Origin of the sequence: Streptomyces sp. CA-106110 (assembly GCF_050936285.1) — a bacterium.
In the GTDB taxonomy this organism is placed as follows: Bacteria; Actinomycetota; Actinomycetes; order Streptomycetales; family Streptomycetaceae; genus Streptomyces.
This window is the reverse complement of record NZ_JBNJNB010000001.1, coordinates 167,610-222,085: the sequence shown is the minus strand read 5'-3', so window position 1 is coordinate 222,085 and position 54,476 is coordinate 167,610. Positions and strand designations below refer to the sequence as shown.

The window sequence follows — 54,476 nt, the reverse complement described above, 5'->3', positions numbered from 1 at the left end:
GCGGGGACTTCGACAACACGGACTTCTCGTCCAACGTCGACGACCTGGTGAGCGCGGCCGGCCACCTACGGGACCGGTTCCGGACGCCCGCGCTCCTGGTGGGCCACTCAGTCGGCGGCGCGGCACGTGTCCGGGGTACGGGCGGTGGCGACGATCGCCGCCACCGTGGACCCGGCTCATGTGGCACACCTGCCGGCCGACAGCCGTGCGGAGATCGAACGGTCGGGCGAGGCCCGGGTCTCGCTGGGTGGCCGCACCTTCCGCATCCGCCGGGAGTTCCTCGACTACATCGCCGGACAGCCGCAGGCCGAGTGAGGCTGATCCTTTGGAGCGGACACCCTGACGATGGATCTTGATGGTCTAGGGAGGGATGTCCAGGCGGGACACCAGTCTCCGTAACCGGAGGAGCTTCGGAAGGACGCCGTCGTGCCGTACCGCGCGTCTGGCGGCAAGCGCACGTACGCGGCGGTGGCCGCGGATCTCGGGATCACCGGGGAGACGCTAAGAGCTTTCTCGTAATGCGAGCGGGGACGTGCTTCCCTGCGAGGGTGCTGAGTTTACCGGATGTCGATCTTGAGGTTGTGGAGTGCGGCGACGTCGGCGACGGCATGATTGACCGCCTCGCCCCGGCGTCTGCATTGGCGGAGGATCTGGTGGTCTTTGAGCCGGGCGATGGTGTGTTCTGCGACGCCCCGTCGTTTGCGGAATCGGCGGTAGGCGCGGTCTTTGATGATGCGGCCATCCGGCCCGCGGTGTGGTGTGCGAATGCGGTCGCAGCCTCGGTAGCCGCCGTCACCGGATAGCCGGGGATGGTCGGGCAGTGTCTTAGCCTTGATCCACCGACGTGGCCTGGAATGGATCTTCTGACCGGTTTTTGAGCGGGTTTCGGGTCGGTGTCTGTGTCTGGGCAGGTGGTATCCGCTGGTCTGCTCAGCTTTTCCACGGTTCGGTTCCGGTCGGGCCCTGGCGGGCGGGGTGGGCGGGGACTGTCAGCCGGGTTCGGGCGGGGCGTGGACGGTGTCGAAGAGGTGTGTCCAGGCGTGCTGCCAGCGCCAGTTGTGCGGGAGGTGCAGGGTGATGCGCCGGGCGGAGCGGGCGAGGCGGGCCGGGACGTGGATCAGGTGGGCGCGGAGGGTGGCGGTGGTGGCCTTGGCGTGGAAGGCGGAGGTCAGTGCGCCGGTGGCCCGCAGGAGGTTGTAGGCCATGGCCCACAGGGTCAGCCAGGCGGCGTTGGCGTGGAAGTGCGCGGACGGCAGGTGGGCCATGGCAGAGGCTTTGCTGTCGGCGATGACCTGCTCGATGACGGCGTGGTGGCGGTGTTCCCGTTCGGCCTGGAGGGTGGGGGCGGGGTTGTCGGTGAAGAACGGGTGGTAGCGCCAGGCGGGGAAGAGCTCCCCCTGCTCTCCCACGACCGCGGGTTTGGCCAGGTCGCGGACCCGGCGCACGATCAGCCGGGCGGTGACCCGCTCCGTCTTCTTGCGGCTGGCGAACGCGGTGTGGGCGGGTATCTCGGCGACTTCGGCGTCCGAGATGAGTTCCCCCGTCTCGGGGTCGGGCACCGCGGTCGGGTAGGTGATCTGCCGCCATGCCTGGTCGGGGATGGCGAGGATGGCCCGCTTGATGGAGGGGTTCATGCCGGTGGTGATCGAGAAGTGGGCGCCGGCCCGGCGGCAGGCGGCGATCACCCCGGCGTTGTAGAACTGGGAGTCCGCCCGCAGGATGCGGGTGCCGGTGCAGCCGGCCTCCGCGGCGGTAGCCAGGGCCTCACTGACGAACTTCGGGGCGCCGCGGGAGTCGGCTGCCTTGCCGCGGCGCATCCGCACCCCGGCGATCACCGGCCGGGACTGTGGAGTGCAGATCGTGGCCAGCAGTGGGTGCAGGGTGCGGATGCCTTTGAACCGGCCGTACTCGGCGCCCTGCTTGGTGCGGCCGTATACGCGTTTGTGGGTGGAGTCGACATCGATGAACGCCATCTGGTCGGCCCCGGGCAGCAGTGGGGTATGCGCGGCCAGCGCACCCAGGAACCTCCTGTGCACGGCGTGGAGTTGGAGGGCATGGCCGTGGGTGAACGCGCGCAGGAAAGTGCCGAGCGTGGAGGGGGCACGAATACCGCCGAACATGGTCGGCATCGCACCGTGCCGCAGGACGTCGAGGTCGTCGATGCTGTCCGCACCCGCGACCATGCCGGCCACGATGCTGGTGACCTTCGCGTCCGCCGCCGCACCCGCGCCGTTCGTCACCCCGGTCAACTTGACCTTCTCCGTCACCAGTCGCGGCAGACCACACCGCTCGGCCAGCCGCATCACCGGGACCAGCCCGGCATGCGCGATCAGATTCGGATCATCGAACGCAGCGGAGACCGCCGCTGGCGTATGGGAAACTTGCATCTCGGAAGTGCCTTGCTGATTGTGCGTGCTGGAAGCGTGAAGAACTCCCATCATCGCAGGTCACAAGGCACTTCTTCATTTTCCCAAGCGTCATCCACAGGCATCGGTCGGTGGATCGAGGCTTAGCGAGGGTTTCACGGAAGACGACCACATCGTTGCGGTTACCCGGCCAAGCGTCCCCCACGGCCACAACGCGCCGGTCGCGAGCCCGGCAGACGATCTGCACGTTCACGCTGCGCCGGTAGTTCTTGCTCTTCGCAGTGCGCTGCTGGTCGTGGACAGGGATCAAGGTTCCGTTGACAATCCACAGCTCCCGTCGGTCAGTCGGTGGTGGTCCCAGGAGCTTGGCGAGCGGTTCCGCGAGCCGACTCATGACCCGGTGGGCGGCGGCGTGAGAGATGCCGAATAGGCATCCGAGCTGCTGCATGGTGAGGTTGGTCCGGTACGCGAGCACGACGAGGAGAACCCGGTCGGGAAACGGCAGAGACCAGGGCCGGCCCCGGCCGGCATCCGGCTTGATTTCCCACAGCTGCTCGACGAGATACTGCATTTGCGGTCCGGTCAGGCCCTCCAGGCACGAAGGTCACCCGAGGGCAGCGGGCAAGACGCAGACGCATGAAAGTCATTGTAGAGACCGAAGTGCGGTTGTGAGAGGGCCCGTTGTCAGTGGGGCGTTGTAGCTTTGGCGTTGGTTGCCGCGCTGGCCAAACCGCTGACAGATGCGGGTCGTTGCGATGTCAAAGGAGGTGGGGTAAGCGATGGACGCAAAGCTGCCTGAACCCGCGCCCGCCTCCGACGGTGCACCTTCGGCCCGCCGATACCGAGGCAAGAACAAGGGGAAGCGGTGGTCGCTGGGTGCGAACACTGAGCTTGCGGTGATCCGTCTCCCGCTCGATGTCCACGACCCCGGCATCCGGCACCGGACCGAGAGTCTGTTCTCGGCGATGTGGTCCCTCAAACGGGCGCTGCAGCGTGATGCACGGGACGCCGTCGATGCGTACTGGGCGGGTGATGTCCGCCGCGAGAGGGACGCGAAAGCGTGGCGGCTTCAGCTGGGTCTGTCCCGGGAAGGGATGGAACGCCGCGCCTACCGGCACATGGAAAACTCCAGGCACCTCGCCCATCACGTCACCAAAGCACTGGTGATGCACCAGGCCGACGAGGTCTTCGAGACTTCCGTGAGCCGGCATCTGTTCCCGGACTCTTCCGGCCGTCGGCACGGCCGGCCGAAGACCGGTCGCTGGTGGGACTACACGCGGATCCCGGGCCGCGCCCGCTCCCACACCACGTCGCGGAAGTGGGAGACCTTCCGGCTGCACGGCACCCTGGCCGGGCACCTGAACACCTACCGCCACCGCAACCTCGACCATACGGTCACCACCCCGGAGCAGGCTGCCGCGCTTCCTGCAGGGACCGGGGTCCTCGAGCAGCCACGGCACCTGCCTGCTCCTATGCGCCCTACGGGACGTATTCAGACGGGCGAGGTCACGGCGAAGAACGTGCAGAAGACGCGGGCCGCGACGTGGTGGGACTACAGCGGGCCTTTGGCCGTCGTGTTCACCGGCGGCGCCGATTCACGTCGTGGTGACCTGGTCCTGCCCGTCCGGCTGCCTTCGGGTTCGGGCCGCTGGCCGCGCCTGGTGCACTTCCTGACCAACCCCGACACCTGGCACAAGATCGACCTCGTGCGCCGCCGCGACACCTCAGCGCCGGGCGGGTGGGCCTACGAAGCCCACCTAATCGTCCTGACCGGCGGCTACGCATCCCCCGCCACGAAGGCCCGGCGTGCGGCGGCGGCCGCACTCGTCCGGGTCGGTGGCATCGACGGCAACGTCTCCAACCTCTCGATCGTTTCCTTCCCCGACACCTTCGACCCCGCCGACGGCGACGTGGAGGCAACCCGCATCGAGCCCAGCGACGCGGAGCTTGCCGCGCTGGCGCAGGCCCGCCGCAAGGACCGCGGCCGAAAGCGTGCCCTCGACCGCTCTCGCCGAGCGTCCAACCCCGGCCAGTACCGGCCGTCGAAACGCCAGCAGGCCCGCGCCGAGCGGCGCCAGGCTGCGGACCTTCCCGCACGGACTGTTGAAACGCCCGGCGGGGCAAGGGCGGCGAACGAGGCTGGGGTGCCCAAGCAGGCCTACCGGCGCGACAGCCTGTCGGCTGGCTACCGGTTCAACCGGGCCCGGCTCGCCGAAGTCGCCGCCACCGCCGTCGCGGCCAAAGACCACCGCGCCCGGCGCATCGCCGAGGAGATCATCTCCGGACACGGCGCGAACCTCGTTGTTGAGGACTGCGACATCAGGACGTGGTACCGCAGGTGGGGCAAAGCGCTGCAGGCCACCACACCCGGACGGCTCATAGCTGCCCTCGGCCGGGAGTGCGAGAAAACCGGCGGACGGATGCTCCGGGGCTCCACCTTCACCACCAAACTCTCCCAGACCTGCTTCTGCGGCGAAAAGGTCGCTAAAACCCTCGCCGACCGCATCCACACCTGTCCCGCGTGCGGGCTCGTCGCAGACCGGGACAAGGTCTCCGCCGCCCTCTGCGCCCACGTCCACCTCACCGACCCCGACGACCCAAGCACCGCGCGCCTGGACATAGTCCAGGCGCGCCACACACAGATCGTGTTCCATGAAGGGCTGCAAGAAGCCCTGTCGAGTCAACCGCAGCGCGGTGCACGCCCCACCAAGGGCCGCACCCACGCGGCAGCCCACACGCCGGATGCTTCCCGCCGCGGGCCTCTGCTCGACAAAACACCACCACCCGGTACCGGACTTACCCCGAATGAGACCCGACCCGCGAACGAGCGGCACAAGGCCCACGTCGGAACAGCCGGCTGCACGGACAACGCGCCACCCAGGCGCGCCGGCTCCGTACAGACATCGGGTGGACATCACCTCATTACGTGATGACTCTTAGGAACGTGGGTCCGCGAGGACACCGTTCGGTCCGCGCCTGAGCCGTCAGACGGCAGCGCGCAGAGTCCAGCCGAGGAGCTGGCCCGGCTGCGGGCCGAGAACCAGCGGCTGCTGAAGGCAGAGAAAGAGGATCGGGCCGGACCGGAGGCCCAGCCGACCGGCGGTCAGGCCCAGGAAAAGAGGGCGACGGCCAGACCCGCTGTGGTGAGAAAGCTCTCCGACGCACAGCAGTGGCATGCTTGACCGGATGATGTCCGTTCTCATGGTGTAGCGGATCAAGGCTGGTGAGCGCGCGGTTAGCTGCCCGGGACACACCCCCTTCGCCGGTGGCTGCTCCCTGCACATGAGGCAGGCCATCGTGCAACTCTCCCTGTTGAGCCGCCAGTTCAACCACGGCGGGGGGTACGCGAGTGAATGAGCAGCGGCGTCAGCTGGAGCATCGCGGTGGAGGCCGCCGACGACATCGAGAAGCAGTGGTGATCGGCAGGATCACTCGTCAGGCGGCGAAGGTGGCCCAGTCTTCAGCCAACGGCGAGAAACGCGCACTGCACGTTCCTCCGCAACTGCCCCCGTTCATGAAGACCGATCGAGTGAGCGAGCCTCCGACTGCTGTCAGTTTCCGTCCGAAGGAAGTCCGTTCATGCCGCCGAGGTCGCTCGCGGAGGCGAGCAGGCGTTCGCGAAGCCAGCGGTGGGCCGGGTCGGTCGTGTGACGGGGATGCCAGTACATCGTCTCGTGGATGTCGGGCAGGGGGAGTGGCGGCGGCAGGAGCCGGATGTCGGTCGCCGCGGCGGCGAGCTGGCGGGCCGCCCGCTCGAGGACGAGGCTGGCCAGAGATGTTCCTCGGATCAAGAAGGGCACGAGGAGGAAACTCTCCACGGTGAACTCGATCCGACGCTCGGTGCCGAGCCGGGCGAGGTGCTGGTCGGCGGGGTTGAGTTGCCGGCCCGGTCCGATGCTGTACACGAGGTGCGGGAGACGTAGGTATTCGTCCAGCGTTATCTGCTGCGCCGAGCCGGCCGGATTGGCGGCGTCGACCGCGCACAGCCATTGGTCGCTGAACAGTGGATACGACGGGAAGTCGGTGTCGCTGAGGAGCTCCCTAGGTTCGATGACGAGATCGGCCTCGTCGGTGTCCAGCAGTTGCCGTGGATCTCTCGATCTGGGGAGGACGTGAATCGTCACGCCTGGGGCCTCGGCGGCCGCCGCCCGGACGAAGGGGCTCAGCAATACCAGCGTCGCGTAGTCGGACGCGCTGATGGAGAAGGTGCGTATGTCCGTGCTCGGGTCGAATTCGGGACGCTGCTCGATGGTCCGTTCGACCAGGTTGAGGATCTCCCGTACAGGTTGCACCAGCCGCTCGGCCTCGGCGGTGAGGGTGAATTCCCTGCCCCGCCGCACCAGGAGCGGGTCCCCGAACATCTTCCTGAGGCGGGCGAGTGACGAACTGGTCGCGGGCTGACTGAGGCCGAGTCGTCGGCCCGCGCGGCTGACGTTGCGCTCGGCCAGCAAGGCATCCAGCGCCACGAGCAGATTCAGATCCACGTTCCGCAGGTTCATGATCCCCGTCCAGCCCACATATCCACGATGGAAATACTACAAATCCAAATTATCTATTGGACGGATATGTTGTGCAGATCATAGCGTCCCGGTCAAGCGGTGCGGCTTTCACGGCCGAAACTGCGGCAGGTTTCCCCCGCCTGGGCGGCGGCAGTTGTACCGCCGCCAGTTTGGAGAGATCCGATGATCGAATCAGGAAATACCCTCGGCGACTTGTGCGGGGATGACGACGTAGGGGTCGACACCGCGTCGTGGGCGTTGGAGACGAAGGCGGATCCCGATACGTTCCGGGCGGCGATGGGCCGTGTGGTCGGCAGCGTGACCGTGGTGACCACCCGGCATGATGGTCGTCCCTGGGGCATGACCGTCAATGCGTTCAGTTCGGTGTGTATGGAGCCGCCGACGGTGCTGGTGTGTGTCAACAATCGCAGTGTCACCGCTGCTGACATCCACCGCGAGAGCCGTTTCGCGGTCAATCTGCTCAGCCAGGACCAAGTCTTCGTGTCACAGCTGTGCTCTCGTCCCGGCTCCGTGAAATTCGTCGATGACTACGTCGTCGCAGGCAGTGCGCTGCCGGCCGAAGTGGCTTCGCCGGTATTGCGCAATTCGCTGGTGACCTTCGACTGCGAGGTAGCCGAGGCACGGCCCGTGGGCAGCCACTTTGTCGTCATCGGCAGGGTGCGAGCCGTCCTGGCGCCCGACCCCCGCCGCCCACTGCTGTTCGGGCAGGGGCGCTACCAACGCAGCGTGGACTTCGGCGAGGTTCCGGCGATGAGAGAGGCCGTGGCATGAAGCTGACCGGTCTGCCGGCCCGCCTGTACGACGCCTACAACCACCACGACCCGCTCGCCGCCGCGCGACTCTATGACACCGGGGCCAGGCACGAGGAGATCGCGCAGGGCAGCTCTCGGCAGGGACCGGAGGCCATCGCCGACGGGCTGCGTCACTTCTTTCACTGGTTTCCCGACGCTCGCTGGGAACCGCAGACTCAGATCACCGATCCGGGCGGGCCGGTCGCGATCGCCTATCTGCTCACTGCGACGCTGCAGGCGCCGATGGGCCCCCTCGCCGCCCGAGGCCAGCGTCTGTCGCTGCGGGGCGTGCACGTGTTGCACCTGAGGGGAGATCTGATCTGCGGCAGCGAGGACTACTGGGACGCCGCCACCTTCCACCGTCAAATGAACCACGCCACTACGGGAGAGACACCATGAGGACCGGCAAGGAATACCTGGAGTCGCTGCGCGACGGCCGCAAGGTCTACGTTGGAGGCGAACTCATCGAAGACGTCACCACACACCCCAAGACCTGCGGATACGCCCAGGCGATCGCGGAGTACTACGACTTGCACCTGGACCCCGAGCACCAGGACATCACGACGTTCATCGACGAAAACGGCAAGCGTCAGTCGATGCACTGGTTCCTGCCGCGGTCGAAGGAGGACGCTGTCCGCCGCCGCAAGTACGCCGAGTTCCTGTTCCGGCACTTCAAGGGAGGCATCTTCACCCGTCCGCCGGCCGGAATGAACGTCGTCATGTTCACTCAGGTCGACGACCAGAAGCCGTGGGCCGAGAACTCCCGCTTCACCGGCCCCCGACGCGACCTGACGGGCAACATCCAGCGCCAATGGGAAGAGGTCACCTCGAAAGACCTCGCGATCTCGCCCATGTTCGTCGACGTGCAGTACGACCGCGGCCGCGACGACGCCTTGGCTGACACCCCCATGCTGAGCATCGTGGAGGAGAACGACGAGGGCATCGTCGTCCGTGGCTGGAAGGCCATCGGCACCTCGCTCCCCTTCGTCAACAACCTCCTGATCGGCAACCTGTGGCGGCCAGGCCAGACGCCCGAACAGACCATTTATGCGATGGTGCCGGTGGCCACTGCGGGTGTAACTGTGGTCGCCCGCGAATCGCGGGCCCAGCCCGACGCCGACCCCTACGACCGTCCACTGGCAACCATCGGTGACGAGCTCGACGGGATGGTCTACTTCGACGACGTGCTGATCCCCTGGCCACAGGTCCAGCACATCGGCAACCCCGACCACTCCAAGTGGTACCCGCAGCGGCAGTTCGACTGGGTGCACCTGGAAACCCAGATCCGGCAGTGCATACACGCCGAACTCATGGTCGGCCTCGCGCTGCTGATCACTCAGTCACTGGGTACCAGCACCCAGCCGGTGGTGCAGGCACAGCTCGCCGAACTCATCCGGTTCCGCGAGACCTGCCGCGCGTTCATGCTTGCGGCCGAGGAGACCGGATTCGGGACCCCGGGTGGACTGTTCAAGCCGAACAACATCTACATCGACTTCGGCCGGGCCCACTACCTCGAGAACCAGCACGACATGGTCAACACACTGATCGACTTCTGCGGCCGCGGTGTGGTCATCCAACCGACCAAGCGCGAGCTGGACGACCCCTACATCGGCCCCAAGCTCGAGCAGGCGTTGCGCGGTTCCGAGATCAGCGCCCGGGACCGGATCAAGATCTTCCGGCAGATCAGCGAGCGCTTCCTCACCGAGTGGGGCACACGCCACGAGATGTTCGAGAAGTTCAACGGCACACCGCTGTACCTGATCAACAAGCTCACCCTGCAGCGTACCGAGTACCAGGTCGACGGGCCTCTCACCCAGCTGGCCCGCGACGTACTTGACTTCGGCGACACCGCGGAACTGGGCAAGCGGGCGCAGGAGGCGGAGAAGGCTTCTCACTACGCCAGCGTCCGCTTCCAGCCCGAGTACGCCCGCGGCCAGGACGTCCACGAGGGCTACATCGGCCACCAGACGCAGGAAGAGGCCGGGTCCAGGCCGTAAGAACGCCGTGCCCGACTGACCGCTCCGGCCCGGGGCATCCAAACCCCGGGCCGGACGACCCAGCACTTCCTGAATGTTCACGACCTCGCCACAGGGGAGCTCATGGCAACCGATTCCACCGAGGAAACCTACGCCGATGCGGTAATCGAAGCTTCCACGCGACCCCGGACCCACGCCTGCGAGAGGTCATGACCTCCCTTATGTCGACGTCTGGCAGGCCAACGAAGAGGGCTTCTACGACGTCCAGCAACGCGACGTACAGCCGCTCGGGAACGGGCGGTCCACCGATGAGCAGGGAGCCTTCTGGTTCCGCACGGTCGTTCCGAGCTACTACCCGATTCCGACCGACGGCCCGGTCGGGCGCATGCTCGACCGCACCGGTCGGCACCCCAACCGTCCGGCACACATTTACTTCATCGCCGGCGCCGCGGGCCACACTCCGGTGACCACGCACGTCTTCGTCGCGAGCAGCCCGTATATCGAATCCGACGCGGTGTTCGCCGTGAAAAAGACGCTGATCACAGATTTTGCACACACCGATGATGCGCAGCGGGCACGCGAGTTCGGGGTAGCGAACCCGTTCGCCCACGCACAGGCGGACATCGTGCTGGAATCCGTACCTGGGGCGTGAGCGCGAGGAAGCAGGGCGCCTGCGACGAGCGCCAGCAACCCGACGGTGACGCCCCACCGCGACCGCGGGTGACAGTGAAGACGCAGACGACCGGTCCGTACGGGCCGTCGGCACGCGGTTCGGGGCTGCCGGCGTGGCCGACGTCGACGTCGACGCCGAGGCACTCACCCACACCGGCGGTCCCGGTGCCCCGGTGGTCTATCTCAATGGCCAGTTCGCCACGCAGGGGTACTGGCGGCGGGTCGTCGCCGAACGACCGGTGCGATCGAGGGCGCCGCCACCTGATCGCCGGCCGCCTCGACATCACCGGCGCCCGCTGGGGCCTTGCCGGAGCCGAAGCCGTCCTGCGACTGCCTGCCTTCCTCTCCAACGGCGACCTCTACGCATACTGGCGCTTCCATGCTGCATGCGAGCGCCAGCGCCTCTACCCACCCCTGACCAGGATCAATACGAGTTCATGGCCTGATCACGGCCCGTCGCCGAGGAAGAACTACAACCATGTCGATTCATGCCATACCGAACCGGAAGACCATGTCGGGCCAGTCGGCGTCAGGCACTCCGCCGTCGAGCGCCTCGCTGATCGTCCGCTCTTCATAGCTGAAGTGGGATTCCATGATCGCCACCAATCCGTCAAGCTCACGCCCTATCGCCTCCAGGACCGGGCTGCGCGATTCGGCAGCCCTGTCAGCGAGTTCGCGCACCCGGGACAGGATTGAGGCGATCATTCCGTGATCCTCAACAAGATTCGCGACCGTCGCTGCGAGATCCGGGCGTTCGCGCAGCAACTGGGAGAACATCCCGTCGTCCTCGCCCTGGTGGTGCGACGTCAACGCGGTACAGAAGGCTAGGCAATGGGTGACAAGTGCGTCGTCGCTCAACCGACGGTGTCCGAGACTTGTCCTGATCTCGTTGATCTGGCGACGCAGTTCTTGATGTGCTCGTGAGAGCTGCAAGCTCAAGGCGGCTACACGGTCGCCGTCGCGGGAAGCCACGGATGGCGGTCCCTTCAATTCCGCACCTCCATGCCTGACGCAGTCCGCCACCGGCACGCGATGCTGCCGCAATCTGATCACGCAACGCGGCGGCAGAGCAAGCACGCTGCCCGACCATGCGATCAACGACCTGCTCGACGGCCTGGCGGGAAGCAGCGACGAGAGCGAGCGATTGTTCCCTGGCACCGAGTTGGTCGACCGACCACCGCTCCGGTGCGGAGGAGCAGTTCTGGTCCTGCGCGCAGGCCCCGCACAGTGCGCACGGTTTTCGCGGCGCAGGACCAGGTTCAGCGTGTGATCACCTGACGTCGACGTAGTCACCTGCGGCCGAGACGGCCGGGGTGGTGGAGGTACCCGCGAAGGAGTAGCGCCAGTAGCCGTCGGCCGTCGCCTTGTAAGTTGTCTTCAGGTTGCCGTGGCTGTCGGTGCTGATGGTCTTGAGGGTCGTGTAGGTGTTGGTGCCCTTCTTCCGGAACTGCAGCTTGACCTTCTGGCCCGTGTAACCGGCGTACGTGTGGGTTTCCCAGTTCGCGCGGGTGAGGCGACCGGTGATGGTGAGCGTCTTGCCCTTCTTGACCGGCTCGGGCGCGGCATTCACGGTGAGCTTGGAAAAGCGCTGGACGGCGGGGGAGCGCTGCCCGGTCAATTCTGCGGTGCCGATCTTGCTGACGTCCGAGGGGTTGCTGGGGTTCTGTCCGTTGTAGGCGATGGCCCAGGCCACCGAGTGCCAGCTCGTTCCGGCGTCGGCGTTGCGCAGGTCGGACTTCGGGTAGATGTCGACGGTCCCCTTGCAGGTCTCCACGGTGACGACCTTCTCGGGCGAGGACTCGGAGGAGGTCACGGTGCACGTCGCCGGCTGGTCGCCGTACAGGTCGGCCGACGGGGAAGTGGCGGAGCCCCGGTACAGATCCAGGCCGACGTAGAAGTCGGAAGCGGAGACGTCGACGTTGGTCGCGGTGAGGGTGAAGCTGTAGGGCACGTGCACGATGGCGCTGGTGCCCACGGACACGGCGGACTTGCCGCCGGCGACCTTCACGTTCGAGAAGGTCACCGCCAGCGGGTACGGCGTGGCCGCGGTGGCGGATGCCGCGAAGGCGGACTTCCCCGTGGTGGGCGCGGAGTGGCCGGCGAGCTGCCAGGGGCGCGCGGCACCCAGGGTGCCAGCCGCCTGGGCAGCCGGAATGGCGGCGCCGGTCAGTGCGGCGGCGCCGCAGACGACGGCAACGGCCGCAGTAGCGCGAATACGCATGCGATCTCCGTTGGAGAAGCGCCGGGAACGGCGATCGGACCGTCCTCCCCGGCGCACAGATTCGGAAAGCCAACCGAGGGCTGGCGTGTGACAAAGACTCAGACATGCCAAGCCGGGCGATGGTTGTACGTCCTGCGGTCGAAGTCCGGCGTGGCAAGTCTGGATCAGAGACGGAAGCGGAATAGCCCGCTGGTGTCGATCTCGTCCCTTGGGTGGAGTTGCCGGATGTGAGGGTCAGGTTCGAAGCCCAGACGGGTGGCTTTGTCGAGGTCGTCGCTGTTGAAGGTGGTGATGTACTGCAGGCCTCTGTCCTGGGTGACGTCGGCGACCAGGGGGAGGGCGGCGGCGAGCGGACATTCGTCGACGCCGTCGAAGATCTGAGACGACCGCTCCAGGGCTCACCATGCGCCTGCACCATGGGCGATGTGGGGTGTCCGACGGGCGTGCAGGGAACCTCGTGGCCGTCGTGGACGAGGTGATCGAGCAGGCTGACGGCCGGTTGTGGGTCGACTGCAAGCGTGCCAGCAGTCCCTGAACAATCTCGCAGGGCGGGCGATGCCAGGGCCACACAAGCTTCTCCGGCGCGGCATACGGTCCCAGGCGTCGAGCGCATCACCAGCGGCAACAGGGTCGACTCGAGCGTATGCAACACTGCGGGCGCCATCTGCCGTTACCGGGCACCGGCAACACCCACGGAGGCCGCTTGAGTGTCGCGAACGGCTGGAAAGCGTCTCTGATTAGCTATGCGATCCTGAGTCGGATTGAGTTTCCGGGATCGTTTCCCACCGTGGTGGGGAGGCGTGGGCGTGGAGGTGGAATCCCGCGCCGAGTGCTGCCCCTCGTGGCCGGTGGCCGGTGGTGGGTGTGCTGATCGTGTTCACGCCCTGGTGTCGGTGGGCTGCGCGGGGCAGCCGGGTCCGGTCCGTGTGAGCGTGTCCCTCCGGACGCTGGCCAGCACGACCGCGAGGCCGTGCTGGGGAGGGTGCCCTGCGTCGCCTGGGCGCGGGGCGTGTGGAACGACGCCGGGTGGAGCCGGTCTTGGACCGGTCCTTCCGACTGGTCTTGGCAGTCGGTGTGACGACCGCCTTCGCTTCCAGGTTGTCGAGGACCGTCCGGATCACCATGTGGCCGCCGGTGCGGTCGCAAGCGGTCGTGGCCTGGTGGGCCAGGCCGCGGGCTGCGATACGGCGCCAGGCACCGTGGTCGCGGTCGCCCTGCCAACGGCAGTCCTGGTGGGGGCAGATGGCCCATTTCCATCCCGCGAGGGTGGGCCGGTCGGGGGCTTTGCGGTGCCGCAGCGGGGTCAGGCAGTGCGGGCACAGTTTGGACGTGTTGCGGGCCGGAACCGTGACGACGGCGATGCCCTGTTCGGTGGCGAGGTGCCGCATGCGGTCGGCGATCTGTCCGCGGACCTGCTGGGACAGGCGGGTGTTCAGGGTGCGGCCCATGCCCCCGGCTTCCATCGACCGCAGATCCTCGACATAGATCACCGTGGCCCCGGCGGCAATCGCCTGGTCGACGGCCCACCTGGCGGCAGCCCACGCCAGGGCGTCGTTGAGGTTCGACCGGCGGTTGGACACGTGCTGGATCTCGCCGCGCAGCACGTCCAGCTTGGGGGCAAGCTGGTGGTCGTGGCCTGCGATGAGCCGCATGTACTGGTCGGTCTTGGTGTGCAGTCGCTCCGAGAGGCGGCGCAGGCGGTGCTGCTTGGCGAGCACACCGGCGGCCCGGAACTGGGCGCCGGCCCCGAGCGCGGTGATCCGCCCCTCGCCGTTCAGTTGCACGGCGCCCGCGCTGAGGAGCGTGTTCAGGCCCCAGTCCACGCCGAGCGCCACCGCATGACCGGTGCGGTGGGCCTTGGGGACGGCGTGGGTGTAGGCCAGGTCAGCGCGCACGGTGTCACCCGCGCAGCGGAGGGTGGGAAGGTGGAGCACCGCCGATGCCGGGACTGTCGGCGGCAGCGCGATGGGGCAGGCCACCCATGTCCAGTCCCGGTAGGTGGCCGGGTCGGGGCGGGTGGGCAGCTGAAGCCGTAGCAGCGCCTGCCCGGTGCCGGTTTCGGAGCGTTCGATCGTGGCCTGCTGCCCATCGCACGCGGCGAGGAGCAGCAGGCGGGGGATCTTCGGGGTGCCTTCGAGTTCGAACACGTCCACGGGCAGACGGCCGTTGGCCTTGAGATACGTGGCGGCCTGCCGGGTGCGGGCCTTGATGATGCTGGACGGCAGATGCTCCCCGCCACAGATCGCCGCCCGAACCTGATCCCACTCTCTCGGGGTGCGTTTGCTCGGATCGGCCGGCCACGTCGCCAGCACCCCCAAGACCACATCGGCGCGCCACTTCACCGAGCGCAGCGCCCGCCCGGCCTGCTCCTGGGCCATGCGCACGATCCGGTCGTTGACCTTCACGCCCTCGGGCGGGGCGGCACTCCAGCCCAGACGGCGCAGCGCCATCCACGCGTTCGACGGCAGATTCCGACCGACCTCGTCCACGCCGGAGGCGAGTACCTTCACATCACGGCTGTTCCAACGCTCGGCGAGCACGACAGACACCATGCCCGCCACCAGGTCGCTGCACCAGCCGATGCGTTCGGCCAGCACGGCCTGGGTCAGGACTTCGCCCGTCTTCTCATCCACGCCGGTGCGCACAAGGGTGCGGGCGCACGCGGTACGGGAGGTCTCACCGTCGGCGAGCTGCGGCGTCCGGCTCACGCGGCGCGCCCTGCGTCGCACTGGCCCGACTCGGCCAGCAGGCGACGCCGGTTCTCAGCCGACCGCATCCCGTACAGGCGGCCGGCGAACATGGTGACCAGCGAAACGAAGTCCTCAAGGAGTTCATCCCGGCTGCTGAGCTTCTTCGGGTGCAGCACCTCAAGACTCGCGCCGTACACGGACAGCAGGTGCTTGAGCCAGCCGACACCAAACCGGGCGAGCCGGTCCTCGTGCGTGACCCGCACGACGGTCACCGAGCCGTCAGCAACGGCCCGCAGGAGCCGGCTCAGACCGGGCCGGTCCTCCCGCAAGCCAGAGGCCCGGTCACGGAAGACCTTGACGATCTCCCCGGTGGAGGTGGCCCGCAACTCCTTCTCCTGTGCCTGAAGCGAGGATTCCTGCCCGTGGGAGCCGGACACGCGCACGTACAGGCCCTCCAGGCGGACACGCTCGCCACCGGTGGAGACCTTCATCGCCTCCACATCGATCGAGGAGAACCGGCGCTCACGCCCGACCCAAGTCACCGGAATCTTCCCCGAGTGAGTAATTGTCAAGAGTTGTGGACCAGTTGATCCACGGTCCTTGTAATCACGGTCCTCAATACGGTTAGGCCCGAGCTGGGGATCAGTAGAGGAAGGGTGGCTTGGGTAGGGCCGGGGCGTTGTGCACGGCCAGGTCGGCGCCCGGGGAGCGTCCCATCAGCCAGGCCAGCAACGAGCTTTGCGGCCCGTGGATGGTTGGCGCTGGTCGCGCGGTGCCGATGTCGTATCTGGTGCCGGTGCCGGTGCCGGTGCCGGTGCCGGTGCCGGTGCCGGTGTCGGTGGCGTGCAGCTGCATGGCTGGTGCATCGTCGCGTGCGCTGAAGGACGCCACGACCCGGCCGAGCATGGCGTGGACGAAGTACGTCGGCCACTGGGCTGGTGTGTAGCCGGCGTTCAGATCGGCGTGGTGGACCAGCACCTCGCACAGCCGGGCCTCGGCGACGCGGGCGGCGGGATGCTCCTGACCGCGAGTCCAGCGAATGATCCGGCGCCATGCCTCGGGCGGCATCCTTCGGTACTCGGCTTCGAACGCGGCGGTGCTGTCGCGCAGGTCCGCAAGGAGCTCGGCGGCGCTGCGGCCCGCTCCTGTCTCGATCTGCTCGGCCCGGGCGGCCAGGCTCGGGTACTCCGGTGTCTCCGCTCCGGTCCGGGCCCAGATCAGCAGGCGCCGGCCGCCGTCGGCGTTGCGGGCCAGGTGTGTCAGCACGTGCCCGCGCGACCAGTCCGGCAGCAGCGACGGTGCACGTACGTCGGCGTCGGTGAACCGGGCCGCCGTCCGCAGGAGGTGTTCGGTCGCGGTGGTGATCTGCTCAAGGGCGGCCGTGGGGTCGAAGTCCGTGTGGTCAGTCGTCATGCTGCCGCCTCCTGGCCCCGCTCGACCAACTGGCCGCGTTCGAAGCGGGCTCCGGCGCGAACGAGCGGGACGAGGTGGGCGCCGTTGACCGAGCGCCAGCGGGCCTGAGCGGACTCGACCAGCTTGAACACCATCGCGAGGGCGGCGGTGCGGGAGCCGGCGCCCCTGGTGACTTTGGTGCGGAGTCGGACCGTTGAGAAGGTCGACTCAATGGGGTTGGTGGTCCGCAGGTGGATCCAGTGCTCGGCCGGGTAATCGAAGAACTCCAGCAGCACGTCCTGGTCGCCGGTGATCTTCGCGACGGCCTTGGGGTACTTCGCGCCGTAGAGCTTCGCGAAGGTCCTGATCGCCTGCTCGGCGTGTTCGCGGTCCTCGGCGTTGTAGATGTCCTGGATCGCCTTCTTCGCCGCCGGCTGGGCCGACTTCGGCAAGGCGTCCAGGACATTGGCGGTTTTGTGAACCCAGCACCTCTGCTCGCGGGTGCCGGGGAACACCTCGCGCAGGGCCTTCCAGAACCCGAGCGCGCCGTCGCCCACCGCGAGCACAGGAGCGCGCATGCCCCGGCGAGCGCAGTCCCGCAGCAACCCGGCCCAGGACTCCGAGGACTCACGGTAGCCGTCCGCCATCGCGACCAGCTCCTTGGTGCCGTCCGCCCGCACGCCGATGACAACCAGGATGGCGGCCTTGGCCTCGTCCAGGCGTATGCGCAGGTGGATTCCGTCAACCCAGACGTAGACGTAGTCGGTGCCGGACAGGTCACGCTCCTGGAAGGCGGCGTGGTCGGCCTGCCACTGAGTAGTCAGCCGGGTGACGGTGGCCGGGGACAGTCCGGCGGAGCTGCCGAGGAACTGCTCCATCGCCGGCACGAAGTCCCCGGAGGACAGGCCGTGCAGGTAGAGCAGGGGGAGCACCTCGGCAATCTTCGGGGACCTGCGGCACCAGGGCGGCAGGATCGCCGAGGAGAACCGCTTGCGCTCGCCGGTCGTCTCGTCGACGCGCTTGTCGTTCACCCGCGGGGCCTTGACCTCGATCACGCCGGCCGCGGTGGTGACCTTCCGCGGCTGGTGATAGCCGTTGCGGACCACCAGGCGCCGTCCGTTCTCGTCCGTCTCGTGGCTCAACTCCGCGATGTAGGAGTTGACTTCGGCCTCCAGCGCGGCGGCCAGCATCCGCCGGGCGCCCTCGCGGACGATCTCGTCCAGCAGGGAGCCGTCTTTCGTGGAGCCGTCGGCGTTGACTACGGTGAGCATGGGCGTGCCTTCCCGACCCGCGCTGCGAACGCGGGCCTACTCGATGACCATCACGGGATCATTCGGGAAGGTACGCCCTCTGCGTTCCTCCCGGAACCGATCCACAGGTCTTGAGCATTGCTCTCCCCGAGTCCGCCCAAAGCCGAAGCGTCACGGGGTGAACACCCAAACGTTTAGCGGCCTTTGAGAGTCGAAGAAGTTCCACACAATCACCATACGATCACTGAAGAACTCTAAGCAAATTGATGAGCCTGCAAGAGCCGACTCTGATGAGAGAGATGACGAGGAGTCATGTGAGGCGTTGCCTGTCCCCGACCACGCTGCAGCTGGCCGCAATCGCTCTACTGGCACTTACCGGGTGTGCCGGTGCGCCGGCTGTCCCGTCCCTCATAGCTCCTCCCTCTGTCACGGCCGCTCTCGCCACCCAGTCGGCGGCGCTCGTCACATCCTCGGCATCCCCCGCGCCTGCGAAGCTCGTGTATGGCTACGACCCACGCGCGGTGAGTTCGTGATCACCTACAAGTTCTGGAAGACCCTCACCGGGACCGACCTGGTGCAGGCCCGAACCGAACTGATTCAGGTCTCCGCGCCTACGCCGGACGAGGCGAATCCGACCACCGAGATCGTTGTGCCAGAGCAAGACCATCGGGTATTCGCCGCTGCGCACGGACCTGAGCGCTTCCGGCTGGGGCGCAGCGCATCCGGCTGCTGATGCACGGTCCTGCTCCGGCGGGCACGGAATCTTGGTACCACTGGTACCGTAGGTGCCATGGCGGATCCCAAAGGTATGAATCTGCGCTTCCCAGACCCCGAGCAGCGAGCGGCGATCGCCGCTGCCGCCAAGCAGGCAGGGGTGAGCATGCAGGAGTTCATCCTGTCGGCCGCCTACGCTCGCGCCACCGAGGTCGAGAACCAGTTCCTCGCGGACTTTGCGGCCTCGATGGCCCACAGTGGCGACGCCTTCGCGGCGGAACCCAGCAGCATCGACCCCAGTCCTGAGCACCGATCCGCCGAGCAGGAAGCGCTGCGCGACCTCCAGGACCAGCAGCGAGGCCACGCCGCGTGAGCCAGCCGGAGGGCCACCCGCTCGAGGTCACGTTCCTGCTGCACGCTGCAGAACTGCTCGACGGCGACCCCCAGATCGACGACTACGGGCCGCTGTATGCCACGGTAGGCCGGGTCAACGCCAGGGCGCTGGAGACCGACATCTACGGCTCGCTGCACCTCAAGGCGGCCGCACTGCTGCAGACCCTGGCGAAACTGCCATGCCTGGAGCATTCCAACGAGGCCTTCGCCTGGCACGCCACCGAGGCCTTCCTCATGCTCAACGGGTGCCGTCTCGACTATCCCCCCAAAGCAGCGGTCGCCCTCGTGCGGGACGCTGCGTCCGGAGCTCTCGGCGTCCCCCGGATCGCCCGCCAGCTACGGGCCTGGACCAGCAACTGATCGCGCCTTCCGGACGGGCGCAGGGAGCCAGCACCACCAGCTGGCGGGTAACTCCACCCTGCTGCGCCCCGAAGTGGTGTGGAGCTGTGCGCTGCTTCCCCTCAGGCGAGCGGATGTCGTCCCACGCCTCGGTTGGCTTCAAGACATAGGTGGGCAGCCGGGCCGCGCCTGCCACCGACTGTCGAGCTTGGGGTGCTCAGGTTTCCGGCATGTCGATCGAGCGGGGTGGCAGGCTGAGGGTGCGGACGTGGCGCGCGATGTCCTCCAGGGAAGCGACCCACACGTCTGGGCACGCGGACACGTGGGCCATGAGCTGGTCGAGCTGGTGGGCGCGTGATGTGCGCCCGGACAGGAACGGGTGGTTGGTGAGGACCCAGCATCCGCCTGCGGCGCGCAGGCCCTCGAACTCGCTCTGCCACAGCTCCCGCACCGCGGTGGGGGTCTGGATGATGCCGCTACCGCTGATGTCGGGCAGGTAACAGTACTGCTCCCAGTCATCGAGGGCCCAGTGGATGGGGATCTCGACGATGGAGCGGGCCGCGCCCGGTGTGATGGCCAGTTCGTAGGGGACATCGGCGTCCATGAGGCTGGAGTCGTAGAGGAATCCGCGTTCGGCCAGGAGCGAGGGGCTACGCCAGGACAGGTCCCACATGGGGGCTCGATATCCCACGGGGCGGATCCCGGCTACCTCCTCCAGGGCGGCCAGGCCGCGGTCGAGGTTCGCTGCCTCTTCGGCGGCGTCTACGGCGGTGGGCTGCTCGTGCAGGTATCCGTGATGAGCGACTTCGTGCCCGGCCGCGACGATGTCGCGCACGACGTGGGGGTAGCGGTGGGCGGTGTAGCCCGGGACGAAGAACGTCGACTGGATGGCGTGCCGGTCCAGCAGGCGCAGCAGCCGCGGCACGCCGACCAGCGGACCGTACGCCTGGTGGCTCATGACGCTCATGCGGTGGGCGTTGTGGGGGGCTTGCCACAGGACCGCCGACTCCGCGTCGACGTCGAACGTGAACGCGGCTGCCGCCTGGTTGCCGTCCGGCCACACCACGGGCCCGGCGGGGGCGCTCACTGCCGCTTGCCTGTCGCCATGATGGTCACCAGTTCGTAGGCGAGGTTCGCGGCGGCGACGGCAGTGACCTCGGCGTGGTCGTAGGCGGGGGCGACTTCGACGATGTCGGCCCCCACGATACGCAGGGCGCTCATGCCTCGCAGGACCGCCAGGAGTTCGCGGCTGGTCATGCCCCCGGCTTCGGGGGTTCCGGTCGCGGGGGCGAAGGCGGGATCGAGAACGTCGATGTCGATCGAGACGTACACGGGTGTGTCGCCCACGCGGTCCAGGATGCGATCGAGGACGCCGTCGGCACCGATCCGGTCGATGTCGCGGCAGTGCACGATCGTGAAGCCGAGGTCGGCGTCGTCGAGGAGGTCTTGGCGGTCGTAGAGGGATCCGCGGATGCCGACGTGGGCCGAGCGGCCCTTGACGATGAGCCCGTCGTTCGAGGCGATGCGGAACGGGGTTCCGTGGGTGCACGGTTCGCCGAAGTACTCGCCCCAGGTGTCCAGGTGGGCGTCGAAGTGCACCAGGGCCACCGGCCCGTGGACGGCGTGCACGGCACGCAGAGCCGGCAGTGCCACGGTGTGGTCGCCGCCCAGGCTCAGCACGGGGCGCCCCTGGCCGATCAGTTCCCGCAGCCCGTGCTCGACCTGGCCGAGTGCCTCGGCGATGTTGAAGGGGCTGCAGGAGATGTCGCCGGCGTCGACGACCTGGGCGTCGCGGAACGGCTCCGCGTCCAGCGCCGGGTTGTAGGGGCGCAGCAGCCTGGATGCCTGCCGGATGTAGGACGGCCCGAACCGGGCGCCGGGGCGGTAGGTGACGCCGGTGTCGAACGGGATGCCGACCACGGACACGTCGAAGTCGGCGACGTCCTGGGCGCGAGGTAGGCGGGCGAAGGTGGTGAAGCCCGCGTAGCGGGGCACCTTGGTGCCGTCCACCTGGCTGACCACGCCGTTGTCGTGGCGGATGTGGCCTTGGTCTGTCACGTGGTGTCTCCTTGCTGCTGGGTCGTTGCGCGCGCCTGCCCTGGCTGCGGGTGTGCGTGGGGTGTCAGGCCCGGCACCGGGTCGCGCCGCCGTTGATCTGCAGGGTCTGGCCGATGAGCGCGCCGAAGTCCGGTGCGGTGAGCAGGCTGACGGCTTCGGCGATGTCGTGCGGGCTGCCGATGCGGCCGAGGGGGATGTCGCGGGCGTACTCGGCGTGCATGTCGGCGAGGGTGACGCCGGCGTCGGCTGCGTCGACCTCGAGCTGCGGGGTGTCGATGACGCCCGGAGCGATGGCGTTGACGATGATCCCTTCGGGGGCCAGTTCGCGCCCCAGCGATTTGGTCAGGGCGATCAGTCCGGCCTTCGACGCTGCGTAGGCGCTGGCGCGGGGCCAGCCGGTGACGCCCCACTCCGAGGAGATGATGACGATGTGTCCGCCACCGAGTCGGCGCATCCCGGACAGGACGGCCTGCACCAGGTCGAACGTGCCGGTCAGGTTGGTGTCGACGACGCGCCACCAGTCGTCCTCGTCGTGGTTGAGGAAGGAGTCCATGGTCATGTAGGCGGCGTTGCACACGAGCACCGAGATCGGGCCGCGTTCCTGCTCGATGGCTGCGACGGCCGCGTGGATCTGCTCGGTGCGCGACACGTCGGCGGGTGCGGGGAAGCCGTCGGTCAAGACGGCCACCTCGGCCATGTCGGCGCTGTTCTCGCGGGCGTTGACGCCCACCTGGGCGCCGTCTTTTGCCAGGCGCAGGGCCACGGCGCGGCCGATGCCCTGGGTTGCGCCGGTCACCAGTGCCACCCGGCCGGGGTGGGGCGGACGAGTCGTCATCAGATCACCGTTCCGCAGTTGGGGGAGATGACCTCGCCGGTGCAGAAGTCCAGGTCGAGGACGAGGCGGACGACGGCGGCGATCTCGTCGGGCCGCGCCAGCCGCCGGTTGGGCACGGTCTGCAGGTACTGCGGGTCGCGCCAGGGGGAATTGGCTGCCAGCAGCGGTGTGTCGGTGGGCCCGGGGGCCACGGCGTTGACGCGGATCCCCTGGGGGGCGTATTCCGCGGCCAGGGTGCGGACGAGGCCGATGATCGCGCCCTTGGCCGCCGCGTAGTGGGCTTCGCGGTCGCCGCCGGCGATGGCCAGTTCGGAGGTGATGGCCACGATGCTGCCGCTGCTTTGCTCCAGCATCCCGGGGAGGACGGCGTGCGCGGTGTTGCGCAGCCCGCCGAGGTGCACGTGCAGCATCCGCCGCCACGCCTGGGGGGTGATGTCCGCCAGCGATGTCGACTCGTAGTGCCCGGCCGCGGTGACCGCCGCGTGGATCGGCCCGAGGTCCTTGTGCGCCTGGTAGACGGCTTGCGCGGTGGAGGCGGCGTCGGAGACGTCGGCGGTCAGCGCTAGGTCGACGTCGGCTGCGGGGTGGAGGTCCAGGCCCGCGACGGTCCACCCGGCCTGGGACAGTGCGCGGGCGACGGCCGCGCCGATGCCGGAGGCCGCCCCGGTGATCAGTGCCGTCCTGGATGCGGTGGTCACTGGGCGCCTCCCGCCGGCTCGCCGGTTGCGGACTGCGCGGCCAGGCGCTCCGCGATCGGGGAGGCGATGCGCGAGCGCACCTTCAGGTACACGCCGGCTCCGATGATCCCGAGCACGACCGTCGCCAGCAGCATGCTCCAGTTCACGTACCAGGGGGTGTCCGGCATCGTCCGCGGCCACACCACGTTGACGGTCTCGAAGATGATCCAGACCGAGGCGAGGTAGGTGACCGGGGCGCCCCATCGGCCGAGGGTGAAGGGCCCGGGGACCCAGCGGCCGCGCAGGCGGGCGAGGGCGGCTCCGAGGACCGGAAGCCCGAAGGCGATGTAGAAGCCGACGACGGTGGTGTTCACGAGCACGCTGTAGAACTCGGATCCGCCGAGGAAGACCAGTGCCGCGGCCACCACGCCGGTCAGGCCGATGGCGTACACCGGGAGCCGCTCGCGGCCGGCCAGTCGGGTCAGGACGCCGGAGCCCGGCAGGCCGCGGTCGCGGGCTGCGCCCCAGACGCAGCGGGACACCGCGGCCTGCACGGCGAGGAAGCTGGACAGGAACCCGATCACGAACATCACCAGCAGGGGCTTGGCGACGCCCGCACCGAGGTGGGCGGTCAGGGTGTCCGACACCGGGTCGCCGGTCTGGGAAGCGAGGACCTGGCTCAGGTGCGGGATCGCCAGGATCAACGCCAGGCTGGAGTACATGACGATCAGAGCCACGAGCAGCAGGCCCAGGATGATCGCCTTCGGCACGTTGCGCTCGGGCTGCTCGACCTCCTCGGCGATCGAGCCGGCGGCCTCGAAGCCCAGGAAGGAGAAGCCGACGAAAGCCACGGCCGTGAGCATGGGGCCCGAGCTCATGCCGCCCAGGTTCACGCCGTGGAACATGACGCTGAACGGGTTCTCCCGGTAGAACAGCAGCAGGACTGTGCCCAGCCCGACTGAGGCGATGATCTCGCAGACGATGCTCGCCACCACGAGGATCTTCAGCACCCTGCGGCCGATCATGTTCGCGAAGCTGCCGAGGGCGATGATCGCGACCGCCAGTACCGCCGTCAGCATGCGGCTCGGCTGGGAGACGCCCACGACCTCCAGCACGAAGCCGGCCGCCGCGTAGGCGAGCGTGGACAGGGCGATGGTCAGCCCCCACATGTAGGCCCAGCCGGTGGTCCATCCCCAGGTCGTTCCCCGGACGTGCCGCGCCCACTGGTAGACGCTTCCCGCGAACGGCCACCGCGAGGCCAGCTCGCCGAAGACGCCGGCCACCAGCAGCTGGCCGACCAGCACGACGGGGAAGGCCCAGAAGAAGCCCGGCCCGGCGGCGAACAGACCTAGCGTGAAGATCCCGTACAGGCCGACGATCGGCGAGACGTCTGCGAACGCCAAGGACAGGGCGGAGCGCAGGGTGAAGCCTCGGTGGAGCCGTGGGGTCTCAGCGGGTGGGCTTTCGCGCTGGGAAACCTGCGAGGTCAGGTTCATCCGTGGCTCCTTTGCGGCACGGTGCGGACGTTGCCAAGGAGCATCGTCCGCACCCTCGGGATAGGAAATACTTGATTCGTATAAAACGATCTTCCTAAACTAGATGGATCGTAACTGGGGTGTGGAAGCGAGGGCGCGATGCAGGTGTCGGATCTGGTCGACATGCCCCATCTACGCCTCACCGTGATGGCCGGCGCCGCCGGGCTCACCAACCACATCGCCTGGGCCCACTCGTCCGACCTCGACACCCCGTGGCAGTGGATGACCGGCGGGGAACTCCTCCTCAAGAACGGCCGGACCCTGCCGCGCGCCGCCGCCAAACAGGCCGACTTCCTCCACCGGCTGGGCGACCTCGGCGCCAGCGGCCTGGTCATCGGCATGGACGACCACACACCACCCCTCACCCCCGCCGCCCGCCAGGCCGCCGACCAGCTGCAACTCCCCGTCGTCGAGGCGCCCTACTCGGTCAGCTTCACCGCGCTGACCCGCGCCGTCGCCGACGCGCACTCCCAGCACGAGGCCCGCCGCACCCTACTCACGCAGCGCATCTACAGCGCCGTACGGCACACGGTCACCCAACCCACCAAGCGCAACGCCCTGCGCGAACTGGCCCGGGACTTCGGCTGCCGGCTCGCCCTCGTGGACACGGAAACCGGCCGTGAGGCCTTGTCCGACAACCCCCCATCCCCCACCGACCTCGTTGGCGCCCTGCTCACCGAGACAGCCCGCCATCACGGCACCCTCCCGGGTGTCGTCCACCTGCGCGGCACCCAGCACCAAGGCGTCGCCGTCGAAGTGCCCTACGAAGAGCCCACCGTCCTCATCGCCTTCGACTTCCACGCACCCGTCCCCGATACCGGACTACTGCAGCACGCCGCCACCGCCGCCGCCGTCCTCCTCTCCCACCGGGCCGTCCAGCACGAACACGACCGCCGCCTCGGCGCCGAACTCCTCTCCCGGCTCATCGACGCCCGCCTGAGCGACCACGAAGCCGCCCAGGAACTCGCCGGGCACGGCCTGACCCCCGACCGCTGCGCCCTGATCGCCGCCACCGGCGGCGATGAAGCCGGCGAACGCCGGCTGCACTTGGCCCTCACCCGTCGCGACATCCCCCACCTGCTGCTCCGCCGGGACGACGTCCTCTACCTGGCACTCGAGCCGTCCGACCAGACCCTGGACCTGATTCGCCGCCGTCTGGGGGCCCTCGCCCCGATGGGCCTCAGCAACCCCCTGGGCACGGCAGACCGCGCCGCTGCCGCCCGCCGCGAAGCGGCCTGGGCGCTGCGCACGGCCGCCCCCGGCCAAATCGCCATCTACGCCGACGTCACCGTCCTGTCGGCGCTCCTGCACGACCCCGGCCAGACCCAGACGATCGTGGACCGCGTCCTGGGCCCCCTGCTCCAACACGAGGCCCAGCACACGCCCGGCCTGCTGCACACGCTGGAGACGTTCCTCGCCTGCCGGCGCTCCTGGGAGACGACATCCAAAGCGCTCGGCGTCCACCGGCAGACCGTGGTCTACCGGATCCGCCGCATCGAGGAAATCACCGGCCGCAACCTCTCCGAGACAGCCGACATCGCCGAACTGTGGCTCGCGCTGCGTGCGAAGGAACTCGCCGCAGGCGCTGACTGACGGGTGCCATCCAGGAACGGGGCAAGCTGGGCACGCCGTCCTCGGGATCGGATCGCCGCAGGGAGCGGGACGCGGTGTGGCTGCCCGCGTCGGTGGTGAACAGGCAGTCCGAGCATCCGGATCGTCGTCGTGGGCAGGCTCCGGGTCGTGAGGGCGGTGGTGAGCGTGTCCTCGTACTCGGCCACGGCCACGGTTTCGGCCGGAAACTGTTCGGGCGGATGAGCTGGTTCCTGCCGCTGCTGCGCCCGACGGGTCTGGCCCCGCGGATGACCGCGGCACAGCAGGCGGACAGCAACATCGAGCTGGGCCGGCTCTCCCCCGAACGGGACCTGGCTCCCGTGCTGGACGACATCACCGTCCCGGTGCGCTACGTGGTGGCGTCGGGGACGTCCTTTGGAAGCCGCGGTGACGAGCAGGAACAGATACGCACCAGCCTCGACGCGGTGAGGGCCCGCAACCCGCACATCCAGATCGGCGCGAAGGTCGCCAGCAACCACGGGGCGATCCTCAAAAAGGACTTCCCGGCCATCGCCGCAGCCGTACGCGAGGTCGCCGCCCTCGACCACGCAGGGCACTGACGACACGACCAACCAACCGGCGACACCTACACGTCCGCGCCACCATCGTCCACCCCGACCGCGTCCAGGCCGTGCAAGGGCCACAGCCCCTTGCACGGGCCGGACGCGGTCAAGCCGCAGCGGCCGAGCACCTTGAGGTTGAGGTACTCGAGCGGGGCAGAGCCGGCCGACATCCTCGTGACGGATCTCGTGGCCCTCGGCGCGGAGCAGGGCGACGACGGCGTCGATGGAGCGCATCGTCCAGAGCACGACGGCGTTTGGGGACCAGATCGAGTGCACCAAGCTGGCCTTGTCAGAACCGGCCCAGCATGGCGGCAAGTTCGCCGCCACCCCGACGACCACCAGAGGCACCGACGAAATCAAGTTCCCGAGGTGACGGCGTGCGAGAGGGAGAGTCAGAGGAGAGTTGAGGGCTGGTCGCCTTGGGCGACGCGGTGTTCCGCTCACCGACCGCCACCGGCCGCCGGCTTATGGGAAAGCCCCAGGAGGGTGGGAAGATATGGCGTGCCCTACCACATCGTTACCGTGACCGGCTCACACCGTACCGGCTTCGGTCTCCAGGTCGAGCCCGCCGTCCCCATCAAGGCGTTGGCGGCCCGTGTCGCTGACGCCGACGTGCCTGTGCGGGGCGACACTCTGCTTCTGCTCTTTCCCGAGGGCCGTCACGGGAAGGCGATTCTTGCGGACTTCTCCATGGAAGCGTGGCGCGACGGGGACATGTACTACAGCCGGAGCAGTCCTGATGACCCCGAGTTCACCCTCTTCATCGGCACCGAGCGCGGACCGGAGGACCTTCCGCCGGGCACGGAGATCTGGCTGGACGATGCCGCTCCCACCGGCGGTGCGCGAAGCGGTGGTTGGAGCCGGATCGTCGCGCAGTTCGAGGACCTGCCGTGGGTGAGGGTCGATCCTGACGCGGCCCCGGAGGTGATGCCGTCACATTCGTCGCCCTCTGAGCCTCCCGAAGATCCGATGACATGAGGTTCCCGGAGTGACGGAATGCGCGGACGAAAGGTCGGCAGGGGATTCCCCACACCGATAGGCAGGATCCTCACCCCGCAGATGGCTCGTTTCAGCAGGCGGGGGTTCCCCCCGAGAAGTAGACACCGGTTTGTATGCTTATGCGGCAAGTGTGAGTGTAGCTGAGTGTCGGGCCTCGTAGGCGACGGGGCTGAGCTGGCCGTTCTTCTTGTGTCTGCGGCGGGTGTTGTAGCGCGTGAGCCAGCGGAACACGGACAGCCGGCAGGCGCGGGCGCCGTCCCAGCGGCGGGCGCCTTGCAGTGTTTCGCGTTTCAGGGATGCGTGGAAGCTCTCGCAGGCGGCGTTGTCCGCGCTGGTGCCGACGGCGCCCATGGACTGGGTGATGCCCAACTCCTTGCACAGGTCGGCGAATTCCTTCGACGTGTACTGGGCTCCGTGATCGCTGTGGAAGATCGCCCCGTCCAGGCTGCCGCGGGTCGTGGCGGCCATCCGCAGCGCGTCGGCGACCAGTTCGGTGCGCATGTGGTCGGCGATGGAGTAGCCGACCACCCGGCGGCTGAAGCAATCCAGCACGGTGGCGAGATAGAGGAACTCGCCGTCGCCGACGGGCAGATAGGTTATGTCGCCCATGTACTTCGCACCCGGCTCGGCGGCGGTGAAGTCCCGGCCGAACAGGTCCGGCACCACCTGGTTCGCCGGCTCGGGCACGGTGGTGCGGACTTTCTTGCGCAGGTGCACCCCGACGATGTTGAACTTGCGCATGACGCGGGCCACCTTCTTCTCGTTGATCTCCATGCCGTGCGTGTCCCGCAGCTCGGCGGTGACGCGCGGGGAGCCGTAGGTGCCGTCGGAGTCGTCGTGCACGGCCTTGATCTTCGTCGCCAGGGCCGCCTCGGTCCGCTCCCGCGCGGCGCGGGCCTCGCGACCCGCCCGCCACTTGTAGAAGCTGGAGCGGTGCACGTCGAGCACCTGGCACAGCCGCTTGACCGGGTAGGTCTCGCAGTGGTCCTCGATGAACTGGCAGCGGCCTACCAGGTCATCTCCGAGGCGAAAAACTTCGTCGCCTTGCGCAGAATGTCCCGCTCGGTGGCGAGCGTGGCGTTCTCCTTGCGGGCGGCCTTCAGCTCGGCCTCCAGGGCCTGGATGCGGGCTGCGAGCTCCTCGCGGGTGGCCTCGACGGCCGGGGTGGTGCTGGTCACGTTCTTCCTGGTCAAGCCGGTGGTGCTGCCGCCGCGGGCGCGGTCGGCGCGGATCCAGTTCCGCAGGGTCTCCGCGTTGAGTCCCAGGTCACGCGCGGCTTGCGCGATCGTGAGATCAGCATCCGAGTGGAACAGGGCCACGGCGTCGGCCTTGAACTCGGGCGAATAGACCTTCATCACCATAATCGGTCACCCTCTCCCGACCCCCACCGGGGTCGAGGTCAGGGTGTCCACCACTCAGGGGGAGGCTCCGGCCACAGCATTCCGTCGGTTGCCCCACCACGCAAGGCAGCGGTGAAGAGGTGGTGCGGATCAGCGCCCTCGGGCGTGTCGCGGATGTCTGAGGTGCGCGCCCGCTACGTGTTGGGCGCCCGCCTGGTGGCGTCCCCGAGCCCGCGCTGCGCTCTGGGAGCCGGCGGCCGCGCGGACGAGGGCCGGCCCGGTTGATGTCGGTGAGCCCGGAGTGCTTGCGGCCGGCGGCCGCACACGCGGGCCCGGCACCCTTCAGGGTGCCGGGCCTGTTCGCGTGCTGGGGTCAGATGACGCGGATGTTTTCCGCCTGGGGGCCCTTTTGGCCCTGGGTGACGTCGAACTCCACGTGCTGGCCCTCCTGCAGTTCGCGGAAGCCCTGAGCGGCAATGTTGGAGTAGTGAGCGAAGACGTCCGGGCCGCCGCCCTCCTGCTCGATGAAGCCGAAGCCCTTCTCCGAGTTGAACCACTTCACAGTGCCCTTGGCCATGCCTGTCTCCTTCGTAGGGGGTTCGGGCCTGCACGGTGCGGGCCCGGAGGTGATCGCCCTGGTCCGAAGAGGGCTGACACAGCAAAGCGCCCGCGGGCAAGGTGTCCACGGGCGCACGACTCGGAACCACGACTGCTCTGGGGACAACGCTAACGCCTCTGCTGCCACGGCGCATCGAGAAGCGTTCCTCGCCAACTGTCTGCCATCGCTGGTCGACTTCAGGTGAAGCGCGGCGCGACACGCTTGGACGGTTGGGGCCGGGACGTCGGCCGCTGCTCGATACTGGTGGGAGGCCCGCCACTGGCGCTTGCGGCAGGCCGCCTGCCGCTGTTCAGCAGCCGACGGCTTCCTTTCTGGTGCCGGCACCGACCCGGTAGCGCACGTGCCGGCGGTCGATCTGTTGCGGGCTTGGGACCTTCTGATCCGTTGGGGCGTGCAGCACCATCACGAACCGCTGGCCTGCAGGGATGGTTGGGCTCGTCCGCCGATTGCGGGCGTGCCACCGTGCGTGGTTGTTCACCGGCTTTCTCCGAGGATGCCCCGGCCTTCAGGCCGGGGAGGAATCGGACTCCTGCGGAGCAGGGCAGGGACAGCCGGATCGCCGTCAGGGCGATCCGGCGTCCACCCCGCACGGCCGTGATGCCGCCCACAACGGTCAAGAACTCTCAACTGTCAGTCCTCCCAGGTAGGTTCGGATGCATGACGACAGAAGCGACCACGAAGGACACCGGGCATGCCCGGTACACCTTCCGTGTACGCCTGTCGAAGACAGCCCGGCGCGCACTCGAAGCCGAGTGGGATCGCTGCCACTGGATCTGGAACGAATGCGTGGCCAAGTCCCGGCAGGCCCACGCGCAGAGCAGAGCGGGCGGCGAGAAGTTGACGTGTGGTCCGGCGCAGCTGGACAGGATGCTGACCGACGCCCGCGGGGTGACAGCGTGGCTGGCCGAGGGCGCGAGCGTGCCGCAGCAGCAGGTGATCCGGGACTTCGCCAAGTCGAGGGCGAAGGCGCTGAAGGACATCAAGGACGGGCTTGCGCAGCACCGCCGGGCGGGGATGCCCCGCTTCAAGCGCAAGCGGGACAGCCGACCGTCGCTGAACTACACCCGGCGCGGTTTCCGCCTCAAGGAGGGCCGCCTGCACCTTGCGGGCCAGATCGTGCTGAGCGTGGTGTGGTCGCGGGCTCTTCCGGCCGACCCGTCGAGCGTGCGCGTGTACCAGGACACGCTCGGACATTGGTACGCCTCCTTCGTCGCCCCGGCCCAGGTCGAGCCGCTTGTGGAGACCGGCCACGTCCTGGGCGTGGACTGGGGTGTGAAGGAGACCGCGACCACCACGGATGACGCCTACGACCTTCCGCATGCCGAACACGGCAAGCGGTCCGCTCAGCGGCTCGCGAAGTACCAGCGGATGATGGCCCGGCGCCGGCGACCGAAAGGACAGCGTGCATCCACCGGCTACCGGAAGGCGCAGGCACAGGCAGCGAAGCTGCACAGGAAGATCGCGCGGCAGCGTGAGGACACCGGCCGCAAGTGGGCCAAGGCCGTCATGCGCGATCATGACGGAGTGGCGGTGGAGGACTTCCGCCCGAAGTTCCTCGCGAAGACCACCATGGCCCGCAAGGCGGCCGACGCGGCCATCGCGGCGACGAAGCGTGCCCTGGTCGAGATGGGCCGCAAGCACGCACGGGACGTCCGCCTCGTGCACCCGGCGCACACCACGATGGACTGCGCGCAGTGCGGAGCGAGAACCAAGCACGCACTACCTCTCTCGATGAGAACCTATGCCTGCACCGTGTGCGGAGCCGTCTCCCCCAGGGACAAGAACTCCGCCCGCGTGATGCTGGTCCGGGCAGGTTGGAACCCGGACGGTGTCGAGGGCGTAAGACCTCCTGGTCCGCTGGACCAAGAGGCGGCCTGAGCCGTACATCCCCGCTCAACCCTGGAGGGTGGAGAATCCCCTCCCTTCAGGGAGGGGAGCCTTCAACTGTGTTGATGTCGGTGGCTGATGTTACGCGCCAGGCCTTGGAATTGCGGCTTCGTCACGCGTACCGCCACGCCTGGGGCGGTGGGGCTGTGGTGGCCCCACCGCGGCGGCGGTGCCGGGGTGAGTCAGGCGGTGGGCTGCTGGCTGATCTTCTCGGCCTGCGCGCGGGCCTGTTCGTGGGCCCCTGCCAGGGAGGCCTCGTGGGCCGGGATGAGGTGGGCGAGCGCCGGGACGACGGGGGCCTTGGTCAGCTCGGCGGTAAGGGTGGAGACGTCGAGGCCGAGGTAGGCGGGGTCGCCCAGGACGGACTCCAGGGTCGGGACGAGGAAGTCCTTGCCGTGGTTGGGGGTGCCGGGGCCGTAGCCGCCGCCGCGGGCGGAGATCAGCACGGCCGGGCGGCCGGCGGCGGGGGCTGTGCCGGTGGGGTTGATGGTCCGGCCGACGACGATGACCTGGTCGAGCCACGCCTTGAACACCGAGGGCATCGTGCGGTTGTACATCGGCACGGTGAACAGGTAGGCACTGGCCCCGAGGAACTCTTGGATGAGTTCGTCCTGGACGGCGGCGGCTGCGGCCTGCTCCGCGGTGTGCTGGGCGGGATCGGTGACCTGCGCGGAGATGGCCGCCGCGCTCAGGTGCGGCACGGGTTGGGCGGCCAGGTCCCGGTGGACGACCTCGCCCGTCCAGGCGTCCCGGAAGGAGTCGGCGACCTGGCGGGAGACCGAAGCGGTACCGAGGGAGGATGAGTCGATGTGCAACAGGTAGGACATGAGAAACGATGCCTTTCGTACGGGGTGATGGAAGGAGGGCCGCGCTTCATGCGACCCACCGGGCCATGAGTGGAGCGGACCAGAGCGGGGGTCAGCCACGGGCGGCGGGATGGGCGGGTAGCGCGCATCCGTCCGGGCCGCAGACCCCCTCGGCGTCCCTGGCCGGGGTCTGGACGGGCTGCGGGTGGGTGGCGTCCCATACCTGTTGGAAAACGCCGAGGAGTGTGTCGGTTTCCTGGGCGCCGAAGAGGGTGTACTGGCCGTCGATGACGAGGAAGGGCGCGCCGCGGGCGCCGCGGGCGCCCGCGCGGCGAGCCTCGTCCTTCACCTGCTGCCTGAAGCGGCGCTCGGTGAGGGCCTGCCGGGTCCCGTCCCGGTCCAGGCCGAGTTCGTCGCTCAGTTCGAGCAGCGCATCCACGTCGAAGAGCGAGCGGGCCTGGCCGAAGTAGGCGCGAAAGCTCAGGTGCCACGCCTGCGCGTGCTTGCCCTGGGCGGTGGCGTGGGCGAGGAACTCGTGGGCCAGTTGGGTGTCGGCCTTCTTGTTGTCCAGCACGATGTAGGGCCTCAGCCCCTCGCGCTCGGCCAGCACCTCGATGCGGCGGGTGGCTGCCTCGACCTGGGCGTCGTCCATCCCGTACTTCTGCTTGAGCATCTGCCGGGTGGGCACCGCGGGGCTGCTGGAGAGGCCGGGGTCCAGCGGGTAGGAGCGGTGGATGAGCTCGATGTCGCCGCCGTGGGTGAACCGGTCCACGGCTCTGTCGAGACGATGGTTGCCCAGACCGCACCACGGGCACGTGAGGTCGGACCAGATTTCCACCTTCAACGGCGGGCACCTCCAATACTTACGCTTTGGATGTAGCGCCATGATGGGCCAGTATGGAATGCCGTACAAAAGGCACATGCGTGTGCGCGACCGGAAGGAAATGTGCGCCATGGACATCGCCGCAGGTCAGGTCGCAGGCGAGACGGACATCGCCGCAGTCTCGGGGCCCTGTGCCCGCTGGCCGGCGGAGAACAGGGAGATCATCCGGCAGATCCTGGACCGGGCCGGCGACAAGTGGAGCACGCTCGTGATCGCCGCCCTGGACGACGGCCCGCTGCGCTACACCGACCTGCTGCGCCGCATCCCCGGTATCTCCCAGCGCATGCTGACCCTCACCCTGCGGCAGCTGCATCGCGACGGACTGATCACCCGCACCGCCTACGCCGAGGTGCCGCCGCGCGTGGAGTACGCCCTCACCCCCCTGGGCCTTACCCTGCACGGCATCGTGGTGTCCCTGATCGACTGGGCCGGCATCCACCACGACGAGATCCGGGAGAACCGGGCCCGCTTCGACACGGCCACCAAAAAAAGCCCCGCAGAACGGGGTGGGGAAGGTTCCCGTGCCCGGCGTGGGCGGACCAGCTGATACGCGGCGCGTGCACAACCAGTACGAACGCGGGGGCTCCTGCCCCCCGGCGGCAGGAGCCCTCCAGATGCCGGTTCAGCCTTCGCCGCAGATCACAGTCGCCCGGTGAGCAGCAGCAGCGGCGCCGGCAGGAGCGCCTGGGGGGTGGTGGCGCTGCCGACCACGGTCGCGGCTCGTGCGCTGACATCGACGCCGACGGGTCGGACAGCGGAGCCTTCCGCCGGCCCGGGCAGGGTCTGGAGTCGTACGGCGCCGTGGTTCCACTGCACGGCGATGTCCTGCTCCTGGGCGGTGTCCTGGCCCACGGCGACCACGCCGCCGGGCGCGATGGCGGCCGAGGAGAGCGGACCCGCCCCGGCGGGTGCTTTGACCTGCCGCCAGCCGCTGCCGTTCCAGCGCAGCACGAGAATGGCCGCGGTCGTTCTCGGTGGTCACTACCCTGCCGACGGCCCACACATCGCCGGCGCGCTCGGCGGTCACCGCGTTGAGCTTCCCGTACAACCCGTCGATCGAGGGCTTGGGCAATTGCTTCCAGTGGGCGTCGTCGTAGTGAAGAAGTACGGGCTGGTCGCCGGTGTCGAATCCGACGGCCCACACGTCGTGCGCGGAGACGGCGGTGACCGCGTTGAGCACGGCGACCGGGGCCTAGGCAGGCAGCGGCACGGCCTTCCACGCGGTGCCGTCCCAGTGATCGAGCAGCCCGGTGAATTCGCCGCACTCGTCGTCGGCGGTGGCCCAGCCGACACCCCAGGCGTTGGTCGGGGAGACGGTGGCCACGCCGAGGAGTCCCGCGCCGTTGTTGGGCTGGACCGGTGCGCTGACGGTCCGCCGGGTGGAGCCGTCCCAGTGCTCGGTGAGAATGCCGGCATCGCCGGCGTCCCCCGTCAGCCAGACGTCCTCGGGGGACTCTGCGGGGACGGCGTCGAACGGGAGCCCGACACCTGGTCGCCCGGGGTGGTGGACCGCCGCCAGCTGAGGCCGTCCCGGTCGGCATAGGTCGGGCACCGGACCGCACTGCTTCGCCGCGCCTCAGGGCGCTGTCGGGGTCGGGCGCTTGGTGCGGGGCCTGCGGCGCACCGTCCCGAAGGGCTTGACGTACGAAACTACGACGGTCGCGATCAGCACACAGCAGGCCGCGCCCGAATCGCGGACCAGCCCAGTGGCGTCGGCGACAGGATGCCGGGCCAGCGCCGCCGTGGCTGCCGCGCCCAGGCCCGGAACCAGCACGAACGTGGCCAGGCCGGTGCCTGCGGCCGTCACCGCGAGGCTCATCACCACCCACCAGTAGCGCAGCAGACCCCAGGGCGTGAGCAGCCCCAGTGCGACGCCGGTGGCCAGGGCCAGCACGGCCAGCGGCAGGAGCAGCAGCTCGCCGATCAGGTGGGCGGCCGGATAGACGGTGACCGGGTCGCTGCCCAGCCGCCCCGCCGAGGCCAGGGCCAGCACGGCGGCGTCACTGCCCAGCAGTCCGACCGAGACCGTCACGTGTGCGGCCCGTAGTACCTTGCGCCACTGCGGCGGCAGCAGTGTGCCGCGGCGGCGGGGGCGGTGCGCCTCGTGCGGGTGCGTCGTTTGGGTGGTGGGGGCGAATGGGGCGGGATTCTGCGTTGGGGTGTCCACGGGCCTCGCGTCCTCGGTGTCCGGTGCGTGTCCTGTCGGGGGTCGAGCGTCGCCTTTGATCCTGGACGCGGGCCGTGCGGATGTCGTCGGCCCCGGGGCGGCACTCCGCCTACTACGCGGGAAGTAGCGGATCGACCGGTCGACAGGCAGGCGCCCGTCCAGATCTGGCTCTGGCCTGGGCATGAGTGAAGGTCGGTTTGGCGAGGTCGAGGGTGTTGTCCAGGACGGTGACGAAGCCGTTCAGGTGCTGTGGAGCGGCTTGTTCCTGATCGTCCGGCGTTTCAAAGATGCGCCGTGAGGATCCTGCTTGAGACGCCCAGTCGGCGATCCCGCGGCCCTGAACGAGGGACGGCTCGGGCCGGCTGCAGTCAGCCGGTCCGAGCCCTTGTCGTACCTGCTACTCGTTGCGTGCCGTTTCGGGTCCCGTGATGCGCCTGAGCAGCGGCATGGTGGATGCGATGACCCCCAGCGAGGCGACGAGCCCGGCGAACACGATCGCGTAGTACTGGATCCCCGGTGCTCGGATCGAGTACCTGAACTGGGCCTGTACGAACAGCTGGGCAGCCAGGAAGCCCATCCCGATCGCCACCACGGCGACCACCAGGAGCGGGACCGCGCTCTCCAGCAGTACCACCCGCCGCAGCACCCCGAGCGGTGTGCCGGTCAGCCGCAGCAGGCTGAAGGGGCGCTTGCGGTCGCGCAGGCCGCCGGCCACGCTCACCGCCAGGCTGCAGCCGGCGATGGGGAAACTGACCAGGATGACCGTGTCGGCCAGTTGCTGGTATCCGGCGAGCTGTGCGCCCCTTTCGGCGTGGTCCTCGCGGACGGTCCGTGGGACGTCCTGGTCGGGATACGTGTTCGCGAGGATGGTGCGTGCGCGTTCGATCGCTGACTTCGATCCGTTGGTGGCCACGACGATCTGCTGGACCGGGAGGCGGGCGAGGCTCTGGGCGGAGATGCCGGCGGCCGGCCATGCCGTGGGCCAGTGTTCCCAGTTGTACGTGCCGAAGGTGCCGTAGTTCTGGGGGACCGACGCCGCTTCGGCTCCGGAGGCGCATGCGCTGTGGGCAGGCATCTTCGCGAGCTCCGCGCACGAGGCCAGGCCGGCCACCGGCGGTGTCACAGAGCCTGGGGAGCCCTGAGCGGCCGGGTCCGGGGTGCCGAGCGGGTTCGTGTGGATCATCAGCACGCCTTCGACGCCCGGTACGGAGTTCAGCTCGCCGAGCGTGGCCTTCGAGAGCGGGGGCACGCTGCCGATCTGGCGTCCGGTAGTGCGGTTGAAGCCTTGGACGTAGTTGGCGCCCAAGGCGCCGGCGACCGTCCGGCCGGCCTGCGGGATGCTGCGCTCGGCGTTCAGCGAGCCGATAATCCCGACGGCCGCGCTGGTGACGCACAGGGCGAGGACCAGCCCGCTGACCGCGCGGAAGCCGGCCTTCGGGTCGTCCGCGAGCCGCCGGCTCGCGACGAGCAGCGCGGGCCGGCTGGTGAGCCGGGCCAGGACGCGGGCTCCGGCCATGGTCAGCCAGGGGCCGGCGATGACGAGGCCGGTCAGGACCAGCAGGATTCCCGGGACGAAGACCCAGATCTGGCCGTTGGTGCTCCTGGGCACCCGGCCGATGGTGTACGAGAGTTCGGCGATACCGGCGGCCAGTGGGATGACCCGGTAGACCCGCGGCGGGCGCGGCGTGACGCGTCGGGTGACCCCGAGCGGGGACACCTGCACTCGGCGCAGGGCGATCCGGGCCGTGATCGTGGCCCCCACCGGGACGGCGACGGAGACGAGGAGGATGTTGCTGGTCCGGAGCGTGAGATCGCTGGCGAAGTACGGCGTACCCGTGAGGTTGACTGCCGCCAGCTGCGTACGGAACAGGTAGAAGAGGCCGAAGCCGACGGCCGTCCCGATGACCGCGGCGACCGTCGATTCGACGGCTGAGATCATCGAGATCTGCCGCGGCGTGGCGCCGACCAGGCGCATCGCGGCGAAGCGCTGGTCACGGCGGGCGGCTGCCAGCCGGGTGGCCGTGCCGATGAGGATGAGCACAGGGAAGATCAGGGCGGTGCCCGCGACGGAGAGGATGAGCTTGATGCCTCTGCTGTCGATGCCCGCCCTGACCGTACAGTTCGTTCCGTTGCAGCTGCTTGGGGCCACGGTGGTGATCGAGGTGGCCCGGGTGGCGTCGTGCTGCTTCGCGAGTTGGTCGGGGCTGTGGCCGATGACGACGACCAGGGAGTCCGGGCCAGGGAGCGCCGCCTTGCCGACCGTGCCGACCTGGTGGCCGGGGTAGCGGTCGGCGAGTTCGGCGGCCGGGGTGGAGTGGAGGATCTTGCTGAGGGCCGGTGAGGCGTAGAACTCGCCCGGTCCGGGAAGGCGTGAGAGCCCCGGTGGGACCGGGGAGTTCGGACCGGTGGCGGCGACGTCGACGCGGCCGATGATCTGGCCGTCGAAGTGGTCCGCCCTGAGCAGCCACCACAGTGGGTCCGTGTCCGCCTTCGCCGCCGACTGACTCGACGCGCTCTTGCCGGAGCCGGTGTTGAACCAGGCGTTCCGGCTGTTCTGGGTGGCGGTGGCGTTGATGGTCGCCAGGATGCTCAGCAGCAGGCCGACGCCGAGGGCGACGGCGGCCGCGATGACGGCGAGGCGGGCGGCGGCCTCCCTGCCGCCGCTCAGGGTGAGGCGCAGTCCGAGGCGGATCACGAGGTGAGCCGCCCGACGGACAGCGGCGTCACCTTGCCGTCGCGGACGATGACTTCGCGGCTTGCGAAGGCGGCCACCCGCGGCTCGTGGGTGACGAGGACGACGGTGGTGCCCTCCTCGCGCACGGAGGCGACCAGCAGGTCCATCACGTGCTCGCCGGTGAGCGAGTCGAGCGACCCGGTCGGCTCGTCGGCGAACAGCACCTTGGGCCGGGAGACCAAGGCGCGGGCCAGGGCGACACGCTGTGCCTGCCCGCCGGAGAGTTCGCCGGACCGGCGCCCCTCCAGACCGTCCAGGCCGAGTCGCCCGAACCACGACCGGGCCTCGGCCAGCGCGCTCGCCCTGCGGGACTTGGCGAGCAGCAGCGGCAGGGCGACGTTCTCCTCGGCGGTCAACTCGGGGACGAGCTGACCGAACTGGAAGACGAAGCCGAAGTGATCCCGGCGCAGCGCGCTGCGCTCGGGCTCGCGCTGGGTGTCGACGCGGCGGCTTTCGAACCAGATCTCGCCGGAGTCGGGTACGAGGATCCCGGCCAGGCAGTACAGCAGCGTGGACTTGCCGGAGCCGCTCGGGCCGGTGACAGCGAGGATCTCGCCGGCACGGGCGGAAAGGTTCGCACCCTGCAGCGCGGGCGTCTGCCCGAACGACAGGACAGCGTTTCGCGCTTCTACGAGGAAGCCTTCGTCCGAACTCATGAGCGCACCTCCGCTGTCAGGGCGGCGAGCCGCGCCACGGTCTGGTCGATCCACCGCAGATCGGCCTCCAGGTGGTACACGCCGTGGTCGGCGAGCAGCGACTCGATCGTGCTGCCGCTCCGGCGCAGTTCAGTGAGCTCCCGCATCCGCTCCATGTGGGCGGCACGCTGGATGTCGAGGTACGCGCGGGGGTCGCGCTCCAGCAGGAGCGCCAGTACGACCTTGGTGAACAGCACCGTCTGCAGGTGCGGTTCACCCGCGACCGGCTCAGTCAGCCAGGTCTCGACCTGCGTGACCCCCAGCTCCGTGATCACGTAGCGCTTGCGGTCCGGCCCCGACCCGGGCTCGGTCTCGCCGACCTCGACCTTCCCGTCGCGGGCGAGGCGGCCCAGGGTCGAGTAGACCTGCCCGGCGGGCAGCGGCTTACCCCGACCGAAGTAGGTGTCGTAGTCGCGCTTGAGGTCGTAGCCGTGGCTCGACTCCCGTTCGAGGAGTCCGAGGAGTGCCAGAGGGACAGTCATACCTCAGTGTCTACACTCAGTATCTAGTCGAAGTCAACGGGCGTGCCGCCTGGGTCGATTGGCTGGGATTACGTGAAGACAGCGTCGGTCGGCCAGCGGGTGCGGGCGACTACGGGGAGCGCATGACCGCCAGGGTGGGCAGGTTGGTGCGATCGCCTTGGGGTGTAGCTCTCATGGACGAGGTGGTCATGCCCGAGGACCACCAGCGGATCATGGACGTGGTGCGGCGTGCGCAAGCGCCGGTCACGGTCGAGCAGATCTGCGCCGGGATGGGGTTGTCCACCGAGCGGGCCCGCTCGGAGGCGATGCGCGCGCGAAGCTGAACCGGCTACCCACCGCTGCAGTGACGGCCCGGCAGTGGCTTTCCCAGCCCGGACGGACGGTTCAGGCCGATGTCACGCTGTTACGCCGACCGCACTGCCTGAGAAAGCAGTGCGGATTGCTGGTGCATGCCGGGCCGCAAGGCAACTGGCTCATTGGCCGCACACGGTGCACCGTGCGCTGGAAGGCGCCCCTGAGCGCATTCCAGATCGCCTTTAAGGGCCGCCGGACCCCGAGCGACAACTGACCCGCTGAACAATCAGGATCAGCCGTTGATCTGACGTACCCTCCGCTGCCAGTGGGGGATCGGGTTGCCGCCCGCACGTCTCAGGTATGTGGTTGCGGTAGTGGCCCGTGCACAGAGGGTGGTCGTTTCGTGAGGGCGTTGCTAGCCAGCCGCGTCAGCCGATCGGCTGACGCGTATCCCTCGTGAGGAGTCTCATTGCTTCAACCAGGCTGGGTCGGATGCGATATGTGCTCCCCGTCGTTGCGTTGGTGCTGGCTGGCGGTGTTGCCGGCGTCGCCCCGGCGACGGCTTCCGTTGCCTCGCTGCCGATCTGCACGGCCGATGTGGCAGCGGCGGGCGTGAGCGGGTTGTGGCTCGAAGTGCCCGGCACGTCTTCCGGAAGTTCGAGTTGTTACCTCGCGCAGGGCGACTACAGCGATGCGGTCAGCGCGCTGCAGTTCTCGATGGTGCGCTGTTATGGCAAGAGCATCGCAGTCGACGGGGACTTCGGTCCGGCGACCAGGAATGCACTGCTGTCGGTTCAGAGGACGATCGGTGCCGCGCAGGACGGTGTGTACGGCACGGAGACGCGCGGCAAGATCCTGCATGCCGGTACCGGCAACGGCTGTCAGAAGTGGTCGCACGACGGCTGGACGTGATTGATCGTCGCCCGGGTCGCAGCGCCATGACCGGGCGGCATGATTGTGTGACGGCGTGTTGGGCCGGCTCAGGGCCCGCACGCCGTCACGGTCGGCCACCACGCGGAGTTCGAGGCGGGGCTCGTACGCGTACACGACCCCTTGGGTGTAGTCGAGTCGGCCTGAGAGTCTTGGGCCGGCCGCTCTTGTCCTTCGGGTAGAGCGCCTCGAAGCCGTCGGCGTTGAAGTGAGGGGTCACGTGCCGGGTGCGGGTCCGCGCTGGTGAAGGCGCCCTCAGCGATGTTCGCTACGGGCATGTTCTGTGCGGATGACAGCACCATCTGGGCCCGCCGCCAGGTCACCACCGACCCCGTGCCCCGGCGGATGATCCGCAGCAGGCGCTGGCCCTCGTCGTCATCGATCTCACGGACGCGTACTCCTTCTGCAACCCGGACAGCTTGACGGCCCGTAACCGCCAGAGCGATCACCCGGGCGGCTCGCTACATCGCCGATGCGCCGGATCGCGGCCGGGCCAGTGTGTCCCGGGGACCGGATTACCGCATCGGGTCCGGGTGCGGCGAGACGCGCGGAGTCGTCGCCTTGCCGGGCCGGGGCTCAGCATCGCCGAGGTAGTAGACGGCTCCGGATTCACGGCGCGGTGTGTTCACGACCACCCAGCCCACGATTTGCCCCCGCGTGTCCCGGACTTGCCAGGGATCGAGACCTGCCCCCCAGTACACCCGCTGTTCGGAGCGTTCTCTGGGGGCGAGTCGACCGGTCATGTCATGGCAGTCATATCCATGGCGGTCGACACACTCGAACAGGACGGCTGGGGAGTCGGTGTCATTGACGAAGGCGACAGAACTGAAGTTGGCAGGGTCTGTGGGATCCATGGTTGCATCGCAAGCACTCAGAAGTCCCACGACGAGTGCAGCAACCGGCCAGGTTCGGCGCGGACAAGTACCCAAGTGGAACCTCCCGTTCGGCGACGGAGCCTACAGCAGGCCAACGTTGCCCGATGCGGCACTAGGACGCGAGGTGGCGTACCGATGAATAGAGGTACTGGCCCTTCTCCAAGGGCTGATCGGGAACGTGTCCCTGCCACAGCATGACGCCGTGGCGCCGTTCCCAGTAAGCGGCGTATGCCGCCTTGGCGAGCCGATCCGGCACAAGCACCAGCGGCATGATGGCCACCCAGGACTCCCAGAACAGGGCAGCGACCAGCGTCGGCACCACCAGGAAGGCAACGAATCGTAGGGCCAGGCTACGAGGGAGAGACTCGCCCAGCGTGGGAAGCACCGTGTCGGGGTTCAAGGCAACCGCTCTCTCGAAGTCCCGCTTCCCGCCGTCCACCCTCGTCCAGCGGGTGCAAGCGAGCACCCCGGACACGGCACTTCCGACGCTGAGCGCGATGAAGGCAGCGATGGCCGGCCGACCGGCGTCCGCGTTGGGGATGCCGCGCACGCCGAACGTCACGGGCGCGCTGATGGCTACGGCGCACGCGGCCTGGACCACCATCGTCAATTCGTTGTGGACATACCTGCGCATGCTCTCCCCCTCCCCGCCCGCCTGCTCACGTCGAGTGCTGCACCCACTATGCGCGCGGTGTCCGCCCCGAGAACCTGCTGGTTCGCCCTGGGATACCGTCACGTCCATCGCCGAGTGCCTCGGCGTCAGAAGGAGCACGATCTACAAGTACGTGTCTGAAGTGGCGGGCGGTCGAGTCACGCTCGCCGAGGTGAGGGCCGCAGTCGAACGGCCTCAGCCCGTGAGGCCGGCGGAGTAGGCCTGTGGTTTGCGGCTGGTGACACGGTTCTTACCGGCACAGGTCGTGGACTGAGCGTACGCTGCCTGATGCGGCACTAGGACGCGAGTTGCCGTACCGATGAAGAGAGGTACTGGCCTTTCTCCAGGGGCTGATCGGGAACGTGTCCCTGCCACAGCACGACGCCGTGGCGCCGTCCCCCGGTAAGCGGCGTATGCCGCTTTGGTGAGCCGCTGTGGCACGAGCGTCAGCGGCATGAGGGCCACCCAGGGCTCCGAGAACAGGGCAGTGACCAGCGTCGGCACCACCAGGAAGGCGAAGAGCCTTCGGTCCAGGTACGACGTAGAGACCCGCCCGGCGTGGGAAGTTCCGTGTCCGGGTTCAAGGAAACCGCCGAAGCCGGGGAAGTAGCGAGAGCATCGCGCCGGCGTCTTGCCCCGGGCTGGTGTCGGGCGCGGTGTGGCTGCATGATCTGTCGGTGGATTCTTTGCAGGTGAGGTTGCTGCAGGTCGATTGGGATGGACTCGACCACGCCTACGGGCGAGCCGCGGACGCGCCCGGGCAGCTTCTGGCTCTGATCGGGGATGATCCGCGGGCGCAGAGCCGCGCGGTCGGCTACCTCGATGCCGCGATGCTGCACCAGGGCAGCGTCTTCTCGGCGACCGGGCCGTTCATCGGGCTCGTGGCCGCCGTCTTGGCTGATCCGGCGACTGCCGTGGTGGTCGGTGACATTCTTCCGTGGGATCCTGGTCCCCGTCCGCTTCGGGCCGTCCTGCTGGATTACCTGGCCGAGTTCGCCCAAGCCTGCCAGTTGGAGACAAGCGACGATGACCTGATCCGCGATGCCTACCCGGTGGGCCGGGACGAGGGAGACCTCCAGCGGATCCATGACGCCGCCCGCGCTTGTGACTGGCGTTTGGATCCCGATCCGGTGACGCGTACGCCGCCACCCGCCGCGCTGGTGGAGGCCATGGACGACATCGAGTACTGCCGGGCGATGGAGGCCCGTGATCTGCTGGCCTGCAGAGAAGTCATCGCCGACGTTTTCGACGCCGCGTGTGCGTTGACCGCTGACTCCGAGTCCGCCGTTCGTACCTCCGCGATGACCGTCGCGACGTATTGCCTTAAGGATCCGACGCTCGGCGACCGCAAAGCCGCACTGGTCGCCGTCATGAAAGACGCCGCGGCCCTCTCACCCGAGCCCAGGGAACGTGCGGCCGTGGCCCGACTGCTCGGCGAGCTGGGCCAGTGCCCCGAAGCTCTCCTTCACGACGGGCATCCCGGTGTCCGTGCCTGCGCCGCGCTCGCGCCGGGGTTCGCCGACGACCCGCGCGCGATCCGCGAACTGGTGGCTGCGCTTGCAGCGCCCGAAGAGGCGGACCGCTGGTTCACCGGTCATCTCCCCGGGCAGGAAGGCCGGCTCCACGGTGACCTTGCCGCCGCACTCGCGGATCGGGCCGACGATCTGGAGGCCGTCCTGCCCGCCGTGTTGGGTCTGGCCACGCTCTCCGCCACCTTGGACTACGGCCACGATCTGGCCCCCTTCGTCCATCTGGCCTTTCCCAAGCCGCTCACCGAGGACAGCGTGCTGACCTCCGCCCAACGCACGTTCCTCGATGCACTGCTCGACAACCAGCACCCGCCGTTCGACGAAGCCCTCTGCCGGCGACTGCTCGCCACCTGAGGCCGGCGCCGCTCCACCTGATAGCGCCACAACATCGCCGGGTGCACAACAGGTATCAGCGGTGCCTGGAGGTGGCACCAGCTGCGGCCGATGGCGCCGTCGGCGGTGGGGAAGTGGGGATCCTGGCGCGCTTGCTCCAGCCCGGGGCGGTGTAGGCGCCCATGAGCGCGTAGCCATGGGCATGGACGAGGACGGCGTAGTCGGGCCACTGGTATAGGGGAGCGGGGCGAAGCAGTCGTGGTCGCCGTGGTAGGCGCCGGCCGGGTCGCGCTCGTCCAGGTCCTCCTGTGTGCAGCGCGCACGTGGCCGTTGGTGGCTACACCGCGCGGTGATTCCGCTGCCGCGCGCTTGCCGACCTCAACGCGCTCACCAGGGCACGGGCGTTCCGTCTCAGGAGAAGAATCCACCGGTGGGGCCGTCGTCGGGCGGCAGGGCCAGGCGGACGGCTCCCCGGGCGGCCTCGACCGGGTCGCCGCCGCCGGCGACGGCGAGGGAGTTCAGATCGGTGGCCCGCAGGCCGGGGGCGAGCGCGTTGGCCTTGAATCCGTCCTCAGCCAGTGTCTGGGCGTAGAGGACGGTGAGGCGTTGAGGGCGGCCTTGGAGGACCGGTTGGCGGCGGCGCCACCGCTTCCAGAGGTGAACTGGGGGTTGAGGTTCGTGCTCCGGGTCAGCGATCACGGCCTATACCGTTCGGGCACGTCTCGCCGCGGGCACCGCGCCCGGACCCGGTGCCGGATCCCGTCGACGTGCCGACGTAGGTTCCGCGCCCGACGGCCACACCCTGCGACCGGCAGCAGCGCCTCGACCACCGCCCACGCCGCGTCCGTCAGATCATGCCGTCCAACCGCATCGTCGACGGGCCCGCAGCATGCCGAACCCGCAGGTCACAAGCCACCTCCGAACCAGGCCCCGGCCGCAGCGGGGCGTCTTCGGTCAGACGGTCGGGTCGTGCATGATCTCCCGGACCTCTTGCGCACAGCGGCACGCGGCGGCGATCTTGGCAGCCCACTCCAGCGCGTCCTCACGTGAGGGCACATCGATGATCGAGAACCCGCCGAGCACCGCCTTGGTCTCCGGGTACGGGCCGTTGGTGACGGTCCCGTCGGTGGCCACGACGCTCGCCTGCTGCCTTTGCAGTCCACCACCGAAGACCCACACACCGGCGTCCTGAGCCTTACGCACCACCTCGTGCGACGCCTCGGCCACCTCGGGCAACTCCTCCTCGGGGAAGGTCATCGCGCCGTCATCGAACGAGATCAGGTACCGCGTCATACAGGGCTCCCTCGGCCGTTGGCCTCCTTCGGCAGCCCCTCACCCTACGACGAACGCCTCCCTTTAGTACCTAGAATCGACACTCTCCACGGCTTGCGAAGCAGGCCCTGGTAGGCCAGCTCGAACGGATCGGGCTTTTGGTGATCGGGGGCGGGCTTGGTGTTGAGGCTCTGCATCGACATGAAGCGCCGGTACGGCGAACTGCGGTTCTGCCCCATCACCGTCACGACTTCACCGGGGCCGCCGTCTGGTCGTCGGTGGGGATGCGCAGTTGGCCGGCCACGGTGGTGAGGGCCGTTCCCAGCGGGAGTGCGACCCGGGTGCGGGCGTGCCGGTCGCCCCGGGTCGGATCCCGGTTGACGATCAGTACCGGCTTCCCGGCCTGGGCCGCCTGGCGGACGAACCGGAGCCCGGACATCACCGTTAGTGAGGAGCCCAGGACCAGCAGCGAGGACGCTTCCCGGACCAGCTTGCGGCAGTGTTCGACCCGTTGCGGCGGAACGGCTTCGCCGAAGAACACCACGTCCGGTTTGAGGATGCCGCTACAGATGGTGCAGGGCAGCACGCGGAAGTCCTTGACCTGTTCGTCGGTGAGGTCGGCGTCACCGTCCGGGTTGATTCCTGCGGCTACCGGCTCGAAGCCTGGATTGGCCTCCTCCAGACGTCGGGCGAGTTCACGGCGCGGGCTGAAGGCGCCGCAGGAAAGGCAGACGACGCGGTCCAGGCTTCCGTGGAGTTCCACGACGCCCTTACTGCCGGCGGCCTGGTGCAGGCCGTCGACGTTCTGGGTGATCACACTGGAGAGCAGGCCGTGCCGCCCGAACGCGGCCACGGCCCGGTGCCCGGCGTTGGGGCGGGCGCGGCCGAAGGTGCGCCAGCCGAGGTGGCTGCGCGCCCAGTACCTCCGCCGGGCTTGGGCGCTGGCGGTGAAGTCCTGGTAGGTCATCGGGGTGTGCCGGCTCAGGCTCCCGCCCTTGCCCCGGTAGTCGGGGATGCCCGACTCCGTGGAGATGCCCGCCCCGCTGAGGACCAGCACACCTCCGGTGCTCAGGGCATCGGCGATCGGCTCGGGACTCGTGGTGCCTGGCGGTAGATCCTCGGTGGGGGTCCAGCTCAGAGTGGGGCGCATGCGCATGTCGCCAGGGTACGAAACGTGCCGCGTTCAGTCGTTCGCACTTGGGGTGACCGGGTTCGCGGTGGGCGCTGACTTGGGGGGCCGCTGATGCGGTGGCGGGGCTGTGGCGGAGGTTTTCCTCCGAACGAGCTGGCGGCCGCGGGCCTGCCTGTGCTCGCCCCGGGGCTGGACCCGGTCCTGGCCGGTGGCGCCGAGGTGGACATCGACGACGGTGCCGATGCGGCAGGCGGCGTGTTCGTGGCCTGGCAGGCAAGCCCTCGCGTGCGGGCCTGCGCGAGCCGGGCGTTCAGCCTGAAGCAATTGGACGAGCCGGTTCTGCGGCACTCCAGAGCGGTCGGGGCCGCGATGATGCAGGCGATGGCCGCGGTGTTGGCCTCGGCGGGCTTCAGTGTCGAGGACGCGCGCGACGAATACCGCCCGCAGCAGTTGCGGGTCCTTGCCGGACCGCCGTCCCAACAGCAGCCGGTCTGGTCGCTTCGTGACGACGAGCTGGCCCTGCCCGGCCGGCAGGACGCTCCCGCCGGCGGTACCGACTGAGGCCACCGCGGATCACGGTGTCGTGATCCCGGACCGGGCGGAGGTGCCCGGCTGCAGGCCGTGGGTCTCACCGTGGCGAATCGGCTCGACCCGGTCGTGCTCACCCTGATGGTGCAGGATCGACGGCAGGTCGCCCTCGGCGAAGCGGCCCACCGTCGCTGCGGTGCCCAGAGTCCGGTCGACGTCGGCGGTCCCGTGCAGCTTCGCCAGGGCGACGGCGTCGGTCCTCTTCGCCCGGATCCGGCGGACGCCACTCGCCCCTGCCTCCATCAGCCATGCCGCCGCCCCCGGGCGGATCGCCAGGAACGGGCCCTTGGCCGGGTTCGTCGCCCGGGTGTGCGCTCGCCGCGCGGGGCGTCGGGGGAGTGCTCGTCGGCCTTCCGTAAACTGCCCGGCGTCGAGCGAAGGTGGCGGGCGACCTCGATCGCGTTGCCCGCGACTGTCGCGGTCACGATCAGTTCGTCGCCGTGGAAGCGGCCCAGACGCTCTCCTCGACGAGTTCGTGCGGGACCGAGTAGCGGACCGGCTCGACAGAGATTGTGGAGTCCTTGCCGACGCTTCGGGTCTAGCCGAACGCAGCGTTGAACGGCTGCCCGGGCACCGGGTGCAGTCGGAGCCGTTCCTCGGCAAGCAGTTCGGCCGGGATCCGGCGGGTCTCGCGGTGAACGGCGGCCGTTCATCTCGGTCGTGAAGTCCTCGCAGGCATCCTGCAGTTCTGGGACGCCGGCGTACTGGGGCCGAAGGTTCACCGTGGTGGGGACCAGGTCCGGCTTCGTGATCCGGACCGGCGCCTCCGTCCCGCCCTTCGCGGCCGGATCGGCAGGCATGCACGACCCGTGGGCATGGCGGGCTTCGAAGCTGCCGTTCGGCCTGTTGACCCGCTGGTGCTCACTCGACTCTGCGGCTGTTTCCGGGATTGGGCAGCATCTTCGTCATGCCCGGCAGGAAGTCTGTGAACAGTTCGTGTACCTCGTGGACGAGGGGGCGTAGTACCCGGAAGCGGGCCAGGGCGACGCCGCGTGCGGTGAGGCGGGCGCCGCGCCGTGCCAGCCGGTAGCTGCGTTCGCGGCCCTCGGTCCGGTCGAAGATCCAGTACAGGACGAGGCCCATCTGGGCGAGCCACATCAACTCGGGCAGCACGTCCCGCAGATCTTCCGGCACCTTGGTCTTCGCCCCGGCCAGTACTTCCTTATGGACGCCGATGGCCTCCAGGCGTGCGTGCTCGGATTCGGGGGAGAAGGGGCTGAGGGGGCTGTCGGGGTCGGCGGCGTTCTTGAAGAACTGCACCGCGAACTCGTGGTACGGCGTGGCGATGTCCAGCCACGCCTGAAGTACGCCCGCCAGTCGTCTCTCCAGGTCGGTCTCCCGTTCCAGGACCGACCGGACCGCCTCCCGGTGTTCGGCGGCGATCCGGTCGTAGAAGCCCTGGATCAGGTGTTCCTTGCCTTCGAAGTAGTAGTACGCGTTGCCTACGGAGACTCCGGCCTCCTTGGCGATCGCCCGCATCGTCGTCTTGTCGTAGCCGCGCTCCTGGAAGAGCCGCATCGCGGTTTCCAGGATGAGCGCGCGGGTCTGCTCGGACTTGGTGGGCGTGGCGCCCTGGTCGGCTGGGTGGTTCTTGGCAGGCACGGACACAGAGCCTAACGAGTGGCGCAGGCGCCGTCGTCGCACCCGGGCTCGGTGTACGTCCACCCCTGTCCCGGGTCGTAGGTCCAGCCCTCGCCCTGGCGGTAGGCGCGTCCACCCCACTGCGCCCCGCCCCGCTGGGCCCCGCGCCACTTGGCGGCCGCCAGCACCGCGCCCTTGGCGAGTCTGGCTCCCGCCGGCGTGGCGAGCCGATGGGCCAGGGCCCGGTGGCCGCGCAGCGCCCACAGCGTCACGACCCAGGCGGATGCGCCGCGGTAGACCTGCCCGGCGTCACCGACGACGGTGATCTCCTCGAGGGTGGCGCGGTGATCGAGCCCGGGGAAGCGCCGGTGTGCCTGCTGCGATCCGGCCGGAAGAAGTTCCAGCGGCACCAGTTGCGGCTGCCGTACGAGCCAGTCGCGCAGGAAGGTGCACAGGGAGCACTCGGCGTCGTACAGCACGGTCAGCCCGTGGACCGGGACGCGCGCGGCGTCCAGGTCCACCGTGGCCGTCATGGCTCAGGCCCCCGTCGAGGGTGCGGTCCAGCCTTGCGGCCCCACGGGCGGGACCTGCTCCCGCTCCATGGCCCCGCGCCGCCGGATCTTGTTGAGCACGTACACGTTGCCCAGGTGCATCACGCCAAGGACCAGCAGCACCACGCCGAGCTTGGTCGACAGGGCCTCGAAGACCCCGCGTGTGTCGTGGATGGTGTCGTGGCCGTTCAGATAGAGCGCGATGAAACCGAGGTTGACGAGGTAGAAGCCGACCACCAGGAGGTGGTTGACGGCGTCGGCGAGCTTCTCGTTCCCGTGCAGCACGTCCTCGAGGAAGATTCGCCCGTTGCGGCTGAGCGTGCGCGCCACCCAGACCGTCAGGGCGACGCTGATCAGCAGATAGATGACGTAAGCGATGATCGTGAGGTCCATGTCCCCACCCTTCTTGAACGCGTTCAACTGGAGGGCGTGATGCTTGGCTCGGGCTGGGTGCGCGTCCGTGTGCAGGGCCGTGGGTTCGGCGCCGACGCCGGGCGTGGATGGCTTGGTCCGGGTCACCGACCAGGATGAGCGGCGGCCGACCGGCAGTTCCAGGACCGCCAGGTCGGCGCCGGGATGGCTGATGCCGGTCCAGGGCGCCCTGGCCGGGTCTGAGTGGAGGCGAAACGACGCGCAGCTCCCACGAGGGAGAGACGGTCGTGCGGCGTGATGGCAGGGTCGCCTGAGGCTTTTCGGGACTGGGGGCGCCGTCGGGCGCGCGGCGCTCGGTGAGGAACAGCGGACCCTTGGCGCGGCCGGGATCAGGCGGTGCAGCAGCCGGGCCGCGCCGGACTGCCGGTGGATCCACTCGGTGGCGCCGCCCTTGGCCTTGATCCTGCCGCGCTTGTCGGCGGTGAACAGGTCCTCCACGTTCAGGCACAGCACCTCCTCGGCCCGGGCCGCGCTCTCGTAGACGAGCCGCCACAGGGTCCTGTCCCGCAAGTTCACGTCGTTCAGGCGCCAGACGGCGGCGACCTGGGCGAGGGAGAGCGCCTTCGTCCTGTCCGGCGGGGACGGCCGGCGCTCAATGCCGAGCGTCGGATCGGCGCCGATCCAGCCCTGCCGCAGCCACCAGCCGATCGCCTTGCGCACCACGGACAGCTCGCGTTTCACCGTGTCGGCGTCCATCTCGTCCGCGCGGGCGGCGGCGAGCTCGGCCAGCACCTGAGGCAGGCAGGGGTCCTCCAGTGCGGCGAGCGCGAGCGTGGGTGAACTTCGCCCCGCGCCGGCCCGGTCGGGGGCGGGGCGCCGCCCAGCATCCAGCACCAGTTCGTCAGCGAGATCCGGTGGACCCGCGCCGAGCCCGTCGAGAGGCCCGCCGCTGTCAGGTACCGGTCATCGCGGCGTGCGCCGCGGGACCGGCGGCCAGTGGTACGACCCGGGCGCGCGGAAGAGGGGAGGCGCCCTCGGTCTCCGACACGGCCGCCTGTTCGATCGCCATCCTCGCCGCCCCTCCACCGCTGTCGCGGTAAATGCATTACACCTCACCCCCGGCGGCGGTGATCATGCTCGGTCGAACACGCGAGGCCATCGCGGGGGGAATCTGGGCCCAGAGTCCCTGTCGCGGTACATCCGGTAGTTACTGCGGCTTCGTCCCCGACGCCGGTGGGAGCCTGTGTTTGCAGGTCTGTTCTTTTCGAGAGTGGCCGACGTGGAGGTGGCGATGAGGGTCGTGTTCGTGCACGGGGCGTGTGTGCGGGACGGGTCGTGGTGGTGGCATCGCACCGCCGAGCTGCTGCAGGAGCGGGGGGTGCCGAGCGTGGCCCCGGCACTACCGAGCTGCGGCGAGGCGGGCCTGCCCGGCGGCGTCGGCGGTCCGGGGCTGCCCGAGGATGTTGCCGCGGTGCGGCAGGTGCTGCAGGCCGGCGACGAGCCGACCGTCGTGGTGGCCCACAGCTACGGCGGTGTCGTCACCGCGGAAGCCGCTGCGGGAATCGGGTCGGTGCGCCGACTGCTGCTGGTCGCCAGCTACCTGCCCGAGGTCGGGCAGAGCCTGTCGGAGTTCGGGGACGGCAGCCCCGCCCCGTTCCTCGACGTCGACCCCGACGCCGGCACGTTCGGGGTCCGCCCCGAGCTGCTGGTGGACACGTTCCTGCAGGACTGCGACCCCGAGGTTCAGGCGCAGGCGGCGGACCACCTCGCCCGGCAGAGCATGCAGGTGACCGGACAGCCGGTCGGGGCGGCCGCATGGCAGCAGGTGCCCTCGACGTACCTCGTCTGCGCTCAGGACCGGGGCACCCCGCCGCGGTTGCAGCGCGAGTTCGCCCGCCGGGCCGACAGCGTCGTCGAGCTCGATGCCGGCCACCACCCGTTCCTGTCCCAGCCTGCAGCGGTCCGGGACCTGCTGCTGAGCCTGTGACGGCAGCCGCGGACGAGCCGGTCCGGCGATCCGAGGGCCAGGAGGCTGCCATCTAGGCGGCTGGGAGAGTAAGCGAGTTGATCAGGAGGGTGGCCGTAACGCAACTTGTTGAGAGCGGCCCCGCCGGTGGTGTCCACCACGGGCGCCGTTGGGGCGCCAACCACCGGCCTCGTAGAAGCGCCGGGCTCGTTCGTTGTCTTCGAGTACCCACCGGGCGGCCTGTGCGTAGTCGGCCTGTCCGAGAGTCGTCAATGCGCGGTTTCCGCGATGGCAGAGGTCTCCTCAGACGGGCTGAAACGTGCGAACCCGACGATCCCGGCCTCGGTTTCGGCTACCAGCACTCCCGACGGTGGCCACTGTGTCTGCGAAGTATGACGTCCAGCCGGACTGTTCCTGTCTTGGGTTCATGGCGTCGAGGTGGTGTTGCGGAACAGGCCTGGCAAAGGCGACCTGCCGGGAGCGCATGTAGACACCAGCGACCGCCGAGGCGTCATCAGTGCCTGCCTGTCGAATTCGCGTGGTCGTCGGGCAGCGGCTTGCGAGCTGCCTTGTACAGCAATCGTGGGGATCACGGTGGGCATGGTCCCGGCCAAGGCCGCTCTACCGTCTCGACCTGCGGCGATGACCTTTCGAGCCCCCTCACCTTCGAGCAGTACGGCACAACCTCTGTGGCGTAGGCCGGATTGGTGGAACGATGGTGGGATAGGCCGGTCGGCGGTCAGTTCCACCTCTCCTGGGGCACCTATGAACATCTGGCTCCCATTGCGACGCTTCGCCGCAGCGGCCGTGGCCGGCCTGATGCTCACCGCCTGCAGCGGTTTTGGCGGGTCCCCGAACGCATCGTCGTCCGCAGCACGGGGATCGGCTGCGCCGTCCCAGTCGCACACAACGCCCAGGCCGTTGGCGCCGTCGACGGCCGCCCCGGTGGCCACGCATGGCGCGTCCACGCCCGCCCCCCACGGCACGCCACCGCTGGGTTCCTGGGGTCTGCAGCCGGTGTGGCCGTTCGTATCGCTGGCCCAAGCTCAGGTGTGGGAACGCGCCTATCGCTCCGGTGGCCACCAGCCCTGGCATCTTGACCCGGACCGGACTGCCTTGTCCTTCACCCGTGACTACCTGGGCTTCAAGGAGATCGACCGGGTCTCCTCGCGCACGGTCAGTGGCCGAGATGCCCGCATCGGCGTTGCACGGACGGGGCCCGAGGGCGGCACCGCGGGGGTGATTCACCTCGTGCGGTTCGGAACCGGCCCGGACGCTCCGTGGGAGGTGGTGGGCACCGACGACACGATGTTCTCCCTGACCACGCCTGCGTACGGGTCGCTCGTGCGCTCCCCGCTGGTGACCGGCGGGCGGATCTCCGGAGTGGATGAGAGCATCCGCGTCACAGTGCGCCAGCCGTCGTCCGCGGCGCCGTTGGGCACCTCCCCATGCTGCACTTCAGCGGGCGGCGACGACCAGCCCTGGAGCGTGTCGGTGTCCTTCTCCGGCGTCCGCGACCCGGTGCTCACGGTTGTCGCATCCACCGGCGGGCATGTCGCCGACGTCGAACGCTTCACCATCACGGCGGTACGGACCGGCTGACGGCCTCTGGATGAGGTGAATTCCGGACTCAGGCTGTGTCCTGTGTGGTGCCGGCTCGTTGAGTCGATCACGGGCGGGGTACGGGGAGTTGGATTGTTCCGGACGGGCTGTGGGGATCGCGAAGGCGCTGATCCCTGCGTCGATGGTGCGGCCGTAGGGCAGCGCAGCAGCAGACAGTGAGCACTCGCGGATCTGCCCAGTAATCCCACGCTGTTGAAGAACGCGTCCAAGTGCAGGCCCACACCCCACCTCGTGATCCGTGAATGTCATAGTTCGCCGTTGCAGGCTTGGCCACCGGGCCGCGCTGGGGGAGGGGCTCATGGATGTGCCTGGCAGCCTCACCAGGCTCTATTTTTGGGACCAGACGCCGCTCGTTACGCGGTGCCGTCGTCGCCGTCGCAGGCCGGGTAGAACGTCGTCAGGTCGGCCTCGGGCATGGAGTCGAGGGTCTTTAGGTCGGTCTGATCGGCTTCCTTCGTGTATTGCCTGTTTTCCTCGCTGGACTCCCGGTCCAGGCCCTTCTCGCTACTGAGTCGGGCCGTCGTCGAGTAGACGCCGTCGCCCTCGTGACCGTAGGACGCGAGATCCGGGAAGCGGTCGTGGTTGTAGTCGGCGACGGCAACGGCGCGCGGCTCGGTCAGGTCGACGTGGTGGTCACTCTGTCCGCGTCCACGCGCCGAGAAGGGCCCGAGCCGCAGTTCAGAGACGTCCGGCTCCAGGGGATCGTCGCCCCGGAAAGCACCGGTGGCGACAACGAAGAGGTCGTTCCAACCGTCCTGGTCGAAGTCGGCAACGATGGCCAGCACGTCCTTCGCATCCTCGCCGCGCTCCCCAACTAGGTCCCGGGGTCCCACCTTCGTCTCTCGCCCGCCCTCTGCCGCGAAAGTGATGGTCAGGTCGGCGCCGGTGAGCGAGGGGGGAGAGACATAGTCGGCCGTGCCGTCGCCGTCCAAGTCGGCCACGAGGCCTCCGGAGGATGTCACGCAACTTCTGATCGCGGGCCCGGCAGCCGGGGGCAAGGGCGGATCGACTCGGCCGTCGCCACATCCGGTCACCAGCACAGTCGACGCCGCGAGCGTCAGTACGCAGCACGCCCGCACGGCTATTCGTCCCCCACCGCGCACGACGTGACCGCCTTTCCCCGGAGCTTGATCCAAAGCGAGGCAGATCATATCTAAGCGGATGACCTGAAGTTCTGCGCGTAATCCCTCGGCAGCCAGGGTGAGGACCAGGGTGCGGCGGTGGTCAGCATCTGGGTGGGTGAGCGTTGTCGGAAGAAGGCGTGGACCTGGCGCAGGCGGCTCGGCCAGGTGACGGCGGTGTTGGCGAGGAACGCCTTCAGCGCGGCCCAGATGCGCTCGACCGGGTTGTCGTGCGGGCTGTAGCGGGCGCCGAACAGCAGGCGCAGGCGGGGCTGGTCGGCCAGGTAGGCGGTCACCGCCTTCGCGTGGTGGATGCTGTCGTTGTCGCAGAGCACCGCGACGGCCGGGGTGTCGGGGTAGGCGGCCAGCAGCAGTTGGAGGAAGGCGACGAAGGTGGCGGCACTGCGGCGGCGGTCGAGGATGTAGACCCAGGCGCCGGTGG

At 68.9% G+C, this 54,476-nt stretch carries 59 protein-coding genes and 4 pseudogenes (1 of these 63 only partly in view); 23 read left to right on the top strand and 40 right to left on the bottom strand.

The features are described 5' to 3' along the window. Positions 1-144 precede the first annotated feature (144 nt). A complete protein-coding gene (locus ACQEXA_RS01195; RefSeq protein ID WP_432938258.1) occupies positions 145-315 on the top strand; it encodes a hypothetical protein in 171 nt (56 codons plus the stop codon). Positions 316-548: 233 nt separating this feature from the next. Then, positions 549-803: a hypothetical protein gene (locus tag ACQEXA_RS01190; RefSeq protein WP_433128184.1), complete on the top strand. Its 255-nt coding sequence runs from the start codon at positions 549-551 to the stop codon at positions 801-803. A gap of 186 nt (positions 804-989) precedes the next feature. Here ACQEXA_RS01190 and ACQEXA_RS01185 read toward each other — a convergent pair whose 3' ends face one another. Beyond that, positions 990-2,387: an IS1380 family transposase gene (locus ACQEXA_RS01185; RefSeq protein WP_433128182.1), complete on the bottom strand. Its 1,398-nt coding sequence runs from the start codon at positions 2,385-2,387 to the stop codon at positions 990-992. Then, positions 2,341-2,937, bottom strand: a complete 597-nt coding sequence (locus tag ACQEXA_RS01180; protein WP_433128180.1) for a transposase family protein — start codon at positions 2,935-2,937, stop codon at positions 2,341-2,343. Before ACQEXA_RS01180 ends, ACQEXA_RS01185 begins: the two co-directional genes overlap by 47 nt. Before the next feature lie 208 nt (positions 2,938-3,145). Between ACQEXA_RS01180 and ACQEXA_RS01175 the strand changes: the two genes are divergently transcribed. Further along, positions 3,146-5,296: a zinc ribbon domain-containing protein gene (locus tag ACQEXA_RS01175; RefSeq protein ID WP_433128178.1), complete on the top strand. Its 2,151-nt coding sequence runs from the start codon at positions 3,146-3,148 to the stop codon at positions 5,294-5,296. A 621-nt stretch (positions 5,297-5,917) separates the two neighbouring features. On the opposite strand, the gene ACQEXA_RS01170 is transcribed toward ACQEXA_RS01175, so the two are convergent. Then, positions 5,918-6,865 (bottom strand): LysR family transcriptional regulator, encoded by a 948-nt coding sequence (locus ACQEXA_RS01170; protein ID WP_432938264.1) that lies wholly within the window; start codon positions 6,863-6,865, stop codon positions 5,918-5,920. A gap of 183 nt (positions 6,866-7,048) precedes the next feature. Between ACQEXA_RS01170 and ACQEXA_RS01165 the strand changes: the two genes are divergently transcribed. The 5 genes and pseudogenes from ACQEXA_RS01165 to ACQEXA_RS01145 form a co-directional block, all read left to right on the top strand. Further along, on the top strand, positions 7,049-7,657 hold the full coding sequence (locus ACQEXA_RS01165; RefSeq protein ID WP_432938267.1) for a flavin reductase family protein: 609 nt from the start codon (positions 7,049-7,051) through the stop codon (positions 7,655-7,657). Further along, a complete protein-coding gene (locus tag ACQEXA_RS01160; RefSeq protein WP_432938269.1) occupies positions 7,654-8,076 on the top strand; it encodes a nuclear transport factor 2 family protein in 423 nt (140 codons plus the stop codon). The genes ACQEXA_RS01165 and ACQEXA_RS01160 overlap by 4 nt, the downstream gene beginning before the upstream one ends. Continuing rightward, the gene (locus tag ACQEXA_RS01155) at positions 8,073-9,674 is read left to right on the top strand and encodes a 4-hydroxyphenylacetate 3-hydroxylase family protein (RefSeq protein WP_433128176.1); all 1,602 of its coding nucleotides are present in this window, start codon (positions 8,073-8,075) and stop codon (positions 9,672-9,674) included. The genes ACQEXA_RS01160 and ACQEXA_RS01155 overlap by 4 nt, the downstream gene beginning before the upstream one ends. A 178-nt stretch (positions 9,675-9,852) precedes the next feature. Then, positions 9,853-10,305: pseudogene (locus ACQEXA_RS01150) on the top strand (6-chlorohydroxyquinol-1,2-dioxygenase); the annotation flags it as partial. A gap of 275 nt (positions 10,306-10,580) precedes the next feature. After that, positions 10,581-10,771 (top strand): annotated as a pseudogene (locus ACQEXA_RS01145) (ISKra4 family transposase); the annotation flags it as partial. 40 nt (positions 10,772-10,811) lie between these two features. On the opposite strand, the gene ACQEXA_RS01140 reads toward ACQEXA_RS01145, so the two are convergent. The 7 genes from ACQEXA_RS01140 to ACQEXA_RS01110 all read right to left on the bottom strand — a co-directional run bounded on the left by ACQEXA_RS01140 (position 10,812) and on the right by ACQEXA_RS01110 (position 17,899). Continuing rightward, complete coding sequence (locus ACQEXA_RS01140) at positions 10,812-11,297, bottom strand: hemerythrin domain-containing protein (RefSeq protein ID WP_432938274.1); 486 nt, start codon at positions 11,295-11,297, stop codon at positions 10,812-10,814. A 298-nt stretch (positions 11,298-11,595) separates the two neighbouring features. Continuing rightward, positions 11,596-12,546, bottom strand: a complete 951-nt coding sequence (locus tag ACQEXA_RS01135) for a hypothetical protein (RefSeq protein ID WP_433128174.1) — start codon at positions 12,544-12,546, stop codon at positions 11,596-11,598. A gap of 164 nt (positions 12,547-12,710) precedes the next feature. Continuing rightward, on the bottom strand, positions 12,711-12,878 hold the full coding sequence (locus ACQEXA_RS01130) for a DUF2326 domain-containing protein (protein WP_433134402.1): 168 nt from the start codon (positions 12,876-12,878) through the stop codon (positions 12,711-12,713). Positions 12,879-13,283: 405 nt separating this feature from the next. Next, the gene (locus ACQEXA_RS01125) at positions 13,284-15,254 is read right to left on the bottom strand and encodes a zinc ribbon domain-containing protein (protein WP_433128172.1); all 1,971 of its coding nucleotides are present in this window, start codon (positions 15,252-15,254) and stop codon (positions 13,284-13,286) included. Then, positions 15,251-15,808, bottom strand: a complete 558-nt coding sequence (locus tag ACQEXA_RS01120; protein ID WP_433128170.1) for an IS607 family transposase — start codon at positions 15,806-15,808, stop codon at positions 15,251-15,253. The genes ACQEXA_RS01125 and ACQEXA_RS01120 overlap by 4 nt, the downstream gene beginning before the upstream one ends. A 70-nt stretch (positions 15,809-15,878) precedes the next feature. Next, a complete protein-coding gene (locus ACQEXA_RS01115; RefSeq protein ID WP_433128168.1) occupies positions 15,879-16,649 on the bottom strand; it encodes a maleylpyruvate isomerase family mycothiol-dependent enzyme in 771 nt (256 codons plus the stop codon). Further along, positions 16,646-17,899, bottom strand: coding sequence for an IS256 family transposase (locus ACQEXA_RS01110; protein ID WP_432938288.1), 1,254 nt, complete (start codon positions 17,897-17,899; stop codon positions 16,646-16,648). The genes ACQEXA_RS01115 and ACQEXA_RS01110 overlap by 4 nt, the downstream gene beginning before the upstream one ends. A 508-nt stretch (positions 17,900-18,407) precedes the next feature. Between ACQEXA_RS01110 and ACQEXA_RS01105 the strand changes: the two genes are divergently transcribed. Genes ACQEXA_RS01105 through ACQEXA_RS01095 form a run of 3 tightly spaced genes read left to right on the top strand, consistent with a single transcriptional unit; the run spans position 18,408 to position 19,345 of the window. Beyond that, positions 18,408-18,611, top strand: coding sequence for a hypothetical protein (locus ACQEXA_RS01105; protein WP_432938291.1), 204 nt, complete (start codon positions 18,408-18,410; stop codon positions 18,609-18,611). A 57-nt stretch (positions 18,612-18,668) separates the two neighbouring features. Beyond that, the gene (locus ACQEXA_RS01100; RefSeq protein WP_432938294.1) at positions 18,669-18,965 is read left to right on the top strand and encodes a DUF1778 domain-containing protein; all 297 of its coding nucleotides are present in this window, start codon (positions 18,669-18,671) and stop codon (positions 18,963-18,965) included. Continuing rightward, on the top strand, positions 18,962-19,345 hold the full coding sequence (locus tag ACQEXA_RS01095; protein ID WP_433128166.1) for a fic family toxin-antitoxin system, toxin component: 384 nt from the start codon (positions 18,962-18,964) through the stop codon (positions 19,343-19,345). The genes ACQEXA_RS01100 and ACQEXA_RS01095 overlap by 4 nt, the downstream gene beginning before the upstream one ends. Before the next feature lie 196 nt (positions 19,346-19,541). On the opposite strand, the gene ACQEXA_RS01090 is transcribed toward ACQEXA_RS01095, so the two are convergent. The 5 genes from ACQEXA_RS01090 to ACQEXA_RS01070 all read right to left on the bottom strand — a co-directional run bounded on the left by ACQEXA_RS01090 (position 19,542) and on the right by ACQEXA_RS01070 (position 24,390). Further along, positions 19,542-20,411, bottom strand: a complete 870-nt coding sequence (locus ACQEXA_RS01090) for a polysaccharide deacetylase family protein (RefSeq protein WP_433128164.1) — start codon at positions 20,409-20,411, stop codon at positions 19,542-19,544. After that, positions 20,408-21,382, bottom strand: coding sequence for an agmatinase (gene speB / locus ACQEXA_RS01085; protein WP_433128162.1), 975 nt, complete (start codon positions 21,380-21,382; stop codon positions 20,408-20,410). Before speB ends, ACQEXA_RS01090 begins: the two co-directional genes overlap by 4 nt. A 64-nt stretch (positions 21,383-21,446) precedes the next feature. Further along, on the bottom strand, positions 21,447-22,217 hold the full coding sequence (locus ACQEXA_RS01080) for an SDR family NAD(P)-dependent oxidoreductase (RefSeq protein WP_432938303.1): 771 nt from the start codon (positions 22,215-22,217) through the stop codon (positions 21,447-21,449). Continuing rightward, positions 22,217-22,915, bottom strand: a complete 699-nt coding sequence (locus ACQEXA_RS01075) for an SDR family NAD(P)-dependent oxidoreductase (protein WP_432938305.1) — start codon at positions 22,913-22,915, stop codon at positions 22,217-22,219. Before ACQEXA_RS01075 ends, ACQEXA_RS01080 begins: the two co-directional genes overlap by 1 nt. Then, positions 22,912-24,390, bottom strand: coding sequence for an amino acid permease (locus ACQEXA_RS01070; protein ID WP_433128160.1), 1,479 nt, complete (start codon positions 24,388-24,390; stop codon positions 22,912-22,914). Before ACQEXA_RS01070 ends, ACQEXA_RS01075 begins: the two co-directional genes overlap by 4 nt. 138 nt (positions 24,391-24,528) lie before the next feature. On the opposite strand from ACQEXA_RS01070, the gene ACQEXA_RS01065 reads away from it, so the two are divergent. Both ACQEXA_RS01065 and ACQEXA_RS01060 read left to right on the top strand, forming a co-directional pair. After that, entirely contained in the window at positions 24,529-26,022 is a 1,494-nt protein-coding gene (locus ACQEXA_RS01065) for a PucR family transcriptional regulator (protein ID WP_433128158.1), read from the top strand. 74 nt (positions 26,023-26,096) lie between these two features. Continuing rightward, positions 26,097-26,600 (top strand): hypothetical protein, encoded by a 504-nt coding sequence (locus ACQEXA_RS01060; protein ID WP_432938314.1) that lies wholly within the window; start codon positions 26,097-26,099, stop codon positions 26,598-26,600. A 26-nt stretch (positions 26,601-26,626) separates the two neighbouring features. Here ACQEXA_RS01060 and ACQEXA_RS01055 read toward each other — a convergent pair whose 3' ends face one another. Beyond that, entirely contained in the window at positions 26,627-26,773 is a 147-nt protein-coding gene (locus ACQEXA_RS01055; RefSeq protein WP_432938316.1) for a hypothetical protein, read from the bottom strand. Between the two features lie 53 nt (positions 26,774-26,826). Between ACQEXA_RS01055 and ACQEXA_RS01050 the strand changes: the two genes are divergently transcribed. Both ACQEXA_RS01050 and ACQEXA_RS01045 read left to right on the top strand, forming a co-directional pair. Next, a complete protein-coding gene (locus tag ACQEXA_RS01050) occupies positions 26,827-26,976 on the top strand; it encodes a hypothetical protein (protein ID WP_433128156.1) in 150 nt (49 codons plus the stop codon). 149 nt (positions 26,977-27,125) lie between these two features. Beyond that, entirely contained in the window at positions 27,126-27,581 is a 456-nt protein-coding gene (locus tag ACQEXA_RS01045) for a hypothetical protein (protein WP_432938321.1), read from the top strand. Positions 27,582-27,719: 138 nt separating this feature from the next. On the opposite strand, the gene ACQEXA_RS01040 is transcribed toward ACQEXA_RS01045, so the two are convergent. Further along, a protein-coding gene (locus ACQEXA_RS01040) for an IS3 family transposase (RefSeq protein WP_432920220.1) occupies positions 27,720-28,963 on the bottom strand; the annotation gives its coding sequence in 2 pieces (ribosomal slippage) (positions 27,720-28,624 and positions 28,624-28,963; 1,245 coding nt in all). Positions 28,964-29,315: 352 nt separating this feature from the next. Continuing rightward, positions 29,316-29,519, bottom strand: coding sequence for a cold-shock protein (locus ACQEXA_RS01035; RefSeq protein WP_432938323.1), 204 nt, complete (start codon positions 29,517-29,519; stop codon positions 29,316-29,318). Between the two features lie 699 nt (positions 29,520-30,218). Here ACQEXA_RS01035 and ACQEXA_RS01030 point away from each other — a divergent pair. Further along, the gene (locus tag ACQEXA_RS01030) at positions 30,219-31,439 is read left to right on the top strand and encodes an RNA-guided endonuclease InsQ/TnpB family protein (RefSeq protein ID WP_433128154.1); all 1,221 of its coding nucleotides are present in this window, start codon (positions 30,219-30,221) and stop codon (positions 31,437-31,439) included. Positions 31,440-31,630: 191 nt separating this feature from the next. Here the strand turns inward: ACQEXA_RS01030 and ACQEXA_RS01025 are convergent, their stop codons facing one another. Together ACQEXA_RS01025 and ACQEXA_RS01020 are read right to left on the bottom strand one after the other, a co-directional pair. After that, positions 31,631-32,275 (bottom strand): FMN-dependent NADH-azoreductase, encoded by a 645-nt coding sequence (locus tag ACQEXA_RS01025; protein ID WP_432938327.1) that lies wholly within the window; start codon positions 32,273-32,275, stop codon positions 31,631-31,633. 91 nt (positions 32,276-32,366) lie between these two features. Then, positions 32,367-33,092 (bottom strand): DsbA family oxidoreductase, encoded by a 726-nt coding sequence (locus ACQEXA_RS01020; protein ID WP_432939972.1) that lies wholly within the window; start codon positions 33,090-33,092, stop codon positions 32,367-32,369. A gap of 82 nt (positions 33,093-33,174) precedes the next feature. Between ACQEXA_RS01020 and ACQEXA_RS01015 the strand changes: the two genes are divergently transcribed. Then, entirely contained in the window at positions 33,175-33,684 is a 510-nt protein-coding gene (locus tag ACQEXA_RS01015) for a winged helix-turn-helix transcriptional regulator (RefSeq protein ID WP_432938329.1), read from the top strand. 92 nt (positions 33,685-33,776) lie between these two features. On the opposite strand, the gene ACQEXA_RS01010 is transcribed toward ACQEXA_RS01015, so the two are convergent. From ACQEXA_RS01010 to ACQEXA_RS00985, 6 genes are all read right to left on the bottom strand, one after another. Then, positions 33,777-34,088, bottom strand: a complete 312-nt coding sequence (locus tag ACQEXA_RS01010; RefSeq protein ID WP_433128152.1) for a hypothetical protein — start codon at positions 34,086-34,088, stop codon at positions 33,777-33,779. 241 nt (positions 34,089-34,329) lie between these two features. Then, positions 34,330-34,689, bottom strand: coding sequence for a hypothetical protein (locus ACQEXA_RS01005; RefSeq protein WP_432938334.1), 360 nt, complete (start codon positions 34,687-34,689; stop codon positions 34,330-34,332). A 24-nt stretch (positions 34,690-34,713) separates the two neighbouring features. Then, on the bottom strand, positions 34,714-35,304 hold the full coding sequence (locus ACQEXA_RS01000) for a hypothetical protein (RefSeq protein WP_432938337.1): 591 nt from the start codon (positions 35,302-35,304) through the stop codon (positions 34,714-34,716). A 397-nt stretch (positions 35,305-35,701) separates the two neighbouring features. Continuing rightward, positions 35,702-37,999 (bottom strand): FtsX-like permease family protein, encoded by a 2,298-nt coding sequence (locus ACQEXA_RS00995; protein WP_432938340.1) that lies wholly within the window; start codon positions 37,997-37,999, stop codon positions 35,702-35,704. Further along, a complete protein-coding gene (locus ACQEXA_RS00990; protein ID WP_432938343.1) occupies positions 37,996-38,694 on the bottom strand; it encodes an ABC transporter ATP-binding protein in 699 nt (232 codons plus the stop codon). Before ACQEXA_RS00990 ends, ACQEXA_RS00995 begins: the two co-directional genes overlap by 4 nt. Next, positions 38,691-39,215, bottom strand: coding sequence for a PadR family transcriptional regulator (locus ACQEXA_RS00985; protein ID WP_432938346.1), 525 nt, complete (start codon positions 39,213-39,215; stop codon positions 38,691-38,693). Before ACQEXA_RS00985 ends, ACQEXA_RS00990 begins: the two co-directional genes overlap by 4 nt. Positions 39,216-39,388: 173 nt before the next feature. On the opposite strand from ACQEXA_RS00985, the gene ACQEXA_RS00980 reads away from it, so the two are divergent. Both ACQEXA_RS00980 and ACQEXA_RS00975 read left to right on the top strand, forming a co-directional pair. Continuing rightward, positions 39,389-39,538: a hypothetical protein gene (locus tag ACQEXA_RS00980; RefSeq protein ID WP_432938349.1), complete on the top strand. Its 150-nt coding sequence runs from the start codon at positions 39,389-39,391 to the stop codon at positions 39,536-39,538. 463 nt (positions 39,539-40,001) lie between these two features. Further along, positions 40,002-40,421, top strand: a complete 420-nt coding sequence (locus ACQEXA_RS00975; protein ID WP_432938351.1) for a peptidoglycan-binding domain-containing protein — start codon at positions 40,002-40,004, stop codon at positions 40,419-40,421. Between the two features lie 165 nt (positions 40,422-40,586). On the opposite strand, the pseudogene ACQEXA_RS00970 reads toward ACQEXA_RS00975, so the two are convergent. From ACQEXA_RS00970 to ACQEXA_RS00960, 3 genes and pseudogenes are all read right to left on the bottom strand, one after another. After that, a pseudogene (locus tag ACQEXA_RS00970) lies at positions 40,587-40,879 on the bottom strand (hypothetical protein); the annotation flags it as partial. A gap of 75 nt (positions 40,880-40,954) precedes the next feature. After that, positions 40,955-41,293, bottom strand: a complete 339-nt coding sequence (locus tag ACQEXA_RS00965; protein ID WP_432938354.1) for a hypothetical protein — start codon at positions 41,291-41,293, stop codon at positions 40,955-40,957. Positions 41,294-41,426: 133 nt separating this feature from the next. Continuing rightward, positions 41,427-41,948, bottom strand: a complete 522-nt coding sequence (locus ACQEXA_RS00960) for a hypothetical protein (RefSeq protein ID WP_432938357.1) — start codon at positions 41,946-41,948, stop codon at positions 41,427-41,429. 695 nt (positions 41,949-42,643) lie between these two features. Between ACQEXA_RS00960 and ACQEXA_RS00955 the strand changes: the two genes are divergently transcribed. Beyond that, the gene (locus ACQEXA_RS00955; RefSeq protein WP_432938359.1) at positions 42,644-43,849 is read left to right on the top strand and encodes a hypothetical protein; all 1,206 of its coding nucleotides are present in this window, start codon (positions 42,644-42,646) and stop codon (positions 43,847-43,849) included. A gap of 390 nt (positions 43,850-44,239) precedes the next feature. On the opposite strand, the pseudogene ACQEXA_RS00950 reads toward ACQEXA_RS00955, so the two are convergent. From ACQEXA_RS00950 to ACQEXA_RS00935, 4 genes and pseudogenes are all read right to left on the bottom strand, one after another. Then, positions 44,240-44,523, bottom strand: a pseudogene (locus tag ACQEXA_RS00950) (short-chain dehydrogenase); the annotation flags it as partial. After that, entirely contained in the window at positions 44,524-44,679 is a 156-nt protein-coding gene (locus ACQEXA_RS00945) for a transposase (protein ID WP_432939974.1), read from the bottom strand. 103 nt (positions 44,680-44,782) lie between these two features. Continuing rightward, the gene (locus ACQEXA_RS00940) at positions 44,783-45,121 is read right to left on the bottom strand and encodes a YciI family protein (RefSeq protein ID WP_359410940.1); all 339 of its coding nucleotides are present in this window, start codon (positions 45,119-45,121) and stop codon (positions 44,783-44,785) included. Between the two features lie 223 nt (positions 45,122-45,344). Further along, on the bottom strand, positions 45,345-46,256 hold the full coding sequence (locus tag ACQEXA_RS00935; protein WP_432938362.1) for an NAD-dependent protein deacetylase: 912 nt from the start codon (positions 46,254-46,256) through the stop codon (positions 45,345-45,347). 195 nt (positions 46,257-46,451) lie between these two features. Between ACQEXA_RS00935 and ACQEXA_RS00930 the strand changes: the two genes are divergently transcribed. After that, positions 46,452-46,793, top strand: coding sequence for a hypothetical protein (locus tag ACQEXA_RS00930; RefSeq protein WP_432938364.1), 342 nt, complete (start codon positions 46,452-46,454; stop codon positions 46,791-46,793). A gap of 12 nt (positions 46,794-46,805) precedes the next feature. Here the strand turns inward: ACQEXA_RS00930 and ACQEXA_RS00925 are convergent, their stop codons facing one another. The 5 genes from ACQEXA_RS00925 to ACQEXA_RS00905 all read right to left on the bottom strand — a co-directional run bounded on the left by ACQEXA_RS00925 (position 46,806) and on the right by ACQEXA_RS00905 (position 49,345). Further along, positions 46,806-47,063, bottom strand: coding sequence for a hypothetical protein (locus tag ACQEXA_RS00925; protein ID WP_432938367.1), 258 nt, complete (start codon positions 47,061-47,063; stop codon positions 46,806-46,808). Positions 47,064-47,247: 184 nt separating this feature from the next. Then, positions 47,248-47,331: a hypothetical protein gene (locus ACQEXA_RS00920; RefSeq protein ID WP_433134400.1), complete on the bottom strand. Its 84-nt coding sequence runs from the start codon at positions 47,329-47,331 to the stop codon at positions 47,248-47,250. A 350-nt stretch (positions 47,332-47,681) separates the two neighbouring features. Beyond that, the gene (locus ACQEXA_RS00915; RefSeq protein WP_432938369.1) at positions 47,682-48,422 is read right to left on the bottom strand and encodes a TetR/AcrR family transcriptional regulator; all 741 of its coding nucleotides are present in this window, start codon (positions 48,420-48,422) and stop codon (positions 47,682-47,684) included. 11 nt (positions 48,423-48,433) lie between these two features. Beyond that, positions 48,434-48,934: a thiol-disulfide oxidoreductase DCC family protein gene (locus ACQEXA_RS00910; RefSeq protein WP_432938371.1), complete on the bottom strand. Its 501-nt coding sequence runs from the start codon at positions 48,932-48,934 to the stop codon at positions 48,434-48,436. 3 nt (positions 48,935-48,937) lie between these two features. Next, on the bottom strand, positions 48,938-49,345 hold the full coding sequence (locus ACQEXA_RS00905; protein WP_432939977.1) for a hypothetical protein: 408 nt from the start codon (positions 49,343-49,345) through the stop codon (positions 48,938-48,940). Positions 49,346-50,615: 1,270 nt separating this feature from the next. Here ACQEXA_RS00905 and ACQEXA_RS00900 point away from each other — a divergent pair. Both ACQEXA_RS00900 and ACQEXA_RS00895 read left to right on the top strand, forming a co-directional pair. Then, a complete protein-coding gene (locus tag ACQEXA_RS00900; protein WP_432938373.1) occupies positions 50,616-51,311 on the top strand; it encodes an alpha/beta fold hydrolase in 696 nt (231 codons plus the stop codon). Positions 51,312-52,055: 744 nt separating this feature from the next. After that, a complete protein-coding gene (locus ACQEXA_RS00895; RefSeq protein WP_433128150.1) occupies positions 52,056-52,892 on the top strand; it encodes a hypothetical protein in 837 nt (278 codons plus the stop codon). Positions 52,893-53,266: 374 nt separating this feature from the next. On the opposite strand, the gene ACQEXA_RS00890 is transcribed toward ACQEXA_RS00895, so the two are convergent. Both ACQEXA_RS00890 and ACQEXA_RS00885 read right to left on the bottom strand, forming a co-directional pair. Continuing rightward, positions 53,267-53,854 (bottom strand): FG-GAP repeat domain-containing protein, encoded by a 588-nt coding sequence (locus ACQEXA_RS00890; RefSeq protein ID WP_432938376.1) that lies wholly within the window; start codon positions 53,852-53,854, stop codon positions 53,267-53,269. Positions 53,855-54,066: 212 nt separating this feature from the next. Continuing rightward, positions 54,067-54,476, bottom strand: the 3' portion of a protein-coding gene (locus ACQEXA_RS00885; RefSeq protein ID WP_433128148.1) for an IS630 family transposase. It continues 628 nt past the right edge of the window; the window shows 410 of its 1,038 coding nt (coding positions 629-1,038); its start codon lies beyond the right edge, outside the window — the gene reads right to left on this strand; it ends in the stop codon at positions 54,067-54,069.

What these genes read in the sequence shown, in the direction of transcription:
- ACQEXA_RS01185 (WP_433128182.1), bottom strand. Translation starts at nt 2,387, where the DNA reads ATGCAAGTTTCCCATACGCCAGCGGCGGTCTCCGCTGCGTTCGATGAT.
- ACQEXA_RS01180 (WP_433128180.1), bottom strand. Translation starts at nt 2,937, where the DNA reads ATGCAGTATCTCGTCGAGCAGCTGTGGGAAATCAAGCCGGATGCCGGC.
- ACQEXA_RS01175 (WP_433128178.1), top strand. Translation starts at nt 3,146, where the DNA reads ATGGACGCAAAGCTGCCTGAACCCGCGCCCGCCTCCGACGGTGCACCT.
- ACQEXA_RS01170 (WP_432938264.1), bottom strand. Translation starts at nt 6,865, where the DNA reads ATGAACCTGCGGAACGTGGATCTGAATCTGCTCGTGGCGCTGGATGCC.
- ACQEXA_RS01165 (WP_432938267.1), top strand. Translation starts at nt 7,049, where the DNA reads ATGATCGAATCAGGAAATACCCTCGGCGACTTGTGCGGGGATGACGAC.
- ACQEXA_RS01160 (WP_432938269.1), top strand. Translation starts at nt 7,654, where the DNA reads ATGAAGCTGACCGGTCTGCCGGCCCGCCTGTACGACGCCTACAACCAC.
- ACQEXA_RS01155 (WP_433128176.1), top strand. Translation starts at nt 8,073, where the DNA reads ATGAGGACCGGCAAGGAATACCTGGAGTCGCTGCGCGACGGCCGCAAG.
- ACQEXA_RS01135 (WP_433128174.1), bottom strand. Translation starts at nt 12,546, where the DNA reads ATGCGTATTCGCGCTACTGCGGCCGTTGCCGTCGTCTGCGGCGCCGCC.
- ACQEXA_RS01115 (WP_433128168.1), bottom strand. Translation starts at nt 16,649, where the DNA reads ATGACGACTGACCACACGGACTTCGACCCCACGGCCGCCCTTGAGCAG.
- ACQEXA_RS01110 (WP_432938288.1), bottom strand. Translation starts at nt 17,899, where the DNA reads ATGCTCACCGTAGTCAACGCCGACGGCTCCACGAAAGACGGCTCCCTG.
- ACQEXA_RS01100 (WP_432938294.1), top strand. Translation starts at nt 18,669, where the DNA reads ATGGCGGATCCCAAAGGTATGAATCTGCGCTTCCCAGACCCCGAGCAG.
- ACQEXA_RS01080 (WP_432938303.1), bottom strand. Translation starts at nt 22,217, where the DNA reads ATGACGACTCGTCCGCCCCACCCCGGCCGGGTGGCACTGGTGACCGGC.
- ACQEXA_RS01070 (WP_433128160.1), bottom strand. Translation starts at nt 24,390, where the DNA reads ATGAACCTGACCTCGCAGGTTTCCCAGCGCGAAAGCCCACCCGCTGAG.
- ACQEXA_RS01065 (WP_433128158.1), top strand. Translation starts at nt 24,529, where the DNA reads ATGCAGGTGTCGGATCTGGTCGACATGCCCCATCTACGCCTCACCGTG.
- ACQEXA_RS01055 (WP_432938316.1), bottom strand. Translation starts at nt 26,773, where the DNA reads ATGTCGGCCGGCTCTGCCCCGCTCGAGTACCTCAACCTCAAGGTGCTC.
- ACQEXA_RS01050 (WP_433128156.1), top strand. Translation starts at nt 26,827, where the DNA reads ATGGAGCGCATCGTCCAGAGCACGACGGCGTTTGGGGACCAGATCGAG.
- ACQEXA_RS01035 (WP_432938323.1), bottom strand. Translation starts at nt 29,519, where the DNA reads ATGGCCAAGGGCACTGTGAAGTGGTTCAACTCGGAGAAGGGCTTCGGC.
- ACQEXA_RS01030 (WP_433128154.1), top strand. Translation starts at nt 30,219, where the DNA reads ATGACGACAGAAGCGACCACGAAGGACACCGGGCATGCCCGGTACACC.
- ACQEXA_RS01025 (WP_432938327.1), bottom strand. Translation starts at nt 32,275, where the DNA reads ATGTCCTACCTGTTGCACATCGACTCATCCTCCCTCGGTACCGCTTCG.
- ACQEXA_RS01015 (WP_432938329.1), top strand. Translation starts at nt 33,175, where the DNA reads ATGCGTGTGCGCGACCGGAAGGAAATGTGCGCCATGGACATCGCCGCA.
- ACQEXA_RS00990 (WP_432938343.1), bottom strand. Translation starts at nt 38,694, where the DNA reads ATGAGTTCGGACGAAGGCTTCCTCGTAGAAGCGCGAAACGCTGTCCTG.
- ACQEXA_RS00985 (WP_432938346.1), bottom strand. Translation starts at nt 39,215, where the DNA reads ATGACTGTCCCTCTGGCACTCCTCGGACTCCTCGAACGGGAGTCGAGC.
- ACQEXA_RS00980 (WP_432938349.1), top strand. Translation starts at nt 39,389, where the DNA reads ATGGACGAGGTGGTCATGCCCGAGGACCACCAGCGGATCATGGACGTG.
- ACQEXA_RS00975 (WP_432938351.1), top strand. Translation starts at nt 40,002, where the DNA reads ATGCGATATGTGCTCCCCGTCGTTGCGTTGGTGCTGGCTGGCGGTGTT.
- ACQEXA_RS00965 (WP_432938354.1), bottom strand. Translation starts at nt 41,293, where the DNA reads ATGGATCCCACAGACCCTGCCAACTTCAGTTCTGTCGCCTTCGTCAAT.
- ACQEXA_RS00960 (WP_432938357.1), bottom strand. Translation starts at nt 41,948, where the DNA reads ATGCGCAGGTATGTCCACAACGAATTGACGATGGTGGTCCAGGCCGCG.
- ACQEXA_RS00940 (WP_359410940.1), bottom strand. Translation starts at nt 45,121, where the DNA reads ATGACGCGGTACCTGATCTCGTTCGATGACGGCGCGATGACCTTCCCC.
- ACQEXA_RS00935 (WP_432938362.1), bottom strand. Translation starts at nt 46,256, where the DNA reads ATGCGCATGCGCCCCACTCTGAGCTGGACCCCCACCGAGGATCTACCG.
- ACQEXA_RS00925 (WP_432938367.1), bottom strand. Translation starts at nt 47,063, where the DNA reads ATGGAGGCAGGGGCGAGTGGCGTCCGCCGGATCCGGGCGAAGAGGACC.
- ACQEXA_RS00910 (WP_432938371.1), bottom strand. Translation starts at nt 48,934, where the DNA reads ATGACGGCCACGGTGGACCTGGACGCCGCGCGCGTCCCGGTCCACGGG.
- ACQEXA_RS00905 (WP_432939977.1), bottom strand. Translation starts at nt 49,345, where the DNA reads ATGGACCTCACGATCATCGCTTACGTCATCTATCTGCTGATCAGCGTC.
- ACQEXA_RS00900 (WP_432938373.1), top strand. Translation starts at nt 50,616, where the DNA reads ATGAGGGTCGTGTTCGTGCACGGGGCGTGTGTGCGGGACGGGTCGTGG.
- ACQEXA_RS00895 (WP_433128150.1), top strand. Translation starts at nt 52,056, where the DNA reads ATGAACATCTGGCTCCCATTGCGACGCTTCGCCGCAGCGGCCGTGGCC.